The sequence below is a fragment of the Enterococcus sp. AZ035 genome, from assembly GCF_050548325.1.
In the GTDB taxonomy this organism is placed as follows: domain Bacteria; phylum Bacillota; class Bacilli; order Lactobacillales; family Enterococcaceae; genus Enterococcus; species Enterococcus faecalis.
The window spans coordinates 2,146,442-2,204,112 of sequence record NZ_CP172958.1; the positions used below are offsets into that span (position 1 = coordinate 2,146,442).

Consider the following 57,671-nt stretch of genomic DNA (forward strand, 5'->3'; position numbering starts at 1 on the left):
CTTCATCTTAACGCAGTCTCTCTAAAAAAGATATTATTTTTCCTTGACTACGTTCTGCCAAATCAAATGAATACAAGTTCTAAATATGTATTAAAAAGCCAGAGATAAAAATCCCTGGCCCTAAATTCATATGAATCGTTCTTTATTACAATTAACAAATAAAGAACAAAATTTTATATTTTTTATAAACCTGCCATTAATTGTGCTTGGCGCAATTCCAGTTGTCGAACATCTCTTGGTAAGAATCGACGAATTTCATCTTCGTTAAAACCGACTTGTAATCTTTTCTCATCAATCATAATTGGCCGACGCAACAATCCAGGGTTTTCTTGAACCAACTCTAATAAATCTTGAAGTGGAAGCTCGTCCAAATCCATATTTAATTTTTGGAAAACTTTAGAGCGAGTAGAGATAATCTCTTCTGTTCCATCTTCTGTCATGATTAAAATTGCTTTTAATTCCTCAATATTTAAAGGTTCAGAAAAAATATTTCTTTCTTTAAAAGGAATTTCGTGCTCTTGCAACCAGGCTCTAGCCTTACGACATGACGTGCAACTTGGGGAAGTATAAAGTGTCAACATTGTGCATCACTCCTTTTCGCGAATCATCGCGTTTCTGAAACAGGGAACTTTACTGTTCCTCTATTTAAAACCAGTATACCTAATTTCTAATAAAAATACTAGGGGTTTTTAAACATTTTTTATTAACTTTGTTTATTTTTCCTTCATTACATCCGTGTAAAATTAGGGTTAATTTTTATGAAATTTTATGGATATTCGTTATGATTCTGTAAAAAAGTAATACAGTTTTCTATTTTTATGGTTGCTGTTATAATTTACTTCTCTTGGTGATTTTTTCAAGAAGTTCCCATGTATTTTTTTCTAATAAAATGTATAATAGAACTATTCACTATCTTAAGTCTAAAGTCAGGTGGTTATTTAATGAAAACAATTTTTTCTGGTATTCAGCCCAGTGGTACTCCGACAATCGGAAATTACATTGGTGCAATGAAACAATTTATCGAATTACAAAATGAATACAATTGTTATTTTTGTATTGTGGATGAACATGCCATTACCGTTCCCCAAGAACCGCAAAAGCTACGCCAGCAAATTCGTAGTTTAGCAGCTCTTTACCTAGCGGTTGGTTTAGACCCACAAAAAGCAACAATTTTCATACAGTCTGAAGTTAGTGCCCATGCAGAAGCTGGTTGGATCATTCAGTGCAATACTTCTATTGGTGAGTTAGAGCGAATGACACAATTTAAAGATAAATCGCAAAAAAATGGTCGTGCTGGCGTAAGCGCTGGTCTTTTAACATACCCTCCATTAATGGTTGGTGATATCGTGTTGTACAACGCTGACTTAGTGCCAGTCGGAGATGATCAAAAACAACACTTAGAATTAACACGTGATTTTGTGGAACGCTTCAACAAACGTTACGCCCAAAAAAATCAAGAAATTTTAACGATTCCTGAAGTAAAAATCGCTGAGCAAGGTAGTCGAATTATGAGCTTACAAGAACCAACGAAAAAGATGAGTAAGTCCGATACAAATGTGAAGGGCTTTATTTCAATGCTTGATGAGCCAGCAGTGATTCGCAAAAAAATCCGCTCTGCTGTAACTGATTCAACTGGTGTAATTGAATATAATAAAGAAGAAAAGCCTGGTATTACTAACTTACTAAATATTTATTCTGCTGCGACAGGTCAAACTGTTGAGGAACTTGTTCAAGCATACGAAGGCAAAGGCTATGGACACTTCAAAGCAGATTTAGCAGAAGCAGTAGTTGCCTTATTAGAACCTATTCAAGTGCGCTACCAAGAGCTTCTAGCTTCAGAAGAATTAGATATGATTTTAGATGAGGGCGCAGAAAACGCTCGCCTGGTAGCCAACAAAACACTTCAACGAATGAAAAATGCTGTTGGTTTGGGAAGAAAAGTTCGGCGCTAACTAAACATAATAAAAACCCGCGAAGTTTTATTCGCGGGTTTTTTATGTTCTAAATTGAGCATCGTACAAGCGACGATAGTGGCCTCTTTGCGCGTACAAAGTTTCATGTGTTCCATCTTCTAAAATTCCTTGGTCACTCACTACGATTATTCGATCAGCATGTTTAATCGTTGCCAGTCTGTGGGCAATAATTAATGTTGTTCGCCCGTCAGCTAACGAGTTTAATGACTCTTGAATCACTTGCTCTGTTTCTGTATCTAATGCAGAAGTCGCTTCATCTAGAATTAAAATCGGCGGGTTCTTCAAGAACATTCGCGCAATTGCCACTCGCTGCTTTTGACCGCCCGATAATTTCACGCCACGTTCGCCAATAATTGTGTCCAAGCCATCTGGCATTAGCTGAATTACATGTTCTAAATGTGCTAATTTCACCGCTTGTTGAATGTCTATTTCTGTAGCATTTAAATTCCCATAAGCAATATTTTCTCGTAATGTTCCAGGGAATAAAAACACATCTTGTTGAACAATTCCAATCTGCTTACGTAATGAAGCCAAGGTCATTTTCTGGATATTTCTACCGTCAATCGTAATTTCACCACTACTGACTTCATAAAAACGAGGCAACAGATTGCACAAGGTCGTTTTTCCTGAACCACTTTGTCCAACGAAAGCAACGGTTTCACCAGGTTGAATTTTTAAATTGATATGGTCTAAAACTTTTGTGCCATCTTCATAAGCAAATGAAACATCCTTATAGGCAATCGTTCCTTCTAAATGTGAAACAGCAACAGCTCCTGGCAAATCTTTGATGGACGGTTGTTTGTCCATTTCTTCCGTAAAACGTTTAAAGCCAGCAAATCCTTTGGGATAGCTTTCAATCATATTGTTGACTTTTTCAATCGGCCGAATAAAAATATTGGCTAATAAAATAAATCCTACAAACTGACCTTCTGTAATTTCTCCTTTAATTGTATAATACGCACCAAAAATTAATGAAAATAAATTTATCAGACGAATTAATAAGTAATTATAGGCGGAACTGACACCCATCACCTTATAAAAATATAATTTCGATTTTCGATACATTTGATTTAAATAATTAAACTGTTTTCGTTCAAACGGTTCATTTGCAAAAGATTGCGTGACACGTATCCCACTTACTGACGCTTCAATCCCAGCATTAAATTCACCTAAATTATCGTAAATATCCGTATTCGCTTTTGTCATTTTTTTATTAAAATAGCCTAGCGCAATCGTGATAAATGGCAATAAAATAAACGTAGCGATGGCTAATTTCACGTGAATGGTTAACATTAATAAAAAAGAACCTGCTAACGTCATAATCGTAATAAAGACGTCTTCTGGACCATGATGCGCCACTTCCGAAATTTCAAAAAGATCAGTGGTCAAACGGCTCATTAATTTCCCTGTTTTTTGATTATCATAATACTCAAACGGTTGTGTTTGCAGATGTTGATATAATTCTTCACGCATATCTGTTTCAATATTCACGCCTAACATATGACCAAAATAAACCACAATAAATTGTAAAAACGTATTGATTATATAAAATGCAAATAAGCCCGCACTAGCTAATGCAATGAGGCGAAAATCTCCTTTTGGCATAATCTTATCAATTACTTGGTTGACTGCTACTGGAAAAGCCAACTCTAACAGCCCCGCAAAAACGGCACACCCAAAATCCAAAATAAATAATCGACGATACGGCCGATAATACCCAAAAAAACGCTTTAACATAACTCCCTAACTCTCCCCCTTCATTCTCATTCATTATACGGAAAAAGACTGTCTCTTGCAAAATTCTAACTTCTATCAGAACATGTGTTATTTAAGTAACTTTGACTCAAAATCATTTTCACAAACTTTTCATTATCAGAATATTTTTTCATTTATCGTTTCCATTTTTTCGGTAAAAATAACTATAATTGTCTTTTCCCGCAAGGCTTTGATTTCTGTACAAAACCTTGAAATACAGTGAAAAATACTCTATTTATTTGTGAAAATATCGGCTACAATATAACATATGAAAAGTTTTGTAAAAAAGTTAAGAGGTGCACTTGTTAAATGAGAACCATTGTTTTTGATGTTGATGACACGCTGTACGATCAGCAACAACCCTTTCGAAATGCGATGACTAAAATTTTCCCAAACGTTGCGACAGAGGATATGCATGAATTGTATCTTCGTTTTAGACACCACAGCGATGAAACGTTTCCGAAAGTTTTAGCCAATGAATGGTCCCTAGATTTCATGCGGTTTTTCCGGATGAATGAAACATTAAAGGATCTAAACTATCCAGGAATTTCACAAGAAGAAGGAAAAATTTTCCAACAAGTTTATGAAGAAGAATTGGATAATATTACGATGCATCCAGAAGTTACTAAGCTTCTTGATACTTTACAAGAGAAAGAAATTCCGATGGGGATTATTACAAATGGTCCAACAGACCATCAATTTAAAAAAGTTAAACAATTGAATATTGAAAAATGGGTTCCAAGCCAAAATATCATTATTTCTCAAAGTACGGGTTTTCAAAAACCTGAAAAGGAAATTTTTGATTTAGCCTGTAATCAATTTTGTATGGAACCTGAACATACTTTATATGTTGGTGATAGTTATGACAATGATATTGTAGGCGCACGTAATGGTGGCTGGCATTCTCTTTGGTTTAACCACCGCTCTCGTGAACTACCAAGTTGCCAACCTGCATCACACCTTGCAGAAGTCACTTGTTTCACCGAACTTTGTCCGACTGTGGAGAAATTATTTAATCTTTAAAAAAAAAGCCGCTCTTCAAATTGAAGAACGGCTTTTTTTTATTTATTTTTTTGTTTTTTCAGACGTAAAATGATGAACAGGCAGATTATCAGTAAAAGGATCAATAAACCGATTAAGAGATAAATAAGTTTAGATTCCGTTTTTTTGACGGTTACATCTTTCTCATTAAATGTTTTTGCTTCCTCTTTTGAGATCGTAAATTCTTTCGTAAATTGCCATTTTTTTCCTGAGCCTTCCACAGTCATTGCCAATACATACGTCCCAGCTTCCATTTCATTTTCTTCATAAGGAATAGGGAAATTAAAAATTGAATTGGGCGCCATTTGCATATCTTCTTGTTCTTTCTCTAAAATAACGTTATTTGTTTTCTTATTTTTAACATTTGCCGTTACTTTCATTGATTGAAGATAGGCTGCTTCATGGTTTAACAGTGTTGCAGAAATAACACTGCGCGCATTTCTTTGTGTCGGTTCAACTTTCTCTAAAGACAATTCTGGTTGTACAACTGTTTCATTTTCTCGAAGTAAAACAGCTACTGTATAGGCATAGCGATTTTCAATTGCTAAGCCGTTTGTATTTTCTTTTTGCTTGTCTTTCGTTTCATCGACTTTTTCACTAAACGTGATCCCGCCCGCTAGTTGCCCTGAAAACTCTTCTTTAGGCATCTTCACTCGCAATTCAACTGCTTTTTCACTTTTAGCAGGCAATTCAACACTCTCACCGCCGTCTTTCAGTTGAATGATTTCTGATAAATCTGCTGGTGCAGATTTATCTAAAGCTGTCAACGACTCACCATATTCAATCACTCCGTTGCTGTTTGTTGTGGCCGACTTCACACTAACATCAATCACTAAATTTTCATCTGTACTATTGGCCGCTCGAACTTTCAAAATTTGTTCTTGGTCTGGTTTCATCATTAAATCAAAATATGTTTTTGTTTTATCTATTTGGTTTTCTGGAATTTCTGTTTCAACACTAAATCGTAATTCTGCTGCTGAGGTTTCAATCCCAAAAGCAAAGAAATAAAAACTTAGGATCATCAGAATAAAATATCTATTTTTCATTTCGCTCTACACTCCATTTCTATGTAAAGGAGAAAGGCTGAGTTCCCCTCTTCCTTTCTCCAAAAAGGTTCTTTTTATACTGGCGTATTAGCTAATGTCCAAGTAATTGTTGTTTTGTAGGCATCGTTTAATTTAACTGATTTACCTGGCACTTTTAATTGAACATCTTTCATTACTTGACGGCCGTCAACTTCAGCAATTGAACTAGCATTGCCGTATAAGTATGACCATTTCCCAGCACCTTGATCTGTTGCGGCTACCATCACGTTATGACTTTCACCAACTGTACCAAAAGTTACGCTCGCTAAACTTGTTGGTGCAGCGCTTTGTCCTGCTGTCACAGCTGAAGCGTTTTGAAAGACAATTTCAGTTCCTTCAAGTGTCTGACCTTTTGTAGCAGAAGTAAATGCAGAATTTTGTTTTGCAGATAAAGTCCAGCCTTCTAAAGTTCCACGATTATCTGTAATTTGAGCAAATAATGGACCCGTTTTTTCAACATTATTTTTATCTTTTAAAACTTGTGCTGATGCAAAATAGATTTCATCTTTTGTGCTGATGATATTTTCACCAAAGTTTAAACTTGAAGCATAGTCCAAGGTTAAGGGGCCTGTAGAACCTTCATCAACTGGTTTGTCAGGATTTACTGGGTCGATAGGTGTCACAGGATCTTTGCCGTCTTTGTCTTCTGGATCCACTACAGGATTTTTGCTGTTAGGATCTTTTTCATCTGGTGCTTTAAATTTTACAATAGCATCTGTGTCGCGATTAGCCACTTCCTCTGCTTGAACTGGTAGTGTGCCTACCGCGATGGTTGCTAAAATTAAGCTGCTTGCGATGGTCATTTTTTTCATGTTAGTGCTCCTTCTCTTCTATTGTTATAGTTTCAATAATTATACGCTTGGTAAATCAGCGATTGTCCATGTTAAAACAGTTTTGTATTGAACAGCATCTTTTGGTGTTGCTCCTGGTACAGTTAATGTGATCGCTGTATTTTTATCTACGCTTTCACCGTCAACTTCCACTTTTTCAATCCCACCGAACGCACTAAGCCAAGTTCCAGAACCTTGACCTTCAGCGGCAGACATCACATTTGATGAATCGCCAGCTACTAAAGTTACTTCATGCGCAGTTGGTGTGACTGCTTTGGAATTAGACACTGCTTTGTTTTGACTTAATTTAATTTCTGAACCGTCTAAAACTTTATTTAATGTTTCTTTTGTCGCTGTTAATTGTGTTTCTTGTTTAACTGTTAAGGCCCAACCGGCATTCGTTCCGCGTTTGTCGGAAATTTGTACATAATTTGGTTTAGGATTAGTCAAATCAGGACCAGAACCGTCTGCCAAGAAAAAGTATTGTGGATTTGCATAATATTTTTCATCTTTATTTGAAATTTTATTTTTGCCAAAGTCTAAACTAGAAGCATAATCGATACTTAGTGGACCAGTTGTTCCTTCATTTGGCTTATTGCCTGTGTCTGGTGTCGTTGGGTCAAAGGGTTCAACAGGTTTTTCGGTATCTGGATTCACTGGATCGACTGGTTTGTTGATAGAGGCATCCGGTGTAAATTCAACGATAGCATTTGATTCATAGTTTTTTTCTTCTGCATTCACTTCTGGTGCAATAGCTACGCCTAAAGTGATAGCTGGGATTGTTGCTAAGATAATTTTTTTCATTTTATTGTTCCTTCTTTCTTTTTTTTAAAATAAAACTAGCCATAAAGATGACTATTATTCCGAGATAATTAAACATTTGTTGCTGTTTAGTACCAGTTCGAGGTAAGAAGCCTGAGCCTTTTTGATCAACCGTTTTACTTGTTGAATGCTTCAATGATTCTCCACTCACTGCTGGTATTGCTTCCGACTGCTTGGGGAAACGCTGTGGTATCTTACCATCTGGTTTTTCTTTGTTGGCTGGTGGTTCATACTCGCCATAAAAAGAAACTTCTGCATTTGTCGGATAGGCATTTGTTTCAGCAAATACATCAACTGATGAAATCAATCCTAATAGCAATACACCGCTAACTATTTTTTTGATAAGACTCACCCCCTATTTTGCACTGCCATCAGGTACGTCCATCAAGTGCCAAGTTAGTTTTGCTTCGTATTCTTCTGCTTTGGCCGTCCCTCCAGGAACAGATAATAACAACTCTTGGTCATTTTCTTTCCATTGATCAGAAATATTTGTTTCTTGATGTCCATTGGCTTGGTTGTGAACAAGAATCGATTGGCCTTCTGGAATGTCCTGTAAGCGATGGTTGGTTCTAAATTTTAAAATATTCGGCAACGTAGCACCTGATTCAGATTTGAAATCTGAAGTAACGGTTAGTGCAAGCGACCAATTATTCCCCGTTTGACGAGTATCCCGTATCACTAATGGTTGATCCATGGAAACAATTGGATATTGGGTCGTGCTACTAGCGATTTGCAGCTCATTCCCAAAGGAAATCGCTGTGGGTACCGTTTTGAACCTGACAGAGCCAACCACAGTGACTGTTAGCGCTAATTCGTCAATCTTGTAGCCTTTATCATAGACTTCCACGACCAACTGCTGTTTTCCATAAGTTAGTTCTGGTAATAACAAGGCTTTTTCCTTAAATGTTTTAGAATTAGTGGTTGTTTCATCTGCTAATTTCTGGATTTCTTGACCCTCTTTTTTGACAATAAATTGTAATCTATTCCCAGCATCGACATCTTGCCAATAAAAAGGCAGGGCTGTTTTTTGAAAGTCATCAATATCGATTGTTTTTTCCATCGACTTTTCTATACGCTCTTTTGACCAAGATAGTTTCGTTTCACTTAAGAAAACTTCTTTGACAGGTTGGACGACTGTTCCAGAAAAGTTCCCTAAGTATGCTTTATCTGTTGATTCCCAGATATAAGAAACGCCTTCATGAGCTTTGGGTAAATTCCATTCAAACAGTCCTTTTGTAGCATCGTAACTTCCATAAGGGCTAATCGTCAGCGGTGGAAATAGTTGACCATCACGAGATACCACCTTATTTTTTAATTGCAGTGGTTTCCCAGCAATATAATCGACAGAAGATAAGATAATCATTTGATTAGATACATCTAGCCCTGTAATGGCCGTTAAGCCTTTTAACGGACTGATATCTGAAATTTGATTTTCTCCCACATCTAAAACTGTTAGATTGAGTGTTTTCTCTAACGGTGACAAGGAAGAAATTTGATTGTTTCTTGCATACAGTACACGCAGATTAGGAACAGTGCTTAAAGCTTCCAGACTAGCAATCGTTTGATTCATAATACTCAACTCTTCTAGACGTGGCTTATTCGCCAAGGGCGCAATTGTTTTTAATTGATTATTTTCCACATAAAGACGGAGTAGGTTATTTGCTTCCGTAAGCCCATCTAAAGTAGCAATCTGATTATTGGCAGCCCAAATGGTTTCTAAATTACGAAGAGAACGAAGCGGGTCGAAGGAAGTTACTCGATTATTCGGCGTGATTTTTGACGGATGATCTGTCGTATTTTGGATACTTAAATTTTTTAAAGCAGCCATTCCTTCAAGTCCATTTAATGTCGTTAATTGATTGTTCTCAACATACAAGCCTTCTAAATTAATTAATCCTGCTTGACCTAACGGACTAAGATCAGCTATTTTATTGTTTCTCATATATAAAAAACGTAATAGCTTAAATTCACCTTTAGCAAAAGGACTCAAATCTGTTACATTGAGTGAATCTTGAAAAGATAATTCTTCTAAGTTTCTTAGGTATTGAACTCCTTCCACATTAGAAACAACGACATTTTCTAAAATAACTTTATTCAGTTTATCCAATTCTGCTTGGGTGACAGTATTAGAGATCCGAGATTTGCTTAACTGTTTTCTGATATTTTCCGCAAAGGCTGGATCAGGAAATAGTGTACTGATAGGCGTCGCTTTATCTAAGACAGCACCTGCGTATAATTGGGGCATCATCAGTTGTGCTTCCGTTATCGCTAGTGCTTCATTTGGCGGCTCTTCACTTGTTTCAACAGTCGTTAACTCTTCTGATTGGGGAATCTCCGAACTACTGGTTGCTGAATTTTGCTCTTCTGCCGATGAAGTTTCTGGAATCTTTTCTTCTGAAACAGATGAAACATTTTCTTCACTGGAGGATGCGATTGTTTCGGTCGTTTCGGCGAAAGTTGTTACAGGAAGTAATAAACTATTAGCCAAAAGTAAGGCACTAACTGCGGAGATGCACATTTTTTTCATAAACTTCACCTCCTGATATTTTCTTAATTATAGTGAATATCAACTGAAAATGGGTTCAATTACGACAAACTGTCCAAATTAATTTGTATAGACAAGACAAAGAGCGCCAAATAGGGTTTTCTACCCCTATTTGGCGCTCTTTGTCGCTAAACACAACCAGAATGTATTATGACAAATTCTCAATTATGCCTAGTTTTCTTTTATTTCTTTTAAACTATCCTCTATTTTTTCCAATTGCCCAGCAAAAAATTCTTGTTTGGCTTTTGGTAAAAACAATGTGATAGATAAGAGGATTTGTTCTTTAAAGATTGACCAATCTGCGAATATTTCTTCATTGGTTAAAATCATTTCTATTTTTTCTGCTATTTTTTTCCAGAGGATCATTCGCCAGTTATTTTCACCCACTTCATATTCTTTAAACATGCTTAATACATGAAGAATATGGGGAACATTTTGGCTGACAATCGCCGCAAATAAAAAATCAATAATTACTTGCTCGATAATTTCTAGCGAGCGAATATCAATAATTTCCCGCTCATTGACAGATTGTAGTACACGAAAAAGTAACGAAGTTGGAAACGGCTGCAAGCCAACGTTTTTTTGTAATGCTAAAAATTTCAAATTAAAAATAGTATACACATCGGCATTAATTAATCGTTCCAGAATCTGATTTTCTAATGCAATAATCTCTTCTTTTGTCACAACTGTTTGAGGGTTAAAAAGATATTCCAACGCCAACATCGAATACATTACTTCTTGCTTTCCTAAAGCAAAAGACGATTTCTCATAATACGCCCGATAATCTGCAACGATTCGACTACTTTCTTGAAAATTTTTACTAAAGATTGCTTGATTAAACTGCTCCTTAGCTAAAACTGTTTTGGACATTGGCGTTAATTTTTCTGTCATTTCCATCGGCGAAATAGACAAGATTTCGACAATAATGGCTAAATCCGAAATACGCAATTCACTATTTCCTTGGACAAAGCGTTGATAACTTCGACTAGAAACACCATTTTCATCAAAGACACGCAGAGGAATATTTTTTCCTTTACGAATCCGTTCAATTTCTTCACCTAGCGGCCGATATTCCATATATTCTTTTTGTTTCAAACGAATTACTCCATTTCTCTTTAAATAAGATAGCAACTAAGTTGAACGGCTATTCTCCAATGCTTAAAATTGTGCGAATATCTTCTTCCGTCATTTTCGCTAATTGCTCTTCATTTCCTTGAATCACTTTTTGGAACAGCTCGCGTTTTTCTTGCTGTAAGGAATTCATTTTTTCTTCAACCGTTCCTTCTGCAATCATCCGCCACACTTCAACAACCTTTTTTTGTCCCATGCGGTGTGCCCGACCAGCCGCTTGTTCTTCGACTGCGGGATTCCACCATAAATCGTATAAAATAACTGTATCTGCACCAGTTAAATTTAGTCCAGTTCCCCCTGCTTTCAATGAAATTAAGAAGACATCTTTTTCTCCTTCATTGAAGGCATTCGCCATCGTTAACCGATCTTGAGGCTTCGTACTTCCTCGTAAATAGAACGTCTCTAAACCTAATTCATTCAATTCTTTTTCTAAGATAGAAAGCATACTTGTGAACTGAGAAAATAATAGGACACGACGATTGTTTTCTTTGGCAGCCACTAAAAAGTCTTTGACTTGTTCCACTTTGCCAGAACCTCCCGTGTAATCCTCAATAAACAAACGTGGATCGCAACAGATTTGTCGTAAACGGGTCAAGCCTGCTAAAATACTCATGCGATTTTTCTTGAAGGTCGCCTGATCCATTTGACTGACATCTGCTTGCATTTGTTTTAGATAGGCCAAATAAACCGTTTTTTGTTCTTCTGTTAAGACACTGTACATATTATTTTCAATTTTTTCTGGTAAGTCTGCGAGCACCGTTTTCTTGTCTCGTCGTAAAATGAATGGTTGAATCATTTTGGCAATTTCTTCCGGCTTAATTTCTCGAAAGGCTTTTTTGCCTGGGAACAATCCCGGTAAGATCATTTGAAAAATTGACCACAGTTCATCTAAATTATTTTCAATTGGTGTGCCACTTAATGCAAAACGTTGCGGTACTTTTAAACTTTTTAAGGCTTGCGCCGTTTTAGTTCCACTATTTTTAACCATTTGGGCCTCATCTAAAATCAAATAGCCGACACGCATTTCCTGATAAAGCTGAACATCTTGTCGCATACTTGCATAAGAAGTAATCAGAATATCTTCGGTGCTATTTTGTAAAAGCGCTGCTCGTTCTTGGCGGTTGCCAGAAACCACTTGAACATTTAAGGTTGGCGCAAAACGTTTGACTTCGGCTAACCAGTTATAGGTTAAACTTGCAGGTGCGACAATCAAAGCTGTCCCTTTCAAGCGCTCTTCTTCTTTTTCCGAAAGTAAATAGGTAATGGTTTGCAGTGTCTTCCCTAAACCCATTTCATCAGCTAAAATACCGCCAAATTGATAATGGCTAAGCATTTTCAGCCATTTATAACCTGTTTCTTGGTAATGGCGTAACGTTGCTTGTAAGGTTTTGGGGACTTGCGCTTCAAAGTTTTCTGGATGCGTTAAATCCGTGACCATTTTTTTAAAGGAATCTGAAAAATGTGCCCGCTCGTTGTCTTCTAATAAACTTTCGATCATGAGGCCTTGGTTTTTGGGCACATGAATGACATTGTCTTCTTGATGCATATTTTTTCGCAGCTTCGTTAAAATTGCACTTGTATGGAAAAATTCCTCTGAATCAAAAGCAAGAATTTCACCACTTTTTAACGTATAAAAAGCATCATTACGTAGCAGACTAGTCAATACTGCATCGATTTCGGTCTCATCAATGCCAGTGACATCAAACCGAATATCTAACCAAGAATCCCCTTCCGCAACTTCAATCGTTGGTTGATGATGCTGGGCATCTAAATACAATTCCCGTAATTTCCGTCCCATCCGAACTTCTCCTAATTGACGGAAAGCTGGAACTTCGGCTTTAAAGAAATAATACAAGGACTCTCCAGCAGGTAAGACTTTTTCAAAGCCTGTGGTTGTTTGCTGATAGGCAAACTGTTGAAATTGTTGCTTAATTGCTGTTTCTTTTGCTTTATCTCGAACGATTTCTTGATTGACTTCAGGTAATTGAGCATATTTCGGGTTTGTCGAGAAAATGACTTCTCCATAGTGATAGTCAATTCGAGCATTAATCCGACCTTTAATTTTCTTAAAAATAAAGACTGCTTTTAAAGGATGATGGACGACTAATTCTTCAACTGATTCTTCAACAGACACTCGACCAATTTTTTCCAATAATGGTAACACTTCACTAAATAAATCAGAAACTGTTTCTTTTTCATAAATAATTGACGGCTCTTCCAAGCGTTTCATTAATTGAAGTAACGTGGTGTAGATGGCTTCCTGCTCTTCTGTTAGTAAATAAACCGTTTGATCCGCAATCGCCCAGTGATAGTGGGCTAGAAACGTTGTAATAGGATTTTGAATAGTTAATTTGAAGCTTTGTTCCTCGGTTTTTTGCACTGTAAACGTAAGTGGCAAACTGGTTTCTTTGAACGTTAGATAGCGATACTTATGAGTTTGATTGGTCAATATAAACTGACCCGTTCGATTCATTTTTTCAACTAACGATTGACTGCGATCAATTGGTAATAATAGATAACGTTTGTCGATTTTCCCTTTAACTTGAATACCGTTTGCACCTAATAATTGGCTGGTATGATAAATTGCCGCAAGTTCTGTTAAAATTTCTTGAATCTCCATTGAAAAAGAATCATGTAGCAAGGTAAATTGGTGTTGTTTATTCACCATAAAGGTCATTTCTTTTTCATATGCTTGTAAAAAATCACCAATATTTTTCACAATATATGTTTTAGGTTTGGTGCCTTCCAAACCAATTTTTAAAGAAAGACCAATCGTTGATAATTCTGGATAGTAATTATTCGTTTCAATCACATCTAAATGAAATTCTAAACGTAAAGGCTGCAAGGGAACTTCGGCAGAAGCTTTGCTTAATTTGGCAAAGCCTTTGGTAAACATTTCAGCTGTTGATCGATTTGTTTTCTCAAAACTGACTGTTTGATTCGCTTGAATAATTCTTGACACGCCTCGTTGTTTCAGTGCCAGTTCAACTGCCACTGTATGCTTGCAATAGCCATGTTCCATCCAATATTGACATTCACAAACATCTTGTTCTTTGGCGGTACCATCCAATTCAACAAGATAAAGTTCTTCCCCTAAAACCTCAGACAACCAGATCCTTTTTTCTGGATTTTGAACGATAGATAAGACCCGGCCTTCTTGCATATATTCGCGCCCTTGTTCAACGATTCGCTCTGGAATACTCCATTTCATCGACTCACCTCCTCTTCTACTAAGCTAGCTGATAGTGAACGGTACTTTGACCATTCCCATTGCTTTTTATTTGTAATTGTTGTGGAATTCGTGCTTTTAATTCGCCAATATGACTAATAATCCCAATCATGCGGCCTTCATTTTCAATCGTTTCTAACGCCTCCATTGCCATTTCCAATGCTTCTTCATCTAAGGAACCAAAGCCTTCATCAATAAACAACGCATCAATTAAGACTCCGCCTGCTTGTTCTTGAATCACTTCTGCTAAAGAAAGTGCCAAAGCTAACGCTGCTATAAAACTTTCCCCGCCTGATAACGTGTGAGCGCTGCGCACCGTCCCTGAATTGTCATCATAAATATTGATTTCTAGCCCCGTTTGATTCCGATAACTACCTGCTTCGTGATTCAATTCAAATTGATAACGACTATTGGTCAGGCGGTCTAAACGCTGATTAGCGACTGTCAGCACTCTTTCTAAATACGTTTGTAACATATACCGTTCAAAACTAATTTTTTTAGGATTATTGCCATTCACCGTATCTGCCAACTGTTGTAGTGCAGCAACTTCCTCAAACTTGTCTTCAATTGTTGTTCTTTGCGCATTAATTTCTTGAACCAACTGTTGGTTGTTCAGCATTTTTTCATGCAGTTGATAGTATTTTTTTTCTTGTTCTTCAATTTGTTGTGTTATTTGTTCAATTTCTGTGGTGATTAAAGATAATTCTGGGAACGTATCACTAGATAATTTTTTCTCAATTTCAGCGAGTTGGATAGTCAGTTGGGTTTGCTCTTGTTCAAATAAAGAAATTTGTTCTTGCTGACTTTCTAGTGTCGGTACCTCTTTCAGCCACTCCGTCAATTGGTCCTCTGTCACGCCTTGTTCCGTTAAAACTGCCTTTAACTGACTCTCAAGTTGCGCGACTGTTTGTTGAAGTGTTTGTTGTTCTTTCTCCAAATGCGTCAGCGTACTTTCAAGGATCATTTCTTCTTTCTTCAAGGTTTCTCCTTGTGTCGTCACGTTTTCTTTTTGACGTTCAAATGCAGAGAGTTCTTCTTGAAGCAAAGTTTGTTGTTTGGTCATTTCTTCATATGTGACGGTTGCATCCAATAATTGGCTAGCAATCATTTGTTGCTGGATAGTGATTCTTTCCAGACTTTGTTGCTTTGTTTCTACTTGTTGTCGGAGCACTTCAAAGCGTTGGGAATTTTCAGCTACTTGTTCTTCTAGTTCCGCTAGATGGTCCTTTTCGACTGAAATTTCCGTTAGTTTTTGTGCTATTTGTTGTTTTTCTTTAGCTAATTGCGACTCAACTTCCGCAATTTCTGCAGGTGTTACTTGTGAAAAAGTTAGTCCTGTTAACGGCAACTGCAAGTCAGCAAACTGCGCTGCTAATTGTTCTTGTTCCTCAGTATACGCAGCTTCCTGTTCTTGTAATTGGCTTTCTTTCTGTTGCTTTTCCGCCCCTAATGCAGAGAGCGTTTCAGTAAATCGTTGAACCGTTTTTTCAACTTCCGTTAATTCCCGTTCCACTTGATCAATCTCTTCTAGGGAAACTTCTTGATGAGTTTGTTGCTTTGGATGTTCTAAAGAGCCACAAACTGGGCAAGGTGCCCCCTCTTCAAGTAACAAGCTTAATCGTTGGATTTGTAAAGAGGCCCATTGACTTTTCTTTGTCTGCAACTTCGTTTCTTCGGCGCTTTTTTGTTGCTGTTCAACTGCAAACCGTTGTGTCAACTCGTGCAATTCCCCTTGGTTTTGACTAATTTTTTGCCAAGCTTTTTGATTTTTTTGCCAACGTTCTACAAAATTTTGCCAATGATCTGCTACACTAGAACATTCAAAATTTGCTTTTTCAAGTGTTCCTTCTTGTTCAATAAATTGTTTGGCTGTCGCCACTTTATCCACTAATGTTGTTTTTTCCTGTTGGCAAGATTCATACTCTTTTTGAATGGCTTGATAATTGGCTTGTTCTGCTATTTTTCGTTGAGCTAACTGTTCATATTCTTGGTATTGTGGTAATTGACGTTGAATCGTTTGAAGATGTTCTTGTTTTTCAGCAATCAATGGTTGTTGTTCTTCCAACTCACTCAGGATTGCTTGCCAATCTGTCAATGCTTGTTGCGTTTCCATAAGAGCTTGTTGTTTGGACTTTGTTTCTTGCTCTTTTTGTTGTTTTTCGCTTCGTTTTTCAAAGACTTTTTCAGCTAAAGATTGCTGTTTTTGGCTCCATTTTAATTGCTGAATCTGTTCCTTTAACCGCTCAATGACGGTTTCCTGTTCAGCTTGTTTTGCTTTCTTTTCCAGTAATTCTTCTTTTTGCTGTTGCAAGTTTTGTCGTTCTTCAATAGCATAACGAACTTGCTCTTTTGCTTGTTTGGCTTGTTTTAAGGTTGCAATTTGTTCTCTTTCAACTAATAGTTGTTGCTGAGCCTCTTGTTGTTGGCTTTCTAATAATTGAAGTTTTTCAAAAAGTGTCATTGTCGGTTCAGGTTCTTCTGACCAATGCAACTGTTCTGTTTTCAGTTCAATTTTTTGCTGGGTTTCTTGAATCTCTTGATTGGCAATTTTTAAGCGTTCTTTTAAATTTTCGCTGAACAACTGATACAATTCTGTTCCGAATAAATTACGCAAAACCTTTTCTTTTTCATCACTTTTAGCAATTAAAAAAGTCCGAAACTCTCCTTGTGGTAACAATACAATTTGAGCAAATTGATTGGCATTTAAATGCAATAATTCTTGAATGAGTTCGTCCACTTCGCGTCTTTTAGAATAGGCTCGTAGTTCTTTCCCTTGAGCATCTTTGACAATTAAAGAAATTTTGGCACTTTGTTTACGGACTCCTGTGCCACGTTTTTTAAAAAGTTCTTGTTCGGGAAGGCGGTTCAGTTCATAGAGATACTCGTTATGTTTAAAAAGCAAAGTAACTTCAGTGGCTTCTGAGGGGTCAGCAAATGTGGAACGCATTTCTTTGCCTAAACGTAATTTCCCAGAACTTTCACCAAACAAAGCATAGCTCATTCCATCAAAAATCGTTGTTTTCCCAGACCCTGTTTTTCCACTAATTAGAAAAAGTGAAGAATCTTCAAACTTCGTAAAATCAATGGTTTCATTAATATACGGTCCGAAGTTTTTCAATGTTAAAGATAATGGTTTCATCCTATTACTTCCCTCTTTCTAATTGATTAAGTGTACTCAGTTCTTCTTGGACCCATTGTGCTTGTTGTTCTGTCAGGGCCTCTCCTGTCACATCGTTAAAAAAGTCATGCAGATGTTCTTCTGGTGAGCGTTGTTCTATTTGTACCACGTTTTTCTGATTTCCGCTGCTTGTTTCTCGACCATTCAAACGTTCCAGCCCAATAATTTTGGGGTAAATTTTTCGCAATTGATTCATCATGTTGGGGATAATCGCTCGGTCGGTTAATTGGACATGTAAATAATTTTCCCGATTCACTTCTTGATAAAAAGCGGGATCTGTTAACTGCTGAAACGAGCCCGTCAATTGTTGAATGTCTCGCAATGGTTTCAAAGCACGGAATTGAAAATGAACTTCAGCTTCTGTTTCAACAAGCCATACACCCTTTTCTTGTGTCATTTCTGATAAAGAAAATTTTACAGGCGAGCCACTGTATCGAGCATTAGGTGCCTGCAACGCATTTTTTCCATGTAAGTGGCCCAACGCAACGTAATCAAAAGGATCTAACAAAGCCGTCGGTACAACATCCAAACCACCCACTGTTAATTTTGTTTCAGAATCAGTTTTTTCACTGCCAGCGACAAAAAAATGACTAACTAACACTTGTTTTTTGTTGGGAAGAAAAGATTCCTGCATTTTCGCGACAACTTTTTCCATCGCCGCCTGAATCGTTCGAATCGTTTCATCTTCAAAATATAAGCGAGCCGCAATCGGTTCAAAATAAGGCAACAAATAAAATTGGGTATTGTCGATTTCAATTGGTTGAAAGGCTTGTTCTAAACGCGTATTCAAATGAAATTGCGTTTGGTTAAACCAAGGGCCTCCTGTTTCTAAACGAGTGCTGCTATCATGGTTTCCCGAAATAGCTAACACGGGGAAATGCTCTTTGAGATTCATTTGAATCATCATTTCATTAAAAATCTCGACTGCCTCAACTGCTGGAACAGAGCGATCATACAAATCTCCAGCGATCACAACAGCATCCACTTGCTCTTCTTTCGCAATTGCTAAGATTTGTTTAAAGGCTTCTCTTTGTTCTGCCAACAAATCAAAACCATGTAATTTTTTGCCAATATGCCAATCTGCTGTATGTAAAAATTTCATTTTTTCACCGCCTAAAAAAGTCCTTCTTATTATTATAACAAATTTCTGGTATTTTTTAAGAAAATCGGACAGAAGAATTAGATTTTTAACAAACTTTTTTCTTAACACAAGAAAAAAGACAGGGAGCATCATCTTTTGATGAGACTACCTGCCAGTAACATTCCTATTTTGTAGCGGTTTGTTTTATTCTTTTTCTGTTGATTCATATTTAAAAGTTGGATCAATTTCTTTGTCTAACTGATCAAATGCTTCTTGCATCCGACGTTCCACTTCAGCTAAACCGTCTTTATCCATTTTTTTAATATCGCTAATATCGATTGGCTCCCCAAAACGAACCGTTACTTTTTTACGTTTAAACAACTCTTTTAAAGTTAACGGACCTTGATAAACAGATGGCACGATAGGTACTCGCCCCATTTTAGCAATCAAGGCTACCCCGCCTTTTAATTCTGAGGAATGACGCGTGCCACTAGGGAACATAATCAAACTTAAATCAGAATTTTTTAAAATTTTGACAGGTGTTTTAATCGCGCTGGGACCGGGCTTCTCACGATCCACTGGAAACGCATTCGCATGTTTTAAAATGAAACGTAAAACAGGATTTTTAAACAACTCTTTTTTTGCCATAAAGCTAAACTTCTTAGGACTGCCAGCAACAGCTAAATACAGCGGTTCCCACCATGTTCGATGCGGCGCAACTAAGACATAGTTTTGGTCTTTTGGTAATTTTTCTTTATTTTCATAATGTGCATTTCCATTAATCACAAATAAAATGACGCGAACCACGCCACGCATAAATGTAAAAAACATAATTTTCTTCCTTTCTTCTCTCCGCTTTCTAGTATGCCGAAAGCTCTACCTTTTGACAAGCTTTTTTTACGTCTATCAATCAGAGAAATAACATGTCCCCACTAATCTAGGGAACAGATTTTGTCATACGGGTTTAAAAGTAGTATAATACATGAACAATCAGATGAAAAGTTGGAGGTTCTTAATCTATGTTATTATCCGGCGAACGGATTGATCAATTATATGCGGATGATATTCAAATTATTCAAAGCAAAGAAGTCTTTTCTTTTTCCATTGATGCAGTCTTATTGGCTAATTTTCCGCAACTACCAAAAAAAGGCAAGATTGTCGATTTGTGTGCTGGCAATGGCGCGGTCGGCCTCTTCGTTAGTCGGAAAACAGCTGCAAAGATCGACCAAATCGAATTACAACCTCGTTTGGCAGATATGGGTCAACGAAGTATTCTATTAAATAAATTGGAAAAACAAGTAACGATGTATGAACGTGATTTAAAACAAGCGACAGAGGTCATCAAAAAAGATTCTGTTGATTTAGTATTATGTAACCCCCCATACTTTAAAGAACGACCAACTAGCCAAAAAAATCCAAACCCGCATTTAGCGATTGCCCGTCATGAAATTCACACGTCTCTTCAAGAAGTGGTCACTGTGTCGGCGGATTTATTAAAAACAAATGGTCGCCTCGCAATGGTTCATCGTCCTGATCGTTTCCTTGATATTTTACATGCCATGGAAAACGCCAATATTGCGCCGAAAAAAGCTCGGTTTGTTTATCCGAAGCCAGGCAAAGAAGCCAATGTTTTACTAATTGAAGGCATTAAGCAAGGCAAAAAAGACGGTTTTCGTGTGTTACCACCTCTTTTTACATACAATGAGAAGAACGAATACGAAGCAGAAATGAAGGCTATGCTGTATGGAGAATAAGAAATCCCATTATTTTTATGTTTTACTTTGCCAAGATGGTTCCTTTTACGGTGGCTATACAACTGAGCCAGAACGTCGATTAACCGAACATAATAGCGGAACTGGTGCAAAATATACTCGATTAGCCAAACGACGGCCAGTCAAAATGATTCATACAGAGAAATTTGAAACACGTAGCGCGGCCACCAAAGCCGAAGCCGCCTTTAAAAAATTAACGCGCAAACAAAAAGAACAGTATTTAAAAACCTTCCATTAAGTGACAATAAGCAAAAAGAAACAGCCATCATTTCATTGATGAAATGATGGCTGTTTCTTTCTCTTTTTAAACTAAGTTCTCGACAAAATGAATAACCATTTCGGCTGATTTTTTCCCAGCTTCATCGATGAATTCGTCAAAGCTTTGAGTTGCTTCGCCATCTGCTGTATCACTCATTGCCCGTACAACTAAGAATGGAATATTGAACTGTGAAGCGGCTTGGCCAATTGCTGCGCCTTCCATTTCGCAAGCTAAGGCTTCAGGAAACTCTTTCTTAATTTTGGCGATTTTCTCAGCGCTATCCACAAAAGTATCTCCAGTAACAATCAATCCTTTACGAATAGCTAAACCAGTTTTTTCAGCAGCTTTCGCAATTTCCATCCGCAAGTATTCACTTGTTTCAAAATACAAAGGCACACCACCAGGCAATTGTCCATAGGCATAACCAAAACCAGTGACATCAACATCAAAGTAAGCTAATTTGTCTGCAATGACTAAATCGCCGACTTTTAGTCCTTCACCGATACCACCAGCAGAACCTGTATTAATCACCATATTTACGCCATATTGATGAATCAATAAAGTCGTGGTCACAGCTGAGGCCACTTTACCAATTCCTGAACGAACCACAATCACCTCATGTCTTCCTAACGAACCAGAAACAAATAAAGCGCCTGCTCGTTCCCATGACATCGTGTCTGTCAATTTTTCTTTTAGAATTTTGACCTCTTGATCCATTGCTCCAATAATTCCAATTTTCATAGTGATTCCTCTTTTCTATAAATTCAAAACGATATACGCCACAACGGCTAATAAAATCGCTACAATAATAATTGCCTTGTTTAACCAAGTACTCCGTTCTCGACGCTTCGAGTATTCTCCTACTCGTGACTTGTTGATCGGTTTTTGTTTTTTCTTTTCTTTACGATAAAACGTCGAAATTTCTTTTTCTTTTCGCTTATACGCTTTTTCCGCCAGTTTCTGCTCTTCTTGCTGACGACGTTCCGCTTCTTTTTCTTCTGCTTCTCTGCGTTTGCGAAGCTCTGTCCGAGTGACTAACGGACCTTTGCTCATTGCGTGTCCTCCTTAAACTGTCTCTGCAGTAAATACAATTCCCAGTATTGTATAGCAAAAAGTGTTTTGGCATCACAAATCGTGCCTTTTGCCACCTCTGCTTTGGCTTCAGCTATTGTTAGCTCGTAAAGTTCCAAGATTTCATCTTCATCTTGAGGACGCGGATTTTCGACTTTCTGCAAATCCGTTGCCAAATAGAGAGCCAATTTTTCATTAGCAAATCCTGGTGACAGATACATTGAATTTATGTAGGTGAGCTGACCTGCACGATACCCAGTTTCTTCTTCCAATTCCCGCATAGCCGTCGTTTCCAGTTGATTTTCTTCTCCAGGATCAATTTTTCCCGCTGGAATTTCTAAAATCACTTGTTCCAAGGGTTTTCTAAATTGTTTAACTAAGACGATTTTTCCTTCTGCGGTTAACGGAATCATAGCTACTGCGCCTGAATGAAAAACCAATTCGCGTTTAGCAGTGCCGCCTGTCGGTAAAGCCACGTCATCCAAAAAAACATCAATAATCTTTCCTTTAAAAATTTCTCGACGTTGAAGTGTTTTTTCTTCGAAGTCCTCATAATTTAACATATCTTTCACCAACCTTTCTTGTTTATCATACCCTAAAATGATAAAAATCGCACCCCTTCTTCTCTAGTTAAACCCTTTTCAAAGAAAAAAATTTATTGCTTTAGAAAAAAATTACATTTTCGAAAAAAAATAGACATAAAAAATTCACAACTTCCTTGTATTATTTAAGCATACCAACAAACAACCCTAACAAAACACTTTTTCATTTTTAACTCCTTTCCCGTCCTACCCCCAATTAGGACGGGTCTTTTTTTGCATTTTATACTTTTTTTCTTAGGATTTCACTAAATCATAAAATACATCTTCCGCTGTATGTCTTTTCTCTCACAGAGTATGCTAAAATAACTATTGTAACGAGAGCTGACTCTTTCGAGGATTAGATAGATAGGAGGAACTATATAAATGAACAAATTAAATACAAAATTACTGATTGGCTATATTCTTTTAGGAGCCTTAATCATTGCTGTCGCTAGAGAATATGGCTTCTTCGCTTTTGTGATTCTGGTAGGCTTTTTAGTATTCGTTCTCTATCGAAAAAAGAAAAATGCCGCCGACAAGAGCGATCAAATGCCTTACTTAACAAAAGATAAAGAAGCCCATTATCGTGAGTTGGGGTTATCTCCACAAGAAATTGATTTTTTCAGAAGTACAATGAGCACAGCCAAAAAACAAATCATACAATTACAAGAAAACATGAATCGTTCAACTAAATTACGGGCGATTGACTTACGTAATGATACAACGAAGGTTTCTAAAGCTCTGTTTAAAGAGTTAGTGAAAGAACCTAAAAAGTTACACTTAGCCAATCACTTTCTCTATACACATTTACCAAATATCGTTGACTTAACAAGTAAGCATTTAGAAATCGAACAACATGAAGTAAAAAACAAACAAACGTATGAAAAATTAGAAGAAAGCGCACAAATCATTGACCAATTGTCAAAATTAGTTAAAAATGATTATGAGGAAATCGTTTCCGATGACTTAGACGATTTAGATGTCGAAATGTCGATCGCTAAAAGCAGCTTGTCGCAAAAAGCTGCAACTGAGGAATCACCTCAAGTAAACGAAGACCAGCAATAATCATTAGGGAGGAAAAAAAATGACTGAGCAACAACCCAAAGAAACAACATCTGTAACCAATACATTGGACGATTTATTAAGTAATCCATTTTCATCAATGGATGAACTAACACCAACGCAACAAAATGAACTATCTGAGTTAAAAGAACAGCAAGCAGCTCCTCGTTTAATTGATAAATTACCACAAGAACGTCAAGCCCAAGCAAAAGAATTAGCTTCAAAAATTGATGTCCAAGATTCACAAGCAGTAATTACCTATGGTTCAAATGCCCAAATCAAACTCGGCGAATTTTCGCAAGCGATGTTAAACCACGTTCAAGCACAAGACATTGGTCCTGTTGGTGATTCACTGACCGATCTAATGTTTCGTTTAAATGAAGCCAATCCCAATGAATTACGTGCTGGCGAAGGCAACTTTATTCAAAAAATGTTAGGTAAAGTCAAACAATCCGTTTACGAAATTACCGCCAAATATCAAAAAATTGGTGCGCAAATTGACAAAATTGCTGTCAAATTAACCCATGAAAAAGATGGTCTTTTAAAAGATAATGCCATGTTAGATCAATTGTATCAAAAAAATAAAGATTATTTTGATGCCTTAAACATCTATATTGCCGCTGGGGAATTAAAAGCAGAAGAACTACGGACGCAAATTATTCCTGAAGCCATGAAAAAAGCGGAAGAATCTGGAGATCAAATGGATGTCCAAATTGTTAATGATTATAACCAATTCCTAGACCGTTTAGAAAAAAGAACCCATGATTTACGCTTGGCTCGTCAAATTACGATTCAACAAGCCCCACAAATTCGTTTAATTCAAAATACTAACCAAGCTTTGGCTGAGAAAATTCAATCATCGGTGAATACGGCGATTCCGTTATGGAAAAACCAAGTAGTCATCGCCTTGACCTTACTCCGTCAAAAAGATGCTGTGACTGCTCAACGTCAAGTCTCTGAAACCACCAATGACTTACTGAAGAAAAATTCAGAAATGCTAAAAATTTCTGCAATTGAAACAGCAAAAGAAAACGAACGTGGCCTAGTCGATATTGAAACATTACAAAAAACACAAAATGATTTAATTGAAACTATCCAAGAAACATTACGTATTCAACAAGAAGGAAAAGAAAAACGCCAAGCTGCCGAAATCGAACTTGGCCATATGGAAGAAGATTTGAAAAATAAATTATTAGAATTAACACAATAAATAACGTCTAGAACAAACTTCTTATAGTACAAGCCTGGGACAAAAATCCAAAGTGATTTTTGTCCCAGGCTTGCTTTTCTTTTTACGCTTGAATATTGTATTTCAGCCACTTAATGATACAATAAAAGAAAACCATGTTTCTTTTTGAAAGGAGGAGCAATTGTGCCACAATTTGCTTCTAAAGCGGAAGAAAAAAATTATTATGAACGCCAAGCTAGCTTAGCAGAGTTTTTAACTTGGTATCATCAACAAGAATTACCTGAATATGAAAAACCCTCTTTAACCGTTGATATGGTTCTTCTTTGTTACAACAAGGAAGCTGATCAATTAAAAGTCTTACTGATTCAACGTAAAGGTCACCCCTTTAGAAACTCATGGGCGCTTCCTGGCGGTTTTGTTAATCGCAACGAATCTACTGAAGATAGTGTTTTAAGAGAAACAAAAGAGGAAACTGGTGTGGTGATTTCTCAAGAAAATATTGAACAATTACACAGCTTTAGTCGCCCAGATCGTGATCCTCGTGGCTGGGTCGTGACAGTCAGCTATTTAGCCTTTATTGGTGAAGAACCTTTAATTGCTGGCGACGATGCCAAAGAAGTCCATTGGTTCAATCTTGAACGGCATGGTCAACATATCACGTTATCTCATGAAGATGTGGAAATTACTTTAGACTTGAAAACAGCGGCCTCTCTTGGTAAAGATACATTAGCCTTCGACCATAGTGAAATTATAATTAAGGCGTTTAATCGTGTTGTTGATAAAATGGAACATGAACCGCAAGTGCTTCAAGTCTTAGGAAAAGATTTCACCATTACGGAAGCCCGTAAAGTTTTTGCGAAGTTCCTCGGCGTTGATTATCGCAGCATTGACCATTCAAATTTTAAAAAAGCCATGACACAATATTTTGAAGAGTTAGGTGAACGTCCCGTTGGCATTGGCCGCCCTTCAAAAATTTACCAATTGAAAACAACAACAGGTTTCTAAGAGGAGGGAATATTTTTTGACTGTTTACTTAAGAAAAGCAGAACCTTCTGATTTGCCTGACATCCTTGCTATCATTGAAGATGGACGCCGCACCTTACAAAAAAGTGGCATTCCCCAATGGCAAAACGGTGATGGCCCGAATCAAGAAATTTTAGCAAAAGATATCGACCAGCAAACTTGCTATATTTTAATGGTTGAGGATACCTTGGCAGGCGTTGGTGTTTTATGTTCGGAGATTGATCCTGCTTATGAAGCGATTTTTAATGGTTCTTGGCAACCTCATTCTCAAACTACGTATACGGCAATTCATCGTGTTGCTTTAAAAAGTTCCTTTCAAGGTCAAGGACTGGCCTTGGTGCTTTTGCGCTCACTGGTTACAGCCGCTCGTTTGCAAGGTGCTACTGATATTCGAATCGATACACATCCACAAAATCTCGCCATGCAGCACCTGATTAAAAAAGCTGGCTTTGTTTATCAAGGTGACGTGATTTTAGATGTTAACGATGGCGAACGTTATGCTTATCAGATGATATTGAAATAAAAAAGTTAGGGATAACTGCCAGATTGACAGCTATCCCTAACTTTTTACATCTTATGAACACTATGAGCGCTTTGAATGCCCTCACAGGCTTCTTTACAAGCTTGATTAATTAATAAATAAGAGGATTCTTTTTGGCGGATTCCTAATTGATATTTCAATTCATCTGTCACTTGGCAAGATTCACTTAATGCCTCTAACCAGAAAAATACTCCTTCTTTATACGTATCTAATCCTTCTAGCAAGATTTTCGTTGCTTCTTTATCATAATACGGCTCTAAATTTTTACGAAACATCATTTCTTCTGTAAAAAAACGATTCACATTATTTCGGCAAAACATATAAGTGTCACGGCCTCTCCGATGTGCAGCCTGATTACAACCGTATTCTTGAACTTCTTTAGAGATGGCTTTGAAAATTTCGTTGTATACTTCAATTCTTTGCATAATTGACAAAATGGTATCTGTATAACTAAACATAACTCCTTGCTCCCTTCCCCTTCTAAGTAACAAAAATTTGCTTGTTACTTTCATTATAAAGGGAATGTTGGGTTTATATCAAATGATACGCTGTTTCCTTGCTAAAATCCTTCGTTTTTTCCTTAGAAGAATAATAAGTAAGCGGATTATTTAATCTGTTATGTTCGGATTTTCTACACTTGGAAAATAAATTATTTTATAAAGCCATTTTCCGTTTTAACTGATGGCAACGGACCGGTCTGTGTATTACCAGGAACACCAATATACGTATTGCCGTTGATGGAAGTCATTTCGTTTTCCTCAGCTGCTTCATCTTGAACGGTATAATCACTTTGATATAAAAATTCACCGTTCGTATGGAAGACATAGCCGTCTTGATCTCGTTCATCTGGCTTTTCTAAATTTAAAGACACACGTAATTGATGACGGACATTTTCAATACTATCTGGATATAGTTCAACCATACTGCGCCCTTCATTACTAAAAGTGCGCCAGTCAAAAGAAAGCTGTTGTTTATCATAATTGGTCCAAGTCAAACCTTCTTTGACTAAATGAGTCAATTCATTGGAATCCACATCAGTTTGAATGTTTCCATTTAACGAATCAATAATGTCCATTATTTTCATGATTGATTGACCAGATTTCAACTTGTCTTCAACTGCTTGAATAATTTCTTGTTGTCGGAATCCACGCATAATATCGTTATCGCTATGTCTTTCACGGGCATAAGATAAAGCTTTCGTACCATCTAAATGCTGTTTCCCTGCATCAAAATGAATGGATCCTGGCCCGTCTTTGGTGACACCATCAAACGCCTGCTTGACATTGACATCTATGCCGCCAACTGCATCAATTAACTTAATAAAAGATAAAAAGTTAAACACAACGTAATGATTGATTGGAATATTCAATAATTTCTCAACTGTGTTAACAGAAGCTGTTGGTCCATCGTAGGTATAGGCGGCTTCAATTCGCTGCATCCCTTGGTAATTTTTCGCATCAATTTGAACAAAACTATCCCGTGGCAAACTTAAATAGGTTATTTTCTTCGTCTTGTTATTCACGGTAATCACCATCATAGCATCAGTCCTAGTTGTGCCTAATTTCCGTTCAATTGTATTGTCTAGCCCCATAATCAAAAACGATTGACTATCTTTATTTTGCGCTTCATTATAATCATTTTTTATGGGAACATAGCCTTTATCAATTGTTTTCTTTAAATAGCTACCCGCTACAGCAAAGTATGCTGAGCCGACTGTGACAAAAACCAAAATGATGACTAAACTAATTAAGCTGATTTTTCGCTTCCTACTCATTGGCTGTACTTCCTCTCTCTTGAAAAGTCTCCACCATCATTACTACTCCTCTAAACAGACAAGAGACAAGTCTATCTTACCAGTCCCCTTCAAAACTAAACATAGCAGAATTTATATAGGGGTATAACCTAGAGGAAACAAAAAAGAGAGGCTTGTTTGTTTATAAGCCTCTCTTTTTTGTTATTTATTTTTGTGTTCTTTTTTGAACAATTCCACCATTTTTTGCTGTGGTTTTGGAAAAACATAGTCTGAAAATTGTTGTGCTGCCACCCATCGCTGCGACTCTAGTGTGGCTAATTCGCCTGTATTTCGGCCATAAAAGACTAAGATATGCCATTTTAAATGACTGAAAATATGAACGACTTCGCCTAAGGCACGTTTTTGCCAGACAACTGTTTCATAGTCCGTAAAAAAGCTGACAGGTTCTTCAGCGACCAAAGGCTCTGTTACAGGCTCTAACTCTAAAGTTAATTGTTTTTCCGTTTCTGCTGGTTGCGCCAGTTTTTGCAATTGTTGAAATTGTTTTTTGCTAATTTCTTCAATCGGAAACAGCCACATATTGGCTAACAAACCGGTTTCAGGGCGTTGTTCTAATAAAAATTCTTGCTTTTTATTTTCAATAATAGTGCCGACATAATACACATCTTTCGGCTTAACTTTTTTTGATTTGACTGGATAAGCGGTCATTTTATCTGCCTGATAGGCCGCACAATATTGCTGAAGCGGACAACTTTCACACTTAGGGGAAGTTGGGGTGCAGACGGCTGAGCCTAGATCCATTAAAGCTTGATTAAAATCCCCTGGACGCTCACGATCGATGATTTTAAGCATCGCCGCTTCAAATACTTTACGACTACTCGCTTTTGCAATATCTGCATCAATTTCAAATAAACGGCTCACTACCCGCATGACGTTACCGTCAATTGCTGGTTCGGGGAGATTAAAGGCAATACTGCCAATCGCACCAGCCGTATAGGGGCCGATTCCTTTTAAACTCCGAATATCTTCGATTGTGTCAGGCATTTTCCCACCAAATTCTGAAACAATCTGTTGCGCTGCCACTTTTAAATTACGCGCTCGTGAATAGTAACCTAACCCTTCCCAAGCTTTCAACAACTTATCATCTGGCGCTTCCGCTAAATCTTGAATCGTCGGAAACCATTCCATAAATCGATAAAAATAATCAATGACTGTATCTACGCGAGTTTGTTGTAGCATAATTTCAGAAATCCAAATACGATATGCATCTGTATTCGCTCGCCAAGGTAAATTGCGTTTTTCTCGTTCATACCAAGCTAAAAAATCTTCCTGGAATGAACTAACTTTTTCGGGACTCCACGCCTCCCAAGGCTCTTTATTCGTCATGTTCTACTTCCTTTTCGCTAATAAATTGCTGAATCAAATCATAGTCAAACCCTTTTTGGAATAAGCTTTGTTTGACTTTTTGGACTTTTTTAGAAAAATCAAATCGCTGATTGGCACGCCATAAACGTTCGCCTTCCTTGTTTAACGCTTGTTGTTCTTGTTCTTCGTCCTTTTCAAAAGCTAAAGATTCCAAAGCTAGATCAATGATTTCATTTGTAAAGCCCTTTTGCATCAGATGCAGACGCGTTTTCTGAAGTGCATCTTTAAAACTTTTAGTTCGATAGCGTTTCATGGCTTTTTCTGCAGTTGCTGTGGCAACATTAAGTTGTTCATCTAACATATAAAAGGTCAAGCCATGCTGAATATCTTCTTCACTAATGCCTTTTTGCTTTAATTGTTGTGCCACATTTCGTGGTCCTTTATCACTGGTTCGCATAGCTGTCCGTACGTAACTTTCACTAAAAATTGCATCATCCAACAACCGCAGCTCTTCTAAACGTTGAACGATTTTTACTCGATCTTCAGGTTCAATTTCTTTCTCTTTTAAATAAGTAAAAATCTCTTTCTTTGAACGTAATTGATAGCTTAAATAATTCATCGCCATTTGTAACCCGACATCATAAGAACTGGCTTTTTTTATTTCTTCTATTAAAGTATCTGATAACTCTTGGCCTTTTAGCAGACGCTGCCGTACTAAAATATCTTCCGAGACACGCAGTTTTTCGCCTGAAGATAGCCAAAGTAGATAAAATTCACCTTTATCTTTACTAATTCGTGTGATTGTTGTCATCTTATTCTCCTGCCCCTCTAAATCAGAACATATATTCTACTATACCATAGAATCCTTGGAAGCCAAATAAATAAAAATGTGCTAAAATGGGAGGAAGTGAAAAATGTGAGATGACTAAAGGATGAAAGAATATGACCCAACAACTAGTAAAAAAAGGCCAACAAATTTCTTTAAAAATTAAACGATTAGGAATTAATGGCGAAGGTATCGGCTATTATAAAAAATTAATTATTTTCGTTCCTGGGGCGCTACCGAAAGAAGAAGTGACTGCCACGATCACAAATGTTACACCCAAATTTGCTGAAGGAACCCTTCAATCTGTCAAAAAAGCTGCTAAAGATCGCGTGGTCCCTCCTTGTCCTGTCTATGAAACATGTGGCGGCTGCCAACTACAACATTTAGCCTACAAAGCACAATTAGACTTTAAAAAAGATTTATTAAAGCAGGCGCTTAACAAATTTAAACCAGCCAATTATCAAAACTATGAACTACGAAAAACAATTGGGATGGATAATCCTTGGAATTATCGAAATAAAGCCCAATTCCAATTACGCCAAATCGATGGCCAAGTAGAAGCTGGTCTCTATCAAGCTGATTCACATCAATTAGTACCGATTGATAACTGTTTGGTCCAACAGCCTGCGACAACCAAGGTGATGAATACATTAGTTGATTTATTGAATGACTTTCAATTACCAATTTATGATGAACGTAAAAATAGTGGTATCTTTCGAACATTAATGGTTCGAGTGGGCATCCAAACTGGCGAAGTCCAAGTAGTGTTCATTACACAATCGCAGAAATTTCCACAAAAAGAAAAAATGGTTCGCGCAATTAATGAACAATTACCAGAAGTTGTTTCTATTATGCAAAATGTCCAAAATAAAAAAACCTCTCTAGTAATGGGTGATGATACCCTTCACTTATGGGGCAAAGAAAGCATTGAAGAACACATTAACGACGTTGTCTTTGATTTATCGCCGCGAGCATTTTTCCAATTGAATCCAGAACAAACGGAAGTTTTATATAATGAAGGAATCAAGGCCTTAGATTTACAACCAAACGAAACTGTTGTTGATGCTTATTGTGGCGTCGGGACCATTGGCTTAAGTTTAGCGAAACAAGCGCATCAAGTTCGTGGTATGGATACCATTCCCGCCGCAATTGACGATGCTAGATTCAATGCAAAACGACTTGGTGTTACGAACACACATTATGCTGTTGGAACAGCTGAAGACTTATTACCTAAATGGTTCAAAGAAGGCTTTAAACCTGATGCCATTGTAGTTGATCCCCCACGGACTGGTTTGGATCGTAAATTATTAACGGCCCTTTTGAAACAACCACCTAAGAAAATGGTGTATATTTCTTGTAATGTATCCACGTTAGCACGTGATTTAGTTCAATTAGCCAAAGTATATCAAGTAGACTATTTACAATCTGTTGATATGTTTCCACAAACCGCTCGTTGTGAAGTTGTCGTAAAATTAACGAGAAAATAAAAAAAGGAGCGTGGGACAAAAATCACTTTGGATTTTTGCTCCACGCTCAAAAACTGATAAACGGCGGGAACAGAACCAACACTACGCGTTGCTCCGATCTCAACAACTTCTAAGAGCTAAAGCTCTAAGAGTTGAAGGTCCTTCGGAAATAAGCCGAAATTGTTGAGAATCACGAAGAACGTAGTGATTCGATGATGAACAATACCTACTTGGTCTCCAAAAATTAAAAAGCAATTTTCGGAAATTTCTTCTTATTTCTCGGAGCTAAACGGTTCTGTCCCGACCTCCTTTAACTAATTAAACAATTATTTACTTAATTAGCTATTTTTTCGTCCGAAGAAGAATGAAACCACAGCAACTAAAATTACTGCCCCAATAATTGATGGCACAATTGCCATACCTGCTACGTGAGGACCCCAGCTACCTAAGATTTTTTCTCCGATAAATGAACCAACTAAACCGGCAACGATATTCGCAATCCAACCCATTGATTGACCTTTGCTTGTAAGTGCGCCAGCGATAGCACCGATAACAGCACCAACGATTAAAACCCATAAAGTATGCATAAAATAATTCCTCCTAAATGCTTTATCTAGCGAATAATTCGCTATGTTACTATTATGGACTACTTTTATTAGATAACAAAATAGTTTGCTTGTTTCCATGAAAAAAAAAGCAATAATTTCTGATAATTTCATTAAAAAAACTCAGAACAGGAGACCGAAGTGCACTGTTCTGAGCTTTTATTTAAGAAATTGTTGGTCGTTTTACTCGTTCATGTGCGACATCCGCTGCTTGAATCTCTTTATTATTAAAAGGTGTTAAGCGGAATGCCAATTGGAATTCTTCAAACGTAGTTCGGTATTTTTCTAATTGCCACTGGCCACAAGAGTAGCTACCTAGGGCGTTTTGTTTGTAATCGATATTTAAAACAACATACTCACTTTCTTGTAATTCATTGGTATGCTTAGCAACATCTAGCGCTTGTTCTTCAAAATAAGAAACACTAAAATTATATGAATCAGCCGCTGTTGCTACTACCCCTTGGCCGCGATCATCCGTGAATGCGGACCATTTAGTCGCCATGTGGTTACCATTGGCTTGTGGAACAACATAATTAGTGAACATTTCCGCCACTGTAGCATCATAAACGCCAAGTAAACCAGCTTCTTGTGAATCTACATAGTTTTCTCTCGGCCCTTTACCGAAATATTTTACTTCTGATAGAGACTTGTCTAAATGGAGAGTCACACCCAAACGTGGTAACATATCTGGCGCATTTTCAATTTTACCAGCAGGACTACCTTTTAAGTCGAAGAAAATTTCGCCATTTGGTGCAATTAAATACTGATAGGTACATTGATAATGCCAAGCACTGTTAGTCGTTCCGTTAATTGTTTTTACGATGACTTGGATAAAATCATCAACTTTTTTCCACTCAAAAGAACGGACAATTTCATGCTCTAAATGTAAGAAATATTTCTTCTTCATTTCATCAATAATTTCCATATCATTACTGATCGGTGCCCGCCAAAATGTAAATTTCGGCCCTCTATGCAATAATTTTTTACCATCTCGTGTCACATTCGTTAAGGCGCCCTTCACTTTATCAAAATTAATTGAAAAGTTTGGTCCTTCAATGTATAAATGAGGGCCAATTTCCTTTGCCATCATCGTGCCAACTGGTGTGATCTCAATCCCTGGTGTTGCAATTGGCAATTCAAACTGTGCGGTAGCTAATTCATGACCAGCAGATGCATAGGCAGTCGTTTCTTTCAATTGATATGAAAGAGTTAAATAATAGGCGGCTCCTGCCTTTTTAGGAAAATCTAAATGATAAGGTAAGTGCAGTCTTCCTTCTGCTCTAGCAGCAATTGCTGGCACTGCTACTGTCCCTGATTGAATCACTGTTTGATCTTCAGTAATTGTATAAACCAGCTTAAAGATAGCCAAGTTTTCAAAGTCAAACCGACTCAATAATGAGAATTCACCTGACAGAACGTCAATAGCGCTAGTTGTAATGGGTTCAATGACTTTTTTGTATTCATACAAGCTAGGAGATGGCGTACGGTCAGGCATCAACATCCCATCAATACAAAAATCTTTGTTACTTGGATCATCGCCGAAATCGCCGCCATAACGATAATAAACTTCACCGTTATCTGTTACCGATTCAATGCCATGGTCAAACCATTCCCAAATAAAGCCACCTTGTAATTTATCATGAGCATAAAATAGCTCTTGGTATTCTTTTAAATTCCCAGGGCCATTCCCCATCGCATGACAATATTCACATAAAATATGCGGTTTTTTTGAATTTTCAATAATCGTATTCATCAGTAATTCTCTAGTTGGGTGTTCCAACCACGTATACATTGTAGAATAGACATCCGTGACCTCTGCCTCAAAATCACCTTCATAATGAACCAAACGTGTTGGATCCATTTCTTTGGCAATACAGGCCATTTCAATAAAGTTATGACCAAACGCAGATTCATTTCCTAACGACCAAAAGAGAATTGATGGATGGTTTTTATCCCGTTGAATCATCCGTACCATCCGAGAAACATAAGCCGTTTCCCATTCTGGATCGTTGCTAATCCAATCATATTCTCCGGTTAATTCAAAGCCGTGACATTCCAAATCAGTTTCATCAATCACATACATTCCATATTCATCGCATAAATCATAGAAATAAGCAGATGCTGGATAATGACTGGTTCGAATGGCATTAATATTAAATTGTTTCATTAAACGAATATCTTTTTCAATTTCTTCACGACTAACCACTCGACCATTTTTCGGATTATAATCATGACGATTCATTCCTTTTAGTTTAATGGCCACACCATTGACTAAGAAAGTCTCACCAGATACATGAATATTTCTGAAACCAACTTTTTGCGGAATAACTTCGACGACTTCCCCTTCACAAAAAACAGTGATAAATAGTTGATACAAGTATGGTTTTTCAGCTGACCAAGCAGTGACAGACGGTAAACTTGCTGAAAATTCAACTGTACCTTGATTTCCTGCGACAGTCTCTTTAAGAACCGTTTTTCCCTGCTGATCCATCAACTCCAATTGAACTTGTTGTCCTTTGTCTTGCCAAAATTTACCCGTAATTGCCAAGTGGCCATTTTGATACGAATCATCTAAATCGGAAATAATAAAGAAATCTTCCAGCCCATTTTCTGGTACACCGAGTAATTCAACATCACGAAAAATACCACTTAACCACCACATATCTTGATCCTCTAAATACGTACCATCTGACCATTGATAGACTCGCACCGTTAAATCATTTGTTTCACCAATTTTAGCGTAAGGCGTAATGTCAAATTCTGCTTCATTTCGTGCACCTTTACTGTAGCCAACTTCATGGCCGTTCACCCAAACATGATAAGCTGAATCTACGCCACAAAAACGTAAAATGATTTTTTTATCGTGAAATGTTTCATCTATAGCAAATGTCCGTTTGTAAATACCTGTTGGGTTTTCCGTTGGTACATACGGCGGATTAATGGGAAAATTGTACCATAAATCAGAGTAATGCATTTTGCCATATCCTTGGACTTGCCAATTTCCAGGAACAGTGATTTGATCCATTTGGCTTGTATCAAAGTCCGTCGCAAAAAAGTTTTCTGGGCTGTATTCTGGCGCTTCTAAAAAGAGAAAATGCCAGCGTCCGTTTAAATTTTTGTATGCTTGTGTATATTTATTTTCATTTAATAACGCTGTTTCTTTCGAAGGAAAGCTCGAAAAATGTGCTCGTCCAGGCAACCGATTAATACTATCTACTTTATAATTTTCCCAAGTCTTCATAATCCATTTCTCCTTTACCAACTTCATTTTTTTCTTTTGTTTCATATCGTTTCCAACAAATCCAAGCAAAGCCCATAAAGACAATTAACCCAATGATGTTATACGCCAACATGCCCAGTGGACTAGCGGTTCCTTTCGGTAACGTGCCATTGATTTCTTCCATGATTAATTTTGGATCCGGCACAGTTGACATAAAGAATACAAAGATAAAAATGGCTAATAAGAAAATTCCCGCAATTAAGCCAAAGGTTCGATTACCAAAGCGGAAACTTCTCGGCATTGTTTCTTTTTTCCAACGAAGCCCAATATAGGCGATTAACAAGAACAAGACAGGCACTAATGACGTAGAAGCTGTCATATTAATTAACGTTTCTAAAAAGCTATCCATATTTCCAATTCCTAATGCTGGAATGGCAACTAAAATCGTCACAATAATTCCTTGAACTAACAAAGCATTGGTTGGATTTCCCTCTTCGTTCGTTTTCACTAGCCACTTACCGAAGACCCCATCAGGAATTTCTGAGAAAAATACTTTAACTGGTGCTGCCGTCCACAGAGCCAAAGAACCAAGACTTCCGACAAATAAGATAATTCCTACTAAGCGCACCATCATTGCTGCGGGAATATGGAAATACGTACCTAAAATTTTAAAGATATCGAAAATACCATTTGAAAAGTTTCCTTTTAAGACATCCGTTGGCACTACCAAACCTACAGCAACGGCACCAAGAATATACATGATACCGACCGCAATCGTTGCACCAATCATCGTGCGGACAAACGTTTTATTGCCGCCTTTAACATCCTTAATATATACACCGATACTTTCACCACCACCAACAGCTTGTAAAATCCACGCCATCGTCATGAAAAAAGTCCAATTAAAAGTTGGCATAATTGACGTCGTGGTAAACTCTTGTGCTGGTTCATTGCCAAAACCAAACACGACGACAAAGGCTAAAACCACAAAAGCTACGCCCATAAATAAACGAGCACCACCCGCTAAGCTAGTCACTTTCGAAATCCACGAAACCCCTTTAATACAAACCCATGTCATTAACCAAAATAACAGGATGGAAATCACTGCAATTATTTTAGTACTATGGTTTCCTTGAAAAACGTTTTGACCTAAAAAAGCGTATGAACCATAAATCAATGTATTCGGTAGTAATGAACAGAAGAAAAACAAGTTGACAAAGAAATACGACCAAGCGCCTAAAAATGCCCATTTAGGTCCTAGCACAGATTCCAACCAACTGTGAACACCTGATTCATTTTCAGAATTAGCAGAAGCAAATTCTGCAATCATTAGAATAAATGGTAAAAAGTAAAAAATAGAGCCGAATAAATAGCCTGGAATAGTTGCTAGGCCAATCTGAATACTGTTGTTAACAATGCTGGGAAAGGCAAAAACCGCTGAAAAAGTCATGAGCATCAATGCGACAGAACCTAATCGTTCCCGTGAATGTGTTGCCATTTTACTACATCCTCTCTTTATCAAATTAATTAGTACTCATACATTGTAAAACGCTTACAGTTTTTTAAAAATAAAAAATGTTGCCTATTTCTTGTAAAGATGTTGACTTTTAGAAAGCCTTTACATACTCTTATAAAGAGGTGATAGCATGCAAAATGTTTTTACAAATAATGTCAGCATCCTGATTAATGATCAACCTATTAGCCAAGAATTTCATCTTTATGAAGCTGGCTATGAAAAATGCCGTCCGACAAAACCAACTGAGTTTGCACCCATTAATTATTGGGTTTTGCATTATTGTAGCGATGGTGAAGGCTATTTTTCAACACCCTTTATGGAAAAACAACACATTACCGCTGGCGATTTGTTTATGATTCCAGCCAATTGTCGCAATATTTATTATCCTAATCGGCAAAATCCTTGGACCTATCATTGGGTCGGTTTTGTTGGAGATCTTTCGTCTCAGTATTTAGAAAAAATAGGCCTGACTACCGAAAATTGTATTTTAAAAGGAACTGTTGATAAGAAATTAGAAAGTTTATTTAAAAATATTTACCAAGAAGCGAAGAAACATAATCATTTTGGCAGTTTAAGTGAAAGCTTTCAATTGTTGAATTATCTAGAGCATCATTCCGTTACACAGCACGAAAATCAAAGCCAACAATTATTTAACCAAATTAAAATGGCTATTCACGAAAATTTTTCAAACAATCTTTCAATTAGTCAATTAGCTTCTGAGTATAACATTGATCGTAGCTATTTATTTAAGCTATTTCAGCGTTATGAACAAACAAATCCTAGTATTTATGTACAAAACTTAAAATTGCAAAAAGCCTGTTCTCTGTTAAGGAAAAGTTCCTTAACCATCACGGAAATCAGTTTTGAAGCAGGTTTTTCTTCACCTTCTTATTTTTCAAAATTTTTCTTCCAGAAAAAAGAGATGACACCTCGACAATATCGTCAACAGTTTTTGACTTAAAATAAATTGTCATTATTCTTAAATCTGTATTTTTATCCTTTTAAAAGATTGACGAAGTTTTCGCTATGCAGCATACTTGTCAATCTTTTATATAATGACTAATTTACTCGAAACTACCATTAAGCGAATACAGTACTTCTTTAACCAACACCTTTGAAATATTTTGACACTAATGTAATAGTCTCTACGGATCGTATTTTTGATAGATTAATAGTTTAAAATTTATATTTTTTATCACCTAGTATATATTCTTAAGCTTTTCTTAATATTTAATTGTTACAAAAATATTTCAAAAATGTTACAATAGGTAACGAAAGGAATGATTAAAATGAAAAAAATGTTTTTAGGACTCTTTTGTTTTGTTTCGATTACCACACTATCAGTTTCTAATGTATGGGCAGAAGATTCGGCTAATGAAGCTTCTGTGGAAAAGTCAACAGTTACTTCTTTAACTCAAGAAACTTCAGCAACAACAATTAATGCTTCAACTGATTCAACAGCACTTACAGCTGAAAGCGAGGAACTTCCATCGCTTCGTCAAACACTTCTTAATTACGTAGGTATGTATGGTTTAACAGAAACCTTGATAAATCGTTTATCTGATGACGAACTGGACTACGCAAAAAAAGTTTCGTTTCATTTTGTAAACCAAGACATCAGTGGAACAGCGAGAATGATTACTAAATTATATGGTGAGAAACCTATCCCGGAGGACTCCTACTCTACAGATTACTCAACATTAACGATTGATGACTTAAAAAATTATTTACCTCAAATTCGACTTTCGTTAATTTATGTATATGATTTAAATAGTGATGTTGTAAATAATTTAAGCGATCAAACACTCGTCGATTTAATTAATCAAGTCAAGGTAGACTACGCTAACCAAAATTACCCATCTGATGTCCGTGGTGATTATGGTTTAGCAGCAATGGCAGATAAAATAAAAGCAAACGATTATACGTCAATTAATCAAAGTGCTGAAAGTGTTTCTTCGGATACTACTAATACAGAATCTACATTACAAACAACTACGAGCAGTTCGAAGAAAGCTACTACATCAAGTTCAACCGAGCACAAAAAGGGGATATTTCCCAGTACTGGCGAAAAAAAATCAGTTTTATTTACTATCATTGGAATCATCTTACTATCTTTAGTTAGTATATTCATTATAAAAAATAAAAAGAAATAGACCTACTATTCAGTCACTATTTAAATAATTTGCTTTTTATCAAATAATATTGGTAACGAGAATTTATAGAAAATTATCAAATCCAGAGGTTAAGATCCTCTGGATTTTCTCTTTAGCTAGGAATGCTTATCTTTATTAAACGAAAAGATTATTTTGACAATCAATTCACTAACTTTACCACCATTTAAAAGCTTAATAAAAAAGAACCCTTGCAACACAAGGGTTCTCGAACATTCAAAAGTTGAATGAATTATTTTACTGTTACTGAAGCGCCAACTTCTTCTAAAGCAGCTTTTAAAGCTTCTGCTTCTTCTTTAGAAACAGCTTCTTTAACTGGTGCAGGAGCGCCATCAACTACAGCTTTAGCTTCTTTCAAGCCTAAGCCAGTTGCTTCACGAACTGCTTTGATAACTTTAACTTTTTGATCGCCAGCTGCTGTTAATTCAACAGTGAATTCAGTTTGTTCTTCTGCTGCTCCACCTGCTGCTGGTCCAGCTACTGCTACAGGAGCTGCTGCTGATACGTCAAATTTTTCTTCGATAGCTTTAACTAATTCGCTTAGTTCTAAGATAGTTGCTGTTTCTAACTCAGCAACGATGTTTTCAATGTTTAATGCCATTTTGAATTTCCTCCATTTAAATTAAAATTGTTTGTTTTTTATTGGTTTGAATTAGACTGCAATTAAGCAACTTCTTCGTTTTTCTCTGCCACTGCTTTGACAGCGTAAGCCACGTTGCGGACTGGCGCTTGTAATACAGATAATAGCATAGATAGTAAACCTTCGCGGTTTGGTAGTTTTGCCAACGCAGTAATTTGTTCCACTGAAGAAACTTTTCCTTCGATGACGCCACCTTTGATTTCTAATGCTTTTGCATCTTTAGCAAATTCGTCGATGATTTTAGCTGGTGCTACTACATCGTCGTTGCTGAATGCGACAGCAGTTGGGCCTGTAAAGACTTCGTCTAAGCCGTCTAAACCAACTTTTTTAGCTGCACGAGAAAGGATTGAGTTTTTGATGACTTTCATTTCTACGCCTGCATCACGTAATTGTTTACGTAAGTTAGTGACTTCTTCAACTGTTAAACCACGGTAGTCCACGATTACAACTGATGCTGCTGATTCAAATTTCTCAGCGGCTGCTTGAACTAGGGTTTCTTTTTTAGCGATTGCTGCTTCACTCATTTATTTCACCTCCTGATTTTGATGGTGGAGTTGGACTTGGTTTACGTTATGTAAAGTAGAAGAATCAAATGAAACTTCGCTCACTTCGTTCGCCAAGTATTGTTTTACATCGGCTTTTTTTCAAAAAGTCGTGTAAAACAACAAAACTCCATGCCACCGTAGACATAGAGGGACCGAATTGTATATAACTCAACAATTGTCCTCGGTAGGAAATTAAGACTTGCGTCACCTACTGTCTTCGGTACAGTTAATTATTAACCTCACTCACTTTACCATAGGGTAAGTGAGTGAGTCAAGAATTTTTTAATTATTTTCTTTCAAATTAGAAAGAAGCTTGGTCAACGTGGATTCCAGGTCCAAATGTTGTTGTTACTGAAATGTTTTTGATGTATTGACCTTTAGCAGTTGATGGTTTAGCTTTCAATAATACGTCGTTAATTGTGTTGAAGTTTTCAACCAATTTTTCGTTATCAAATGAAACTTTACCGATTGGTACGTGGATGTTACCAGCTTTGTCAACGCGGTAAGTTACTTTACCAGCTTTAACTTCTTCAACAGCTTTTGTAACGTCCATTGTTACAGTACCCGTTTTAGGGTTTGGCATTAAACCTTTTGGTCCTAAGACACGGCCTAATTTACCAACTGTAGCCATCATGTCAGGAGTCGCAACAACTACGTCAAAGTCGAACCATCCACCTTGGATTTTTGCAACCATGTCGTCGTCGCCTACGAAATCTGCACCAGCAGCTTCAGCTTCTTTAGCTTTTTCGCCTTTAGCGAATACTAAAACAGTTTGTGTTTTACCAGTTCCGTTTGGAAGCACAACTGCTCCACGGATTTGTTGGTCTGCTTTTTTAGGGTCAACGTTCAATTTGTAAGCAACTTCAACTGTTGCGTCAAATTTCGCGATGTTTGTATCTTTTGCTAAAGCTACTGCTTCTTCAACTGAGTAAGCTTTTGTAGCATCAACTTTTTTCAATGCTTCTTGCATTTTTTTGCTCTTTTTAGCCATTTTGTTTCCTCCTTGATTGTGGTTATAACGGTTGTACCTCCCACGTCTTTCATATCTTTAAATATGAAACGAACTGAGAAGCTACTTCTTTGAGTAAGTGTGGAATAAAAATTATTCTACGATGATACCCATGCTTCGTGCAGTTCCTGCAACCATGCGCATTGCTGCTTCAACGTCAGCGGCGTTTAGGTCTGCCATTTTAAGTTCAGCGATTTCTTTCACTTGATCGCTTGAAACTGTTGCAACTTTAGTTTTGTTTGGTTCACCTGAACCTTTTTCGATTTTTGCAGCTTTTTTCAATAAGACTGCAGCAGGTGGTGTTTTAGTAATGAATGTAAATGAACGATCTTCATATACAGAGATTACTACTGGAATAATCAAGCCTGCTTGGTCAGCTGTACGAGCATTGAATTCTTTAGTGAATCCCATGATGTTGATACCTGCTTGACCTAACGCTGGACCTACTGGTGGAGCTGGTGTTGCTTTCCCCGCAGGAATTTGTAATTTAACGATTTTTTCTACTTTTTTAGCCACGAAAATACCTCCTTAAGTTCTCGTGCGTGGTTAATGGGGTTGAGATTTCCCCTCCCACTCAACGTACATTTAAAACATACCCTATTACTATACAGGATTCCCTTTACTTTTTCAAGATGTTTTTATAATTTCAAGACAATTTTTTTATCCGTTATTTTCTTCATGAAATGCGCATCATGCTCAATCACTAGCATTGCAGGCTTCACAGATAAGATTAGCGCTTCTAATTGTTGATGATTAAACACATCCAAGTAATTAAGGGGTTCATCCCAAATATAAAGTTCAGCTGATTGAGACAATGATTTGGCTACTTCGACTTTTTTCCGTTGCCCCATACTCATTTGTTCAATTCGATTAGTGAAAACGGCGCGCTCCATCCCAAGTTTTCGTAAGTTATTTAAAAATTGGGTGTAATCTAACTGATTTTTCTCTGCAAATCCGGATAAAGTTCCTTGATTGTCTTCATAATCTTGGCGCACATAAGAAATGGTTAATTGGTGAGCCAAAGTGGCTTCTCCTTCTGAATCTCCAGAAAAATCCCCCAACAAATACTGAATCAAGCTCGATTTTCCTGAGCCATTTTTTCCTGTTATTCCGACAATTTCTCCCGCGTTTATTGAAAAAGAAATTGGCGTAAATAGCCAATTTTTCTCGTAGCCTAGACGAAGCTCTTCCACCGTCAATAATGTTTTGTGATGCGTTGGCTGATAATCCATTGACAAAGGATCAATATACTCAAGATCTTTTAATAGTTTTTCTTTTTCTGCTAATTGTGTTTCGGCACGTTGTTGAATGTGTTTCGAGCGCTTCATTACGCGCGCTGCCCGGGCACCAATGGCTCCTGTATCAAAAATCGCCCCGCTTCCTTTTTCTTTAGCATTGCCGTACTTATCACCTTCACGGTTCATCGACCATTCCGCTTTTTTACGAGCGGTTTCTTTCAAGCGATTGACTTCTTTTTTGATTTTTTCATTTTCTGCTAGTTCAAAAGCATCTCTTAATTTTTTTTGCTCTTCATAAATAGAAAAATTCCCTTGATACAGCGTCAATTGACTTTTTTCAATCGCCAAAATATGATCAACCACTTCATCAACAAATGCCCGATCGTGGCTGACTAAAATAAATCCATGTTTCTTTTTCTTCAAATATTCAGCCACTTGTTGTCTGCCAGCTAGATCTAAATGATTTGTTGGCTCGTCAATTAAAGGAAAGGCATTTTCTTCAATAAAAAGAAGACCTAATAAAACTTTCGTCTTTTCGCCGCCTGATAAAGAAGAAAAGGGCCGCCATAAAACTTCAGGATCAACGTTTAAAAGCGTTAATTCTCGTTCTAATTCCCACTGTTCAAAAGAAGTCACCTCTTGTAAGACATAATAAGTGAGCTGTTGTTCTTCTGCAACTGTTTGTGGAAAATAGACGAAATCGACTTGATGAAGAATCTCTCCTTGGTAATCCAACTGCTTTTGTAACAATCTTAATAAGGTTGTTTTCCCACGGCCATTGCGGCCAATCAATCCTAATTTCCAATTGGTATCCATCGTGATATTTGCCTGATCAAAAAGCAATACTTCTTGATTATCATAGGCAAAAGATAGTTGTTTTAGTTCAATTTTCGACATAAATATACCTCCATAAAGCAAAATTGATGCAGCTTTACGGAAATCAGCGGCATCAATCCAAGGTATACAAAAAGACCCGTGGCTGAATTCTTTAAGCTAATTTCCGAAAATCCGCACACTCCACCCGTTATAATCAGGCAAAGTTATACAGTTTCTCTAAAAAATTAACTTAAATTTTCAACGCACGAATCCCTCTTTTCGTCTTTTATTATCTAGAATTTAGCATCTCTTCACTGATTTGTCAACGAAGGCCCCTTGCTTTCATTCTGATAAAAATTTAAATTATTCGCTAAAACACAAGCGATTGCCTAGTTCCCCGCCATTTTTTGTGTTAGACTTCCAATGAAAACATATTCTAATGAAGAAGGTGCTGAAATGGAAGAGTTACGCTTTAATAGTGTTTTTGATATTATCGGACCTGTTATGATTGGTCCAAGCAGTTCTCATACAGCTGGAGCGGCAAGAATTGGAAAAGTGGTTCGCAGTATTTTTGGACAGCAACCTGATAGCGTTGACATTTATTTATATGAGTCTTTTGCTAAAACTTATCGTGGTCACGGAACAGATATCGCCTTAGTTGGCGGCCTTTTAGGTATGGAACCAGATGATGAGCAACTAGCCAATTCTTTGGAAATTGCTTATGAACAAGGAATGGAAGTTTGTTTTATTCCTAAAAGTGAAAAAGCAGACCACCCTAATTCCGTTAAAATTGTGGTTTCTTCTGGCGACCGAAAACTATCTGTGACAGGAATTTCAATTGGTGGTGGAAACATTCAAATTTCTGAATTAAATGGCTTCAAATTGTCTTTAAGTATGGGCACGCCAACATTTATCGTTGTTCATCAAGATGTTCCTGGCATGATTGCTAAGGTGACCAACATCCTTTCAGCTAGCGATATCAATATTAGTACAATGACCGTTACCCGAGAATCTAAAGGGGAAAAAGCGATTATGATTATTGAAGTTGATCAAGCCGAAGTCGGTGACATTGTCATGCAATTAGCTGAAATCCCTCATATATATAGCGTTAACTATTTTGACTAAATGAACGTAAAGGAGTAATACGATGTTTTATTCAATTGAAGATTTGGTAGCTCAAGCGAAAGAGTACCCTTCTGTGAGCGAATTAATGATTGCAACAGAAATGGCTCATGGCGGGTATTCTCGTGAACGAATTATTGAAACAATGGAAAAAAATCTAGCCGTTATGAAACAATCTGTCGCTGAAGGAATCGCTGGTGTTACCTCAGTAACAGGGCTAACTGGTGGCGATGCAACCCGCTTAAATGATTACATACATTCAGGCAACTTTTTAAGCGGTGAGACCATTTTACAAGCCGTGCGAAATGCGATTGCTGTTAATGAAGTTAATGCAAAAATGGGCTTGATTTGTGCTACACCAACCGCAGGCAGTGCCGGAGTAGTTTCTGGCGTCTTGTTGGCAGTTATTGATCGCTTAAAGTTAACCCATCAGCAACAATTGGATTTTCTATTTACCGCTGGGGCTTTTGGCTTAGTGATTGCCAACAATGCCTCAATCAGCGGTGCCGAAGGTGGTTGTCAAGCTGAAGTCGGTTCTGCTAGTGCAATGGCCAGTGCCGCTTTAGTTGCGGCTTCTGGCGGTACGCCTGATCAATCTGCTCAAGCTGTGGCTATTACGATAAAAAATATGATGGGCCTCATTTGTGATCCTGTTGCAGGACTTGTTGAAGTCCCTTGCGTGAAGCGAAATGCATTAGGTTCTTCTCAAGCCTTCATCTCAGCTGATATGGCTTTAGCGGGGATTCGAAGTGTCATTCCGCCAGATGAAGTCATCCACGCAATGTACCAAGTGGGACGCCAAATGCCACAAATTTTCAAGGAAACCGCTGAAGGCGGTCTTGCGGTGACACCAACTGCACAACGTTTAAGCAAAGAAATTCTAGAGAAACAAAAATAGAAATAACTATAGCAAGAAGCTTACAGAAAAAAATGTCCATTCGTTTTTTCCGTAAGCTTCTTACTTTAATAACTTGTTCCGCCTAAACCAACCACAGCGACAATTCCATTCATGACATCTTTCATCGTTTCACCTACAAATGAAACAGTTCTACCATCAATGCGTTTAATCATTGGTAACATTTCAATACGATCTGCTTGTGCTGTCGTCACACATTGCAATTTTACAGTTGCAGGTGTTTGCAAGGCATATCGGGGTAATTCAGACAACGCAAAGGAAGTTAACACCTGACTTGTAGTTGCTACTATAGCTTCCCGAACTTGTTGCATGGGTCTATTTTTGATTGCATAACGTCCCAGAGATTCTTTGGTGGAAACAAAGGGAACTTCGGGCATCATTTTTTCTTGAAAAAGTTGTTCCTCTAAGCCTGATTCACCGATAATTAAACCAACAGGGACACCTAATTCGCTAGCGTAAGCTGCATTAATTGTCGTTTCATTCATCGCTAAGTCGTTTATTTTTAAATCATAAGCAACACTAGCGCTATACCCATGATCCATATTCCCTTTTTGTTTACCAATACCGGCATGATAACCTAAGAAAAAGACTACATCATAGCTACTATCCAAGCCACTCATCATATAATCCATGCGAGGAAAACCGCTCACTAAGGAAATTCGTTCATCCATTTCTGCCAAGCGCGCATAAGCTAAATTCAATCCACGGCTATGCGAATCGGCAATAGTAATTTCTGTAATTTGTTCATTTTTGGCACTCTTTTGAATCCCTTCAATCAACCAAGCCACATGTTGGTGATATAATTCTCGGAATAAAACGGTGTCTTCTTTTTCCATATCAAATGTCGCAATACCTGCTAATCCTTCAATATCGCATGACACATAAATTTTCATTTGTTTCACTCCTTTGACAATGGCTGAACCAGTGCTTGAATTTTGTCAGCATCTAAATTTTTGATTAATTGAATGACTAATTCTTTCGCCGCTTGGTAATCTTGAAAATCTACATAGCAATGGGGTGTGTGAGCGTAACGGACAGGAATTCCTACAACAATCGTCGGGGCTCCTTGAACTTGTGTAATCGCCATGCCATTGGTTCCACCACCACTTCGAACAGAAACTTGAACAGGAATTTTGTGTATTTTAGCAATCTCTAGTGCATACTCTTGAAATTCCGGATTCGTAATCATAGAAACATCAAAATAACGTAACATCGGTCCTTTTCCCATTGCTGATTGAATCATCTCTGGCGTTTCTGCCGTATCATCAGCCGGGCAGCCTTCGAAAACAATAGCTAAATCAGGATTGACTTGCTTTGCGGCAATAAGTGCTCCTCTTTCGCCAACTTCTTCTTGTGCAGTTACTGTCGCAACTAACTTGAATGGAAGTGTCTCTTCTTTCAACTCCTCCATGACATCCACTAAGCAAGCACAGCCAATGCGACAATCAAAAGCTTTTCCTAAAAAAAGATCTGTCTGTTCGTTGTAACAGCACGTCACATCTGGAATGACCGGTGCACCAAGATCGATTTTGTACGTTTCAATTACTTCTTCTTTTGAGGTAGCACCAATGTCGATCGTCAAATCAGCAATGGTTAACGGCCGCTGACGTTCCTCTGGTGTCATAAAATGAGGGGGTCGACTAGTAACTACGCCTGGCAGATAGGTGCCTTCCCGGTTACGAATCCGAACTTTTTGTGCAGAAATCGTATTAGGGACCCAGCCACCTAACGGAAGAAAACGCAACAAGCCGTTTTCTTTAATTGCTTGAATCATAAAACCCACTTCGTCACTATGAGCATCAAAAAGCACTACTGGACCTTCACTTAGATTATTTTTCTTCTCAAGATATAAATTTTTAATGGCATCTAGCCGTTGAATAGTAAAATCTGCAGTTGCGTGTTGAAGGATTCTAACGACTTCTGTTTCAAAGCCTGAAACACCATTAGCATTTGAAAGTTCCTGAATTAATTGAACAGCTTGACTTTTTTTCATTTTTTCCCAACCTTTACTTATCACTGATAGAGACTGATTTGTAATAGCCTGAACCTAATGGACCATAGACTAAATTTTGGACAGAATCGGCCACTAAGCGTGCTTCTGTTAATTGATAAAGAGGAACTAGGGGGGCTTCTTCCGCAACCAATTGATCCGCTTTTTGTAATGTTTTCCAACGTTCTTCATATTTATTTGCATAAGTTACGTTTGCTTCTTGAAGCAACTGATCAAAGGTCTTATTAGACCATTTACCAAAATTATTGGAATTTTTTGATTGCAGTAAGTTTAAGAAATCGATTGGATCAGCATATACTGGCGTCCAGCCACCAACCACAATGTCGAAATCTCCGCTGCGACTTTTTTCTAAACGATTATTAAAAGGAACTGGTGAAACATTGACTGTTAAATTTTCTAAATTATCTGCTAAAGCTCCTTGAACATACTCACTGATTTTTTTAGCATTTTCTGTATCCGAACTTAAAATCGTTAGCTCCGCTTTTTCAATTCCTAATTCTTTTTTAGCCGTTTGCCATAACTCTTTCGCTTTTTCTGGTTCACTAGGATTTAAATCTCCTAATTCCTCTGCAAAATCTTTTTGCGTTTCTTGATTAGTGAAACCTGTTGGCACGAAGCCAAGTGCTTTTTTTGAGCCATCATTTAAAACATTTTTAGCTAAACGCTCAGAATTCAATGATAATGCTATTGCTCGACGTGCATTCTTATTTGCCAAAAGATCTTTTTGCGTATTTAATTGGATATAATACGTTCCAGGAATTTCACGAATTTTCAAAGCTGCATTGCCTTGTTCTTGTGCAACAATTTCTCCAGAAATTTTTACAACATCTAATTCTTTCCCTTCGAAAAGATTTTTCCCAGTATTGACTTCTTTAACTACTTGGACATCCACCTTATCTAGCGAAACATTCGCTTGATCCCAATAATTTTTATTCTTCACATAGGACCAAGTATTATTCGTGCCATCCCAACCTTCTAATGTGAAGGCGCCATTGTAAAGTGTTGACTCAGCTGATGTACCATAGTTTTTGCCCGTTTTTTCGACAAATGCTTCATTTAAAGGATAAAAAGCTGGTACCGCCAATAATTGTTGAAAATAACTCATAGGATAGCTTAGCTCTACTTCCAAGGTATGGTCATCAATGGCTGTTACTCCTAACTCTTCTTTAGATTTGCCACCGTCAACAATAGCACGATAATTTTTTAGCCCTTCAAAGTAATACGCTTGCGGGGAAGCTGTTTTTTGGTCCACTGTGCGCTTCCAAGAGTATTCAAAATCATTGGCTGTGATTGGCTCGCCGTTACTCCATTTTGCATCTTTTCGAATCGTAAAAGTATAGCTTAAACCATCATTGGAGGGCTGTACTTTTTCAGTTGCCAATGCTGGTTTCGCTTCTCCTTTTTCGTCAAAGGAGAAAAGTCCCTCCCCTACTTGGCTCATTACATCTGCTGCTGTATTATCCATTGCCAACGACACGTCTGCCGTTGATAATTCCGAATCAATCCCGACCCGTAATACCTGTTGTTCTTGCTTTTTGGTTTCTTTCCCAACACTTCCACAGCCCGAGAGAAGTAAAACCATGATTGCTGTCAAAGACAGCCTTTGCTTTGTTGCCCTTTTCATAAAAACACCTCATTTTTGTATTTTTTGATACCTTTTTCCCACAAAATTATTTATAATCTGATAAAGGAGGTTTGCTCATGAACTTAGATTACTTAAAAGAAACGTATCATTTAACGAAAACAGAAAGTCAGATTTTGTATTATTTGGATCAACAAAGTACGAATGCGGCCGATTTGAGTATTCGGGAAGTTGCCAAACACTGCTTTTCTTCGCCTAGTTCCATCATTCGTTTAGCCAAAAAATTAAATTTATCAGGTTATAATGAACTTATTTACAAATTAAAAGAAGCCCATTTTTCTCAGCCAATCCCTTTTGAAACAGCGCCTTCATTTGAAACAACCAACGAGTTTTGTCGACTGCTTGCCAAACACAAGAGTCATTTATTTGTTATTTTAGGTCATGACTTTTCACGACATTTGGCGGCTTACATTAGTGAAGTTTTCAATTTTCATGGCATCCCCAGTATCACAACAGCCCATACTCATTCGATAAATAGTCAAAATAATCAGAATTTTCTTTTTATCATTCTTTCACATTCTGGTGAAGAAAAATACCTAAAAGAAACAGCTCTGCTTGCGAAAGAGAAAAAACATCCTATCATTTCTTTTGTTGGCGCCAAAAATTCAACTCTTGGTCGACTGGCAGATCTCGTTTTTTCAACTGACTCTTACAGCCCGTTTTCAACAAGTGTCGCTCAGCCACAAATGTTTTTTGGCCAAACATTAATCACCTTTGAAGCCTTGATTTGTGCTTATTTAAATCATGAAGATTCCATTCCAATATCTCCTAAAAATAAATAATTTTATTTATTATAGCTGAAAAAAGCTATTTCGCTAGCCAAAGTATAGAAAAAGGCACATGTTCCATTTTTTATGGAACATGTGCCTTTTTGCTATTTTTTACTCGGCCATAGAAATTCAATTAGCAATTGATCTACTTCAGGATTTTCATGTAATTGGCTATGTTGTGCATTTTCTCCTTTAATAATCTGGCTAGTGACTTGAGTTCCTCGCTGTCTTAGCAAGGCGTTGACTGCTAAGGCACTAGATAACGGTACCGTTCCATCACTTAAATCTGTTGGACTTAATTGACCACCAATTAATAAAATGGGCAGTTTTTCTGGAACAACATTAATCATCTCTTGATAATCCAAATAGCGGCTACTTTTTTCTGTGGGGCCGTTTTCTAGTTCCGTTTCGATGGTTTGCTGTTGACTCGTATCAATAAAATCATTGAAAGGTGCTCCAATGCTGACGAATTTTTCAATTTTAGGTAACGATGTATCTTGCCCATAAGTTCCTAAATAACGTAAACCACTAACACCACCCATAGAGTGCCCGACAATATTGGCTTTGTTCACTTGATAATTTTTTTGTAAATAGAGTAATGTGTTTTTTATCCATTCTGTTTGATTCCATTCATTGTTTTTATTATCTTCAAATAGAACTTGAACACTGGGATTCGTCTCTTTGCCACTTAAAGCTCCTCGCTCTTTAACCACGGTCCCATCAGGTTTAACGAGTAGCACTAATTCTTGAGTTGTGGCACCTTGTTTCTCCAAGCGATGCAGTAACGAGCCAAACGAATTTTTAGTTCCTGCGTAACCATGAAAAAAAAGCGTTGGTGTTGTTGTGCGGTTTAACTCAACAGTTGCTTCTTTTGTGGCGGCTTGGTTGTCATCCTTCGTAGTTGCCCCAATTTGGCAAGCACTTAATAATAGAATAAGACCCATTAGCAAAGAAAAATAACGATATTTTTGGGCATGTTTCATTTTTTTCATTCCTTTCTGCGATGAACTAAAAAAGGGCTTGGAAAAGAAGTCAGTTGACTGCTTTTCCAGACCCTACAATCTGTATCAATCAGCTGAACAATAGTTTGTCAGCTTGTTTATTAATCAATGTTATCGACTTGTTCAAAGTCTAATTCTGTACTTGTTTCACGACCAAACATATCGATGTTTACTTTTAATTTTTGTTTTTCTTCATCGATTTCTGTCACAACACCTTCAAGACCAGAAAAGGCACCTTCGATAATTTTCACTGTATCGCCTAGCGCTACTTCTAAGTCTGATTGACGGGTGCTCATGCCAATTGAACGTAAAATGTGGTTAATTTCTTCTTGTAATAAAGGAGCGGGTTTACTACCGGCACCATGTGAGCCTACAAAACCAGTTACGCCTGGCGTGTTACGAACAATATACCAAGAATCATCGGTCATAATCATTTCCACTAACACATAACCAGGGAAAGTTTTATGAACGATTTCTTTTTCTTTACCATTTTTGACTTCTTTTTCTGTTTCTTCTGGTACAACGACACGAAAAATATAATCGCCCATCCCCATGCTTTGTGCACGTGATTCAATGTTTGCTTTTACTTTATTTTCATAGCCTGAATAGGTGTGCAATACGTACCAATTTCTTTCAAAAGTTTCCATTACTGATTCGGCTCCTTTAAATGTTTTAGTTTATTTTTTTCGAGCAAATAAAAAAAGCTCAGTTTCCCGAAGCTTTTTCTCGAATACTATTATAGCACCCCTCGTCGGGAAATACTAGAATTAATTATTTTAAAATCCAGCCAAATGCCGTTTGGATAACAGTATCCATGATAAAGAACAATGCTGCAAATAAAATAGATGTTTCAATTACAACTAATGTATCTTTACGCAATTGTTTTTTTGTTGGCCAAGTTACTTGCTTCATCTCATCAGCAACGCTGCGGAAAAATTTCATGTTGATACCCTCCTCTAAATCTATTTCGTTTCTTTATGTAACGTGTATTGATTACAATATTTACAGAATTTATTGATTTCTAAGCGTTCGCCACGTTTACCTTCACTAACGGATTTAGAATAGTTGCGAGAGCCACAAACGGAACAAGCAAGAGCTGCTTTCTTTGTTGCCATGTTCTTCGACCTCCTCTATTCACAAATTTACTTCTTAACAGTACCATTATTCGAAAAAGTTGTCAAAGTTTAATTTACTTTTTAAAGAAGCGCCGTGCCGATTCTTACGTAATTTTTTACCATTATCGCGAATACGTGCTTGATTTCTTTTATAAAATATCTGATTTTTCTTTATTTTCTATTTATTTTAACAAAATTGCTTTTATTCTGAGGTCTCAGCTATTGTTTTCTGCTAAGTTATGATATGATAAATTTATTAAAAATGAACCCTTAGGAGGCCTGTTTATGTTATTAAAATCTGTAGTTATTAAAAAAGATAATTTAACAACCGTCAATGAATCTTGTACTCTAGAAGAAGCTCTTTCTATTTTAGAAGACTCAGGTTACCGTTGTGTCCCAATTTTAGACGAATCTGGAAAAATTTTCCGAGGAAATATCTATAAAATGCATATTTACCGCCACAAAGCAAATGGTGGCGATATGAGTTTACCTGTTACCTATTTGTTAAAAAATGCCACAAAATTTATTTATGTCAACACTTCATTTTTCAAGGTATTTTTTACTATTAAAGAACTACCTTACATTGCTGTTTTAGATGAAAATAATTATTTTTACGGCATTTTAACACACAGCACCTTATTAAATATTTTAGCGCAATCTTGGAATGTAAAACAAGGGAGCTATGTTTTAACGATTGCTTCAGTTGGTCAACAAGGCGACTTAGCAGCCATTTCAAAAATCATTGCCAAATATAGCAGCATCGCCAGCTGTATTACATTGGATGTCGATAGTGAAGAATTTGTTCGTCGCACACTTATTACTTTACCAGCCGGCACAACTGCCGAAACGTGTACAGCCATTGTAGAACATTTAGAGCGGAAAAACTTTAAAGTTGTAGAATTGGAAAATTTAGAAGACGAGTAAAATTTACGACCTTTATCTTAGGATTTAAAGCTAGGGAGGCAAGTCAAAATGACTTACCTCCCTAGCTTATTTTTTAGACTTCTTCACCAATAATTCGAACTTCCGTTTGCAATTCAACATCAAATTTTTCTTTAATCACTTCTTGGATATGTGCAATTAATTCCACATAATCTGTTGCGGTTGCATGATCGATGTTAACAATAAATCCCGCATGCTTTTCGGAAATTTGAGCACCGCCCCATTTTAAGCCTTGTAAGCCAGCGTCTTGGATTAATTTCCCTGTAAAATGACCAACAGGGCGTTTAAAGACACTGCCACAAGAGGGATACTCTAGCGGTTGCTTCAGTTCACGAAGTTCCGTTAATTCATCCATTTGGGCTTTAATTTCTGCATGGTTTCCTTTTTCTAAAGCAAACGTTGCTTGCAAGACAATACAATGTAATTCTTGAATTTCACTATGACGATAACGGAAATTCAGGTCTTCTTTCGTCATTGTTTGGATAGTTCCATCTGCCAACAGCACTTCTGCAGACTGGAAAACATCTTTAATTTCCCCGCCGTATGCTCCAGCATTCATATAAACAGCACCACCGACACTTCCCGGAATGCCACAAGCAAATTCAAAACCAGTTAAATCAGCTGCTAAGGCTTCATAGGTTGTATCAATCAGCTTGGCACCAGCATCCACAATCATGGTGGTACCGGCTACTTTGATTTCTTTCATTTCTGTTAGCATAATCACGACATCGCGAATACCGCCATCACGAACAATCAAGTTGCTAGCATTGCCTAATACTAACCATGAAAGTCCTTGTTCTCGGCAATACGCCACAATCTCTTCGACTTCTTTTTTTGTTTTGGGTAAGGCCAACACATCAGCTGGGCCACCTGTTTTGGTAAAGGTTACGTTTTTTAATGGTTCATCTACTAATAAAGTAATTTCGTTTAATGTTTCTAACATAGCTTTAGTGTTCACGAAAGTTAGTCCTTTCTTTTCAAAATATCTGTCTTATTCTAGCATGATAGAAAGAAAGTTGCTAGTCCTCTTTAAAGAACATGCCGTTGTTGTTGGCGTAGCATTTCTTCACATAACGCATGACTTTCATAGACTTTTTCTTGCTTTAACTCTTGCTCTTGCGGTTTTTGAATGGCCTGAATGAAAGCAGTAACCATTTGGTAAAAACCTCTTTTTTCCAATGTTGGCGTCCAATCTCCCATCTCTTTTACTTGGTATTCTTCTTCTGTTTGGATGGTCAAATGCGTTAAATTTTCCAAGCGATAAGTACCTGTGGGGCTGGTGACTTCAAAAGTTTCTGTATTGGCTCCAGAGTGTAAATCCATGGAACAAACAATCGTTGTCTGTTCGGTTTCTAATTGTAAAATTGCTCGTTTTAAATGACCGTTTTCTTCCACTAATTTTGACTGCACCACGTGGAGCGGTCCTTCCGCTAAATAAACTGCGGTATCAACGACATGTAAAAATAAATCATACATCATAAAACTTGTTTCTCTCGTTGTATTGATGCGGTTTTTTTTAATAAAAATTGTTTGTTTTTCAGGAATATTTTTCAATACTTCCGTATAAGGGGCAAAACGACGATTGAAGCCAACCATCAGGCGCAGATTTTTGGCTGCTGCCAATGCTTGTAATTCTTTGACTTCAGCAAGCTCTTCACTTAAAGGTTTGTCCACAAAGACGTGAATACCGGCCTGTAATAATTGGCGAACGACTGCACCATGCACTTTTGTGGCTACATGGACAAAGCAAGCATCAATCTTTGCTTCAATCAATTCTTCTATGGTCCCAACGGTTTCTGTAAAGCCATACTGATCAGCGATTTTTTGTCGTGTTTCTGGGTTCCTAGTCGCTAATACAAACTCTGCCAAGTGGCGGCATTCACTATAAGTTGGCAAATACGCTTTTTGTGCAATGTTTCCTAAACCAATGACTCCAATTTTCATTCGTTTGTCCTCATTTCTGCTCTTTTTACTATTTTATCATAGACTACTTCTTTCCAAAAATCAGTCATTTTCTCTTTTTCTTTTCAAGTATTTAAAACTTCTTTAAAAAGTATTAGAATAGAAGAAAGCACCAAGCGACCTTTTCTTTGGTTCTGGTTTGCACTGAAACGAGCAAAAGCGTTTCTTATTTGAAAGGAGTTTCAACAATGAAATGTATTTCTTGGAATGTCAACGGCTTACGAGCGGTTGTTAAAAAGAATTTTATGGATGTTTTTAATGAATTAGATGCAGATTTTTTCTGTTTACAAGAAACAAAATTACAAGCTGGGCAAATTGATTTAGAACTTCCTGGCTATCATCAGTATTGGAATTATGCCGAAAAAAAAGGCTATTCTGGCACAGCAATTTTCGCTAAAGAAGAAGCGTTAAGTGTTCGCTATGGCTTAGGTATCGAGTCTCACGATCAAGAAGGCCGCGTGATCACTTTAGAATATCCAGAATTTTTCATGGTTACTTGCTACACACCAAACTCACAAGCTGAACTAAAGCGTTTAGCTTATCGAATGACATGGGAAGATGCGTTTCGTGCCTATTTAAACGAATTAAATCAAGAAAAACCCGTCATTCTTTGCGGTGACTTAAACGTAGCTCATCAAAATATTGATTTAAAAAATTGGAAAACCAATCAAAAAAATGCGGGGTTCACGCCTGAAGAACGGCAAAAATTTACTGAGTTATTAGACAGTGGTTTCACTGATACATTCCGTTATTTTTATCCAGAAGCTGAGGGCATCTACTCATGGTGGAGTTATCGCTTTAATGCACGAAAAAATAACGCAGGTTGGCGGATTGACTATTTCGTTGTGTCAGAATCCTTGAATGAACGTTTAGTCAGTGCTAAAATCCATACAGATATTCTTGGTAGTGATCATTGTCCAGTGGAAGTTGTACTTGATTTTTAAGTGTTACTCAACGCGTTGAAAGGAGTTTTTTTTAATGAACTTTTACGCTTTTGACTTTGAAACAGCTAGTTATGATAAACATAGTGCCTGTTCCATTGCAATTGTTAAAGTAGAAAATAGTCGGATTGTGGATGAATTTTACACGTTAATCAAACCAGAAACACCTTTTTTCTGGCGAAATACGCAAATTCACGGCATTCATGAATCAGATGTTGTCAATGCGCCCAAATTCCCTGAAGTATGGCAACAAATTCAGCATTGTTTTCAACCAAATCGGTTAGTGGTCGCTCACAATGCAAGTTTCGATTGTAGTGTTTTGGCTGGCTGTTTAGATTACTATGGCTTAGAACAACCTAATTACCTTTCTTTATGTACAGTCAAAACGAGTCGCAAACTGTTTCCTGAATTTCCTAATCATAAATTAAATACCGTTTGTGAAAACCTCAATATCACTTTAAATAATCATCATGATGCTTTAGAAGATAGCCGTGCTTGTGCCGAAATTCTTTTACAGCAAGAACAACGATTTGGGGTTGAACCTTTAAAAAAATTAGTATTGGTGAAATAATCCAGTTCTTGTTTCCAGCGAAGGCGTTATCTCTTTCAGTGGCTAGTTGGCAGGAGATAACGTCTTTTCTTTTACATAACTTTTCCGCTAAAACAAAAATTTTTCAGAAAGGACGCGATGATGTATTCGATTCTTTACTTATTCACAGACTCTCTCAAAAATGCGTGGCGCTCAAAAAACCAATTTAGTACGTTGATTCTTATCTTTATTATTAGTTTTCTGACTTTTTCTGCTCTATTATTGACTTTGTTGTTTTCTCGATGGCTTTCACAAATGATTCTTCTTGATAATTATGCAGTGATTCCTCCCTTGACAATTTTCAGAGGTTTGGCTGGAATCAGCGCTGGAACACTCTTTTTCTTCCTGATTAGTTATATTTGCCGAACTTTCTTCCTAACTTTTTTAGAGCAAAAAAACGACTTACTGATCTTAGCTCTTTTAGGTACGAGAAAATTACAAATTTTAATTAGCTATGCCTTACAACCCATCTATTATTTGATTTTTATTTTGCCTTTAGCTGCTTTTCTAGCCAATAAGCTCATTCAACAGTTTATCCATGATTTTTTCAGCGAGGTACCTGGTTTAATGCATATCGATAGCTACATGCAAGGTATCTTTTTACCACTAACAGGAAGCCTATTGTTCATTTGCTGTTGTGTCTTTTTAATTCTTTTTAGGAAACTCAATAGCCTAATCAAAAGAGATACTTGACTAACTATGCGAAAAAAGTGAGAAATACGTCATCTCGACGTATTTCTCACTTTTTTGAATGGCTTAGGTCTTTAGGCTAATTACTTTTTTCCGCCTCTTTTAAGCCAAGGCTTCAATAATTTCGGTCATTGTTTTTGAACCAAAAATCATTTGTTCTCCATCAATTAGCATTGCTGGAACGCTCATAATTTTCTTTTCTTTTTTCAACTCTGGAAATAGACTAATGTCCACCATTTCTGCTTCCACATGAGGATTAATTGATGCAATACGTTGGCAAGCCGCCACGACATCGGGACAGAAATGACATGTTAGTGAAACAAAGATTTCTATTTTTCTTTTTGGCAATGCAAGTATGTTCTTTTGCAGACTTGCTTCTAACGGCTGCCCCTCGCTGCCGACATTATAAACCGCCAAAACCAACGAGTTTACTTCATGGCCACTAGGAATACCACTAAATTTAATTCCTGTATAGTTTCCTGCCGCATCTAAGAGCACAACGCTAGGCATTTTTTCAATCCCATACAGCAATTCTTTGGCTGACTCAGTATCTTTCAAAATCGTTTCTAAAGTAATCTTCTGATCCAGACTTGCAAATTCTGTTAAGAATGACTGAAGTTCCAATGATTTTT

General features: G+C 37.2%; 55 protein-coding genes and 1 other annotated feature (1 of these 56 cut by a window edge). Of the genes, 18 read left to right on the forward strand and 37 right to left on the reverse strand.

Annotated features, from left to right (window positions below):
- Positions 1–182 precede the first annotated feature (182 nt).
- Positions 183–581, reverse strand: a complete 399-nt coding sequence (gene spxA, locus IGL32_RS10220) for a transcriptional regulator SpxA (protein ID WP_002356477.1) — start codon at positions 579–581, stop codon at positions 183–185.
- 360 nt (positions 582–941) lie between these two features.
- On the opposite strand from spxA, the gene trpS reads away from it, so the two are divergent.
- A complete protein-coding gene (gene trpS / locus IGL32_RS10225) occupies positions 942–1,952 on the forward strand; it encodes a tryptophan--tRNA ligase (protein ID WP_156210107.1) in 1,011 nt (336 codons plus the stop codon).
- Positions 1,953–1,994: 42 nt separating this feature from the next.
- Here the strand turns inward: trpS and IGL32_RS10230 are convergent, their stop codons facing one another.
- Positions 1,995–3,710: an ABC transporter ATP-binding protein gene (locus tag IGL32_RS10230; protein WP_002387172.1), complete on the reverse strand. Its 1,716-nt coding sequence runs from the start codon at positions 3,708–3,710 to the stop codon at positions 1,995–1,997.
- 327 nt (positions 3,711–4,037) lie between these two features.
- Here IGL32_RS10230 and IGL32_RS10235 point away from each other — a divergent pair, with 327 nt between their 5' ends.
- Complete coding sequence (locus IGL32_RS10235; RefSeq protein ID WP_002387173.1) at positions 4,038–4,751, forward strand: HAD family hydrolase; 714 nt, start codon at positions 4,038–4,040, stop codon at positions 4,749–4,751.
- Between the two features lie 38 nt (positions 4,752–4,789).
- Here IGL32_RS10235 and elrE read toward each other — a convergent pair whose 3' ends face one another.
- From elrE to IGL32_RS10285, 10 genes are all read right to left on the reverse strand, one after another.
- Positions 4,790–5,815: a transmembrane protein ElrE gene (gene elrE, locus IGL32_RS10240; RefSeq protein ID WP_002387174.1), complete on the reverse strand. Its 1,026-nt coding sequence runs from the start codon at positions 5,813–5,815 to the stop codon at positions 4,790–4,792.
- A 74-nt stretch (positions 5,816–5,889) separates the two neighbouring features.
- A complete protein-coding gene (gene elrD / locus IGL32_RS10245) occupies positions 5,890–6,666 on the reverse strand; it encodes a WxL domain-containing protein ElrD (protein ID WP_002362542.1) in 777 nt (258 codons plus the stop codon).
- A 39-nt stretch (positions 6,667–6,705) separates the two neighbouring features.
- Positions 6,706–7,488, reverse strand: a complete 783-nt coding sequence (elrC, locus tag IGL32_RS10250; protein WP_002385709.1) for a WxL domain-containing protein ElrC — start codon at positions 7,486–7,488, stop codon at positions 6,706–6,708.
- 1 nt (position 7,489) lies between these two features.
- Positions 7,490–7,858, reverse strand: a complete 369-nt coding sequence (gene elrB / locus IGL32_RS10255) for an LPXTG anchor domain-containing protein ElrB (RefSeq protein ID WP_002356469.1) — start codon at positions 7,856–7,858, stop codon at positions 7,490–7,492.
- Positions 7,859–7,861: 3 nt separating this feature from the next.
- Entirely contained in the window at positions 7,862–10,033 is a 2,172-nt protein-coding gene (elrA, locus tag IGL32_RS10260) for an enterococcal leucine-rich protein ElrA (RefSeq protein WP_002387175.1), read from the reverse strand.
- A gap of 189 nt (positions 10,034–10,222) precedes the next feature.
- Positions 10,223–11,128 (reverse strand): Rgg family transcriptional regulator ElrR, encoded by a 906-nt coding sequence (gene elrR, locus IGL32_RS10265; protein WP_002385708.1) that lies wholly within the window; start codon positions 11,126–11,128, stop codon positions 10,223–10,225.
- A 67-nt stretch (positions 11,129–11,195) separates the two neighbouring features.
- Entirely contained in the window at positions 11,196–14,393 is a 3,198-nt protein-coding gene (locus IGL32_RS10270; RefSeq protein ID WP_002362298.1) for a DEAD/DEAH box helicase, read from the reverse strand.
- A gap of 19 nt (positions 14,394–14,412) precedes the next feature.
- The gene (locus IGL32_RS10275) at positions 14,413–17,550 is read right to left on the reverse strand and encodes an SbcC/MukB-like Walker B domain-containing protein (RefSeq protein ID WP_033627038.1); all 3,138 of its coding nucleotides are present in this window, start codon (positions 17,548–17,550) and stop codon (positions 14,413–14,415) included.
- A gap of 4 nt (positions 17,551–17,554) precedes the next feature.
- Entirely contained in the window at positions 17,555–18,823 is a 1,269-nt protein-coding gene (locus IGL32_RS10280) for an exonuclease SbcCD subunit D (RefSeq protein ID WP_197080443.1), read from the reverse strand.
- A 51-nt stretch (positions 18,824–18,874) separates the two neighbouring features.
- Positions 18,875–19,501 carry a lysophospholipid acyltransferase family protein gene (locus IGL32_RS10285; RefSeq protein ID WP_002356461.1) on the reverse strand — a complete coding sequence of 209 codons (627 nt, stop codon included), beginning with the start codon at positions 19,499–19,501 and terminating at the stop codon, positions 18,875–18,877.
- A 188-nt stretch (positions 19,502–19,689) separates the two neighbouring features.
- Here IGL32_RS10285 and IGL32_RS10290 point away from each other — a divergent pair, with 188 nt between their 5' ends.
- Together IGL32_RS10290 and IGL32_RS10295 are read left to right on the forward strand one after the other, a co-directional pair.
- Positions 19,690–20,424 (forward strand): tRNA1(Val) (adenine(37)-N6)-methyltransferase, encoded by a 735-nt coding sequence (locus IGL32_RS10290; RefSeq protein ID WP_002356457.1) that lies wholly within the window; start codon positions 19,690–19,692, stop codon positions 20,422–20,424.
- Entirely contained in the window at positions 20,414–20,680 is a 267-nt protein-coding gene (locus tag IGL32_RS10295; RefSeq protein ID WP_002356455.1) for a GIY-YIG nuclease family protein, read from the forward strand. Before IGL32_RS10290 ends, IGL32_RS10295 begins: the two co-directional genes overlap by 11 nt.
- Positions 20,681–20,746: 66 nt before the next feature.
- Here IGL32_RS10295 and IGL32_RS10300 read toward each other — a convergent pair whose 3' ends face one another.
- The 3 genes from IGL32_RS10300 to IGL32_RS10310 are packed head-to-tail and all read right to left on the reverse strand — an operon-like array spanning position 20,747 to position 22,335.
- The gene (locus IGL32_RS10300) at positions 20,747–21,442 is read right to left on the reverse strand and encodes a 5'-methylthioadenosine/adenosylhomocysteine nucleosidase (RefSeq protein ID WP_002356454.1); all 696 of its coding nucleotides are present in this window, start codon (positions 21,440–21,442) and stop codon (positions 20,747–20,749) included.
- A 15-nt stretch (positions 21,443–21,457) separates the two neighbouring features.
- Positions 21,458–21,754: a cell wall synthase accessory phosphoprotein MacP gene (gene macP, locus IGL32_RS10305; protein ID WP_002356451.1), complete on the reverse strand. Its 297-nt coding sequence runs from the start codon at positions 21,752–21,754 to the stop codon at positions 21,458–21,460.
- Positions 21,751–22,335: an NUDIX hydrolase gene (locus tag IGL32_RS10310; RefSeq protein ID WP_002356449.1), complete on the reverse strand. Its 585-nt coding sequence runs from the start codon at positions 22,333–22,335 to the stop codon at positions 21,751–21,753. Before IGL32_RS10310 ends, macP begins: the two co-directional genes overlap by 4 nt.
- A 402-nt stretch (positions 22,336–22,737) precedes the next feature.
- Between IGL32_RS10310 and IGL32_RS10315 the strand changes: the two genes are divergently transcribed.
- The 4 genes from IGL32_RS10315 (at position 22,738) to IGL32_RS10330 (ending at position 26,150) form a co-directional block, all read left to right on the forward strand.
- Positions 22,738–23,418 carry a 5-bromo-4-chloroindolyl phosphate hydrolysis family protein gene (locus IGL32_RS10315; protein WP_002356448.1) on the forward strand — a complete coding sequence of 227 codons (681 nt, stop codon included), beginning with the start codon at positions 22,738–22,740 and terminating at the stop codon, positions 23,416–23,418.
- A 19-nt stretch (positions 23,419–23,437) separates the two neighbouring features.
- The gene (locus IGL32_RS10320; protein ID WP_002356447.1) at positions 23,438–24,625 is read left to right on the forward strand and encodes a toxic anion resistance protein; all 1,188 of its coding nucleotides are present in this window, start codon (positions 23,438–23,440) and stop codon (positions 24,623–24,625) included.
- Between the two features lie 144 nt (positions 24,626–24,769).
- Positions 24,770–25,609 (forward strand): NUDIX domain-containing protein, encoded by an 840-nt coding sequence (locus IGL32_RS10325; RefSeq protein ID WP_002384084.1) that lies wholly within the window; start codon positions 24,770–24,772, stop codon positions 25,607–25,609.
- A 16-nt stretch (positions 25,610–25,625) separates the two neighbouring features.
- On the forward strand, positions 25,626–26,150 hold the full coding sequence (locus IGL32_RS10330; protein ID WP_002356445.1) for a GNAT family N-acetyltransferase: 525 nt from the start codon (positions 25,626–25,628) through the stop codon (positions 26,148–26,150).
- Between the two features lie 44 nt (positions 26,151–26,194).
- Here the strand turns inward: IGL32_RS10330 and IGL32_RS10335 are convergent, their stop codons facing one another.
- The 4 genes from IGL32_RS10335 to recX all read right to left on the reverse strand — a co-directional run bounded on the left by IGL32_RS10335 (position 26,195) and on the right by recX (position 30,097).
- Positions 26,195–26,680, reverse strand: coding sequence for a hypothetical protein (locus IGL32_RS10335; RefSeq protein ID WP_002356444.1), 486 nt, complete (start codon positions 26,678–26,680; stop codon positions 26,195–26,197).
- A gap of 137 nt (positions 26,681–26,817) precedes the next feature.
- Complete coding sequence (locus IGL32_RS10340) at positions 26,818–27,942, reverse strand: LCP family protein (RefSeq protein WP_002356443.1); 1,125 nt, start codon at positions 27,940–27,942, stop codon at positions 26,818–26,820.
- 180 nt (positions 27,943–28,122) lie between these two features.
- The gene (gene mutY / locus IGL32_RS10345) at positions 28,123–29,307 is read right to left on the reverse strand and encodes an A/G-specific adenine glycosylase (RefSeq protein ID WP_033599077.1); all 1,185 of its coding nucleotides are present in this window, start codon (positions 29,305–29,307) and stop codon (positions 28,123–28,125) included.
- On the reverse strand, positions 29,297–30,097 hold the full coding sequence (gene recX, locus IGL32_RS10350; protein ID WP_085443910.1) for a recombination regulator RecX: 801 nt from the start codon (positions 30,095–30,097) through the stop codon (positions 29,297–29,299). The genes mutY and recX overlap by 11 nt, the downstream gene beginning before the upstream one ends.
- A gap of 131 nt (positions 30,098–30,228) precedes the next feature.
- Between recX and rlmD the strand changes: the two genes are divergently transcribed.
- Complete coding sequence (gene rlmD / locus IGL32_RS10355) at positions 30,229–31,599, forward strand: 23S rRNA (uracil(1939)-C(5))-methyltransferase RlmD (protein ID WP_002379757.1); 1,371 nt, start codon at positions 30,229–30,231, stop codon at positions 31,597–31,599.
- Between the two features lie 317 nt (positions 31,600–31,916).
- Here rlmD and IGL32_RS10360 read toward each other — a convergent pair whose 3' ends face one another.
- The 3 genes from IGL32_RS10360 to IGL32_RS10370 all read right to left on the reverse strand — a co-directional run bounded on the left by IGL32_RS10360 (position 31,917) and on the right by IGL32_RS10370 (position 36,901).
- Positions 31,917–32,165 carry a GlsB/YeaQ/YmgE family stress response membrane protein gene (locus tag IGL32_RS10360; RefSeq protein WP_002356434.1) on the reverse strand — a complete coding sequence of 83 codons (249 nt, stop codon included), beginning with the start codon at positions 32,163–32,165 and terminating at the stop codon, positions 31,917–31,919.
- 181 nt (positions 32,166–32,346) lie between these two features.
- A complete protein-coding gene (ebgA, locus tag IGL32_RS10365; protein WP_029655894.1) occupies positions 32,347–35,469 on the reverse strand; it encodes a beta-galactosidase subunit alpha in 3,123 nt (1,040 codons plus the stop codon).
- On the reverse strand, positions 35,402–36,901 hold the full coding sequence (locus IGL32_RS10370; protein ID WP_002359464.1) for an amino acid permease: 1,500 nt from the start codon (positions 36,899–36,901) through the stop codon (positions 35,402–35,404). The genes ebgA and IGL32_RS10370 overlap by 68 nt, the downstream gene beginning before the upstream one ends.
- Before the next feature lie 148 nt (positions 36,902–37,049).
- Between IGL32_RS10370 and IGL32_RS10375 the strand changes: the two genes are divergently transcribed.
- Both IGL32_RS10375 and IGL32_RS10380 read left to right on the forward strand, forming a co-directional pair.
- Positions 37,050–37,880, forward strand: coding sequence for an AraC family transcriptional regulator (locus IGL32_RS10375; RefSeq protein ID WP_002356429.1), 831 nt, complete (start codon positions 37,050–37,052; stop codon positions 37,878–37,880).
- Between the two features lie 319 nt (positions 37,881–38,199).
- On the forward strand, positions 38,200–39,072 hold the full coding sequence (locus IGL32_RS10380) for an LPXTG cell wall anchor domain-containing protein (protein ID WP_002379759.1): 873 nt from the start codon (positions 38,200–38,202) through the stop codon (positions 39,070–39,072).
- Between the two features lie 250 nt (positions 39,073–39,322).
- On the opposite strand, the gene rplL is transcribed toward IGL32_RS10380, so the two are convergent.
- The 5 genes from rplL to lsa(A) form a co-directional block, all read right to left on the reverse strand.
- Positions 39,323–39,691, reverse strand: a complete 369-nt coding sequence (gene rplL / locus IGL32_RS10385) for a 50S ribosomal protein L7/L12 (RefSeq protein ID WP_002356427.1) — start codon at positions 39,689–39,691, stop codon at positions 39,323–39,325.
- 62 nt (positions 39,692–39,753) lie between these two features.
- Positions 39,754–40,254: a 50S ribosomal protein L10 gene (gene rplJ, locus IGL32_RS10390; RefSeq protein WP_002356426.1), complete on the reverse strand. Its 501-nt coding sequence runs from the start codon at positions 40,252–40,254 to the stop codon at positions 39,754–39,756.
- A gap of 130 nt (positions 40,255–40,384) precedes the next feature.
- Positions 40,385–40,514 (reverse strand) — a sequence feature (ribosomal protein L10 leader region).
- 62 nt (positions 40,515–40,576) lie between these two features.
- Complete coding sequence (rplA, locus tag IGL32_RS10395) at positions 40,577–41,266, reverse strand: 50S ribosomal protein L1 (RefSeq protein WP_002356425.1); 690 nt, start codon at positions 41,264–41,266, stop codon at positions 40,577–40,579.
- Positions 41,267–41,377: 111 nt separating this feature from the next.
- Positions 41,378–41,800, reverse strand: a complete 423-nt coding sequence (gene rplK, locus IGL32_RS10400; RefSeq protein ID WP_002356424.1) for a 50S ribosomal protein L11 — start codon at positions 41,798–41,800, stop codon at positions 41,378–41,380.
- 122 nt (positions 41,801–41,922) lie between these two features.
- The gene (gene lsa(A) / locus IGL32_RS10405) at positions 41,923–43,419 is read right to left on the reverse strand and encodes an ABC-F type ribosomal protection protein Lsa(A) (RefSeq protein ID WP_002379761.1); all 1,497 of its coding nucleotides are present in this window, start codon (positions 43,417–43,419) and stop codon (positions 41,923–41,925) included.
- 375 nt (positions 43,420–43,794) lie between these two features.
- Here lsa(A) and sdaAB point away from each other — a divergent pair, with 375 nt between their 5' ends.
- A complete protein-coding gene (sdaAB, locus tag IGL32_RS10410) occupies positions 43,795–44,463 on the forward strand; it encodes an L-serine ammonia-lyase, iron-sulfur-dependent subunit beta (RefSeq protein WP_002414070.1) in 669 nt (222 codons plus the stop codon).
- 22 nt (positions 44,464–44,485) lie between these two features.
- Complete coding sequence (gene sdaAA / locus IGL32_RS10415) at positions 44,486–45,358, forward strand: L-serine ammonia-lyase, iron-sulfur-dependent, subunit alpha (RefSeq protein WP_002367199.1); 873 nt, start codon at positions 44,486–44,488, stop codon at positions 45,356–45,358.
- A gap of 65 nt (positions 45,359–45,423) precedes the next feature.
- Here sdaAA and IGL32_RS10420 read toward each other — a convergent pair whose 3' ends face one another.
- From IGL32_RS10420 to IGL32_RS10430, 3 genes are read right to left on the reverse strand one after another with little or no spacing between them, the layout of a single operon-like run.
- Positions 45,424–46,269 (reverse strand): M55 family metallopeptidase, encoded by an 846-nt coding sequence (locus tag IGL32_RS10420; protein WP_002365054.1) that lies wholly within the window; start codon positions 46,267–46,269, stop codon positions 45,424–45,426.
- A 5-nt stretch (positions 46,270–46,274) separates the two neighbouring features.
- Positions 46,275–47,369: a M42 family metallopeptidase gene (locus IGL32_RS10425; RefSeq protein ID WP_002379762.1), complete on the reverse strand. Its 1,095-nt coding sequence runs from the start codon at positions 47,367–47,369 to the stop codon at positions 46,275–46,277.
- A gap of 13 nt (positions 47,370–47,382) precedes the next feature.
- Complete coding sequence (locus IGL32_RS10430; RefSeq protein ID WP_010819590.1) at positions 47,383–49,011, reverse strand: peptide ABC transporter substrate-binding protein; 1,629 nt, start codon at positions 49,009–49,011, stop codon at positions 47,383–47,385.
- A 77-nt stretch (positions 49,012–49,088) separates the two neighbouring features.
- On the opposite strand from IGL32_RS10430, the gene IGL32_RS10435 reads away from it, so the two are divergent.
- A complete protein-coding gene (locus tag IGL32_RS10435) occupies positions 49,089–49,811 on the forward strand; it encodes a MurR/RpiR family transcriptional regulator (protein WP_002367202.1) in 723 nt (240 codons plus the stop codon).
- Positions 49,812–49,903: 92 nt separating this feature from the next.
- Here IGL32_RS10435 and IGL32_RS10440 read toward each other — a convergent pair whose 3' ends face one another.
- The 4 genes from IGL32_RS10440 to rpmG form a co-directional block, all read right to left on the reverse strand.
- Complete coding sequence (locus IGL32_RS10440; RefSeq protein ID WP_002379765.1) at positions 49,904–50,791, reverse strand: alpha/beta hydrolase; 888 nt, start codon at positions 50,789–50,791, stop codon at positions 49,904–49,906.
- 110 nt (positions 50,792–50,901) lie between these two features.
- Positions 50,902–51,447 (reverse strand): transcription termination/antitermination protein NusG, encoded by a 546-nt coding sequence (nusG, locus tag IGL32_RS10445; protein WP_002384070.1) that lies wholly within the window; start codon positions 51,445–51,447, stop codon positions 50,902–50,904.
- Positions 51,448–51,571: 124 nt separating this feature from the next.
- Positions 51,572–51,742, reverse strand: a complete 171-nt coding sequence (gene secE / locus IGL32_RS10450; protein ID WP_002356409.1) for a preprotein translocase subunit SecE — start codon at positions 51,740–51,742, stop codon at positions 51,572–51,574.
- Positions 51,743–51,762: 20 nt separating this feature from the next.
- Positions 51,763–51,915, reverse strand: a complete 153-nt coding sequence (rpmG, locus tag IGL32_RS10455; RefSeq protein ID WP_002356408.1) for a 50S ribosomal protein L33 — start codon at positions 51,913–51,915, stop codon at positions 51,763–51,765.
- 285 nt (positions 51,916–52,200) lie between these two features.
- On the opposite strand from rpmG, the gene cbpA reads away from it, so the two are divergent.
- Positions 52,201–52,839 carry a cyclic di-AMP binding protein CbpA gene (cbpA, locus tag IGL32_RS10460; protein WP_002365057.1) on the forward strand — a complete coding sequence of 213 codons (639 nt, stop codon included), beginning with the start codon at positions 52,201–52,203 and terminating at the stop codon, positions 52,837–52,839.
- A gap of 73 nt (positions 52,840–52,912) precedes the next feature.
- On the opposite strand, the gene murB is transcribed toward cbpA, so the two are convergent.
- The gene (gene murB, locus IGL32_RS10465) at positions 52,913–53,800 is read right to left on the reverse strand and encodes a UDP-N-acetylmuramate dehydrogenase (RefSeq protein ID WP_002387193.1); all 888 of its coding nucleotides are present in this window, start codon (positions 53,798–53,800) and stop codon (positions 52,913–52,915) included.
- A gap of 86 nt (positions 53,801–53,886) precedes the next feature.
- Entirely contained in the window at positions 53,887–54,801 is a 915-nt protein-coding gene (locus IGL32_RS10470) for a Gfo/Idh/MocA family protein (protein WP_002359452.1), read from the reverse strand.
- A 206-nt stretch (positions 54,802–55,007) separates the two neighbouring features.
- Between IGL32_RS10470 and IGL32_RS10475 the strand changes: the two genes are divergently transcribed.
- From IGL32_RS10475 to IGL32_RS10485, 3 genes are all read left to right on the forward strand, one after another.
- On the forward strand, positions 55,008–55,763 hold the full coding sequence (locus IGL32_RS10475) for an exodeoxyribonuclease III (protein ID WP_023894972.1): 756 nt from the start codon (positions 55,008–55,010) through the stop codon (positions 55,761–55,763).
- 34 nt (positions 55,764–55,797) lie between these two features.
- Complete coding sequence (locus tag IGL32_RS10480) at positions 55,798–56,331, forward strand: 3'-5' exonuclease (protein ID WP_002356400.1); 534 nt, start codon at positions 55,798–55,800, stop codon at positions 56,329–56,331.
- A gap of 120 nt (positions 56,332–56,451) precedes the next feature.
- A complete protein-coding gene (locus tag IGL32_RS10485; RefSeq protein WP_031324150.1) occupies positions 56,452–57,042 on the forward strand; it encodes a hypothetical protein in 591 nt (196 codons plus the stop codon).
- Between the two features lie 99 nt (positions 57,043–57,141).
- On the opposite strand, the gene IGL32_RS10490 is transcribed toward IGL32_RS10485, so the two are convergent.
- On the reverse strand, positions 57,142–57,671 hold the final stretch of the coding sequence (locus IGL32_RS10490) for an FAD-dependent oxidoreductase (protein WP_202569301.1). It continues 1,153 nt past the right edge of the window; 530 of the gene's 1,683 nt are visible here — the last part of the coding sequence; its start codon lies beyond the right edge, outside the window; its stop codon occupies positions 57,142–57,144.

Coding starts and splice junctions, on each gene's coding strand:
- spxA (WP_002356477.1), bottom strand. CDS start 581: ATGTTGACACTTTATACTTCCCCAAGTTGCACGTCATGTCGTAAGGCT.
- trpS (WP_156210107.1), top strand. CDS start 942: ATGAAAACAATTTTTTCTGGTATTCAGCCCAGTGGTACTCCGACAATC.
- IGL32_RS10230 (WP_002387172.1), bottom strand. CDS start 3,710: ATGTTAAAGCGTTTTTTTGGGTATTATCGGCCGTATCGTCGATTATTT.
- IGL32_RS10235 (WP_002387173.1), top strand. CDS start 4,038: ATGAGAACCATTGTTTTTGATGTTGATGACACGCTGTACGATCAGCAA.
- elrE (WP_002387174.1), bottom strand. CDS start 5,815: ATGAAAAATAGATATTTTATTCTGATGATCCTAAGTTTTTATTTCTTT.
- elrD (WP_002362542.1), bottom strand. CDS start 6,666: ATGAAAAAAATGACCATCGCAAGCAGCTTAATTTTAGCAACCATCGCG.
- elrC (WP_002385709.1), bottom strand. CDS start 7,488: ATGAAAAAAATTATCTTAGCAACAATCCCAGCTATCACTTTAGGCGTA.
- elrA (WP_002387175.1), bottom strand. CDS start 10,033: ATGAAAAAAATGTGCATCTCCGCAGTTAGTGCCTTACTTTTGGCTAAT.
- elrR (WP_002385708.1), bottom strand. CDS start 11,128: ATGGAATATCGGCCGCTAGGTGAAGAAATTGAACGGATTCGTAAAGGA.
- IGL32_RS10270 (WP_002362298.1), bottom strand. CDS start 14,393: ATGAAATGGAGTATTCCAGAGCGAATCGTTGAACAAGGGCGCGAATAT.
- IGL32_RS10275 (WP_033627038.1), bottom strand. CDS start 17,550: ATGAAACCATTATCTTTAACATTGAAAAACTTCGGACCGTATATTAAT.
- IGL32_RS10280 (WP_197080443.1), bottom strand. CDS start 18,823: ATGATGCTCCCTGTCTTTTTTCTTGTGTTAAGAAAAAAGTTTGTTAAA.
- IGL32_RS10285 (WP_002356461.1), bottom strand. CDS start 19,501: ATGTTTTTTACATTTATGCGTGGCGTGGTTCGCGTCATTTTATTTGTG.
- IGL32_RS10290 (WP_002356457.1), top strand. CDS start 19,690: ATGTTATTATCCGGCGAACGGATTGATCAATTATATGCGGATGATATT.
- IGL32_RS10295 (WP_002356455.1), top strand. CDS start 20,414: ATGGAGAATAAGAAATCCCATTATTTTTATGTTTTACTTTGCCAAGAT.
- IGL32_RS10300 (WP_002356454.1), bottom strand. CDS start 21,442: ATGAAAATTGGAATTATTGGAGCAATGGATCAAGAGGTCAAAATTCTA.
- macP (WP_002356451.1), bottom strand. CDS start 21,754: ATGAGCAAAGGTCCGTTAGTCACTCGGACAGAGCTTCGCAAACGCAGA.
- IGL32_RS10310 (WP_002356449.1), bottom strand. CDS start 22,335: ATGTTAAATTATGAGGACTTCGAAGAAAAAACACTTCAACGTCGAGAA.
- IGL32_RS10315 (WP_002356448.1), top strand. CDS start 22,738: ATGAACAAATTAAATACAAAATTACTGATTGGCTATATTCTTTTAGGA.
- IGL32_RS10320 (WP_002356447.1), top strand. CDS start 23,438: ATGACTGAGCAACAACCCAAAGAAACAACATCTGTAACCAATACATTG.
- IGL32_RS10335 (WP_002356444.1), bottom strand. CDS start 26,680: ATGAAAGTAACAAGCAAATTTTTGTTACTTAGAAGGGGAAGGGAGCAA.
- IGL32_RS10340 (WP_002356443.1), bottom strand. CDS start 27,942: ATGAGTAGGAAGCGAAAAATCAGCTTAATTAGTTTAGTCATCATTTTG.
- mutY (WP_033599077.1), bottom strand. CDS start 29,307: ATGACGAATAAAGAGCCTTGGGAGGCGTGGAGTCCCGAAAAAGTTAGT.
- recX (WP_085443910.1), bottom strand. CDS start 30,097: ATGACAACAATCACACGAATTAGTAAAGATAAAGGTGAATTTTATCTA.
- rlmD (WP_002379757.1), top strand. CDS start 30,229: ATGACCCAACAACTAGTAAAAAAAGGCCAACAAATTTCTTTAAAAATT.
- IGL32_RS10360 (WP_002356434.1), bottom strand. CDS start 32,165: ATGCATACTTTATGGGTTTTAATCGTTGGTGCTGTTATCGGTGCTATC.
- ebgA (WP_029655894.1), bottom strand. CDS start 35,469: ATGAAACAAAAGAAAAAAATGAAGTTGGTAAAGGAGAAATGGATTATG.
- IGL32_RS10370 (WP_002359464.1), bottom strand. CDS start 36,901: ATGGCAACACATTCACGGGAACGATTAGGTTCTGTCGCATTGATGCTC.
- IGL32_RS10375 (WP_002356429.1), top strand. CDS start 37,050: ATGCAAAATGTTTTTACAAATAATGTCAGCATCCTGATTAATGATCAA.
- IGL32_RS10380 (WP_002379759.1), top strand. CDS start 38,200: ATGATTAAAATGAAAAAAATGTTTTTAGGACTCTTTTGTTTTGTTTCG.
- rplL (WP_002356427.1), bottom strand. CDS start 39,691: ATGGCATTAAACATTGAAAACATCGTTGCTGAGTTAGAAACAGCAACT.
- rplJ (WP_002356426.1), bottom strand. CDS start 40,254: ATGAGTGAAGCAGCAATCGCTAAAAAAGAAACCCTAGTTCAAGCAGCC.
- rplA (WP_002356425.1), bottom strand. CDS start 41,266: ATGGCTAAAAAGAGCAAAAAAATGCAAGAAGCATTGAAAAAAGTTGAT.
- sdaAB (WP_002414070.1), top strand. CDS start 43,795: ATGGAAGAGTTACGCTTTAATAGTGTTTTTGATATTATCGGACCTGTT.
- sdaAA (WP_002367199.1), top strand. CDS start 44,486: ATGTTTTATTCAATTGAAGATTTGGTAGCTCAAGCGAAAGAGTACCCT.
- IGL32_RS10420 (WP_002365054.1), bottom strand. CDS start 46,269: ATGAAAATTTATGTGTCATGCGATATTGAAGGATTAGCAGGTATTGCG.
- IGL32_RS10425 (WP_002379762.1), bottom strand. CDS start 47,369: ATGAAAAAAAGTCAAGCTGTTCAATTAATTCAGGAACTTTCAAATGCT.
- IGL32_RS10430 (WP_010819590.1), bottom strand. CDS start 49,011: ATGAAAAGGGCAACAAAGCAAAGGCTGTCTTTGACAGCAATCATGGTT.
- IGL32_RS10435 (WP_002367202.1), top strand. CDS start 49,089: ATGAACTTAGATTACTTAAAAGAAACGTATCATTTAACGAAAACAGAA.
- IGL32_RS10440 (WP_002379765.1), bottom strand. CDS start 50,791: ATGAAAAAAATGAAACATGCCCAAAAATATCGTTATTTTTCTTTGCTA.
- nusG (WP_002384070.1), bottom strand. CDS start 51,447: ATGGAAACTTTTGAAAGAAATTGGTACGTATTGCACACCTATTCAGGC.
- secE (WP_002356409.1), bottom strand. CDS start 51,742: ATGAAATTTTTCCGCAGCGTTGCTGATGAGATGAAGCAAGTAACTTGG.
- rpmG (WP_002356408.1), bottom strand. CDS start 51,915: ATGGCAACAAAGAAAGCAGCTCTTGCTTGTTCCGTTTGTGGCTCTCGC.
- cbpA (WP_002365057.1), top strand. CDS start 52,201: ATGTTATTAAAATCTGTAGTTATTAAAAAAGATAATTTAACAACCGTC.
- murB (WP_002387193.1), bottom strand. CDS start 53,800: ATGTTAGAAACATTAAACGAAATTACTTTATTAGTAGATGAACCATTA.
- IGL32_RS10470 (WP_002359452.1), bottom strand. CDS start 54,801: ATGAAAATTGGAGTCATTGGTTTAGGAAACATTGCACAAAAAGCGTAT.
- IGL32_RS10475 (WP_023894972.1), top strand. CDS start 55,008: ATGAAATGTATTTCTTGGAATGTCAACGGCTTACGAGCGGTTGTTAAA.
- IGL32_RS10480 (WP_002356400.1), top strand. CDS start 55,798: ATGAACTTTTACGCTTTTGACTTTGAAACAGCTAGTTATGATAAACAT.
- IGL32_RS10485 (WP_031324150.1), top strand. CDS start 56,452: ATGTATTCGATTCTTTACTTATTCACAGACTCTCTCAAAAATGCGTGG.